The sequence below is a fragment of the Salmonella sp. 2020_1459 genome, assembly GCF_043847915.1.
Taxonomy (GTDB): domain Bacteria; phylum Pseudomonadota; class Gammaproteobacteria; order Enterobacterales; family Enterobacteriaceae; genus Salmonella; species Salmonella enterica.
Map to the genome: position 1 here is coordinate 687508 of NZ_JBCMFA010000002.1, position 56305 is coordinate 743812.

The window sequence follows — 56305 nt, forward strand, 5'->3', positions numbered from 1 at the left end:
ATAATTACCCCTTGCCTTTTACACTGCTGATAAAGGTGGAACGGGCAGATGTCGATCCCAGACGTTCGGCCTCATCAAGCAGTTTCAGCGCTTTATCGACGTCGCCTTTCGCTACGGCATCCTTAATCGCTTTATTAAAGTAGCTTTCCGTATCGTTCAACATCGGTTCGCTTTTCTTCGGCGCGACTGGCGCTGGCGCAGCGACCGGCGCGGCGGTATTGCCTACCGTTACCGGCCCGGTACCGGACGAGCCAAACAACGGCCCGACCAATACGCTGGAGCTGCTGTTGGTTTTCACCTTCAGTTTCACCACGCCGTCAGTGGTATGGCGAGCAACTGGATCGGGAATATCCGGGATAGAGTTACCGACGCCTTTGGCATAGGCTTTTGCCGGATCGAGCAGCGTAGTGGTTTGCTGAAGATCTTTTTCGGTCGTAAACACCAGAACATAGAGTTTCTGCTGCCCCAACGCAGGCGTCAGGCGCATCACGCCTTCCAGCCGGTCTGCGCTCATGACGCCCGGCTGCTGATAAGTAAAGTAACTGCTGGGGAAGAACGCCGAAGGCGTCATATTTTGGTCAAGAATCAACACGTTTGGCGCAAAAACGCTGGCTTGCTTATTGACCTCGCTGGTCAGAGTTAATGTCAGCTCGCCGATATTCGCCGGAACGCTATAAGCGGCGACCGGGCCGGTAATGCCGGCGACGTCAAGGCGCTGGCCACCCGTCGCCAGTTGGGTAGACTGCGTTTTTGACTGATCTACAGGCGTCCAGGTTAATTGCTGTAGCGCAGCAGCAGGAATAGCGGGCGCGGCGCTGGTATTTTGCGGTACATAGTTCACTTCCGCCAGGCTGATACCCGGCACGCTGGCGAACAGCCCTGCGGTTAAACAGAGGGCGACGAGACTTTTCTTCATTTTCATTATTCTCACCTCAATAAGGCGGGTTCAGCGGTAGCCAGGCAATAGCGCGCCAACCCAAACATATCGCCGAATGGCGGCTGGCGCCTTATTCGGCTTACAAGCATCATCAGACCTGATGTTTCAGAGGGGCTTGCGCCCCTCGTTACGTCAGATGACCATCGTATTACCACCAGATTTCCATCTGGGCGCCGAAGGTCCACTCATCGCTATCGCCACGGCTGTTGGTGGAAATGCCGGAGTTAGTCGCTGCGGCATAACGGGAAATGTTATCGCCGTCTTTGATATAGCCCCATTTCTCATCCCATTTCGCGTAGGTGGCGAAAATACGGATAGCCGGACGCGACCAGATGCTGTCGCCCGCCTGCCACTGTTGCGCCAGGGTGATTTTATATTGATTGTTACGATCGCCGGTCTGCTGAGATTTCACGTTGTCGTAGCCGACTTCCAGCAGGGTACTCATGATTGGCGTCCACTTGTACATTGGACGTACGCCCACGGTCCACCACTCAGTACCCAGGTTATTATCCCAATCGATATTCTGGTACATACCGACGTACATCAAATCCCATTTATCACCAAGCGAGATGGCGCCATGATCCAAAATACGCCACATATCGCCATTATTATTGATGACCTTATTGGCATAATTAATTTTGGTTCCATCAGGTAATTCTTCAGTGAAAGATGAAGAACCGTCGGAACCGCGCGCCTGGCCTTTACCCTGCGTGGTCATGGCATCGGTGGCATATTGCACGACAAACTTGTTATAGCCTTTCAACATGCTTTGCGTATGTTCGGCGGTGAACATCCAGCCGTCTTTCGATGCCCCATCCGCCAGCTTATAACCATCGGTCGTATTGGCGCGACCGTAATCAACGCCCAGCTCCAGTACGCCGTCCGGGTTCGTTTGCAGACCAGCCAGACGTACGTCAAAGACGTCGTTAGCGGTATCTTTTACTTCATCATAAATATTCTGGCTGCTGAAGGTGTAAGAGCCGCCCGCTTCAGTAGACCGGGTCGCCGCCAGCGAAAGCTTACCGAAGCCCAGATCGATATTTTCGATACCTGCGCCAGGACCTGAAATATCCCAGTAGTAGAAGTCGATCATGTGTACGTCATGACGCTGATAGAAGCGCTTACCGGCCCAGATGGTAGAGCCCGGCAGCCATTCAATCAGGTTTTTACCCTGCACGTTCGCTTCGCGGAAGGCGGGATCGGTCGATTCCCAGTCGTTCTGCTGGTTAACCGAATAGGCGACGTTGGTGTCGAAATAGAAGCTCTTATCGCCCTCTTTCCACACTTCCTGGCCCAGTTTCAGTTCCGCATAGGTTTCACATTCGTTACCGAGACGGTATTTACTTTGGGCACCTGTTGCCTGGAAACATTGTTGTTCGCCGCCGCTTCCCGTCCAGCCAATACCGGAACGGGCGTAACCGTGGAAATCGACAGCCATTGCCTGAGCGGACATTACGCCCGCTGCGACAGCAACTGCCAGTGGGAGTTTGCGCAGAGTAATCATCATTCTATCTCCTGAGATCATTGCTTTTCTTTAAACGCTGCCACCTTCTAAAACTGCGAATGGTTTTGCGTTTCGTTTTTTTATGGAGGCCTTAAACACCCGGCTCTTGATGCAGACGACGACATGCGCTGCCATCCTCGCGGAACAGATGACAGCGCTCTGGCGGCAGGCCGATAGCGAATGTGGCGCCCTCTTCTACCAACACCACGTCATTCTGGCGATAAACCAGGTTTTGACGGATGGCGGGGATCTGGATATGAATTTGTGTTTCGTGCCCTAACTGCTCGACAACCTGGACTTCGCCTTCCAGGGTGACATCGGCGATATCGCTCGGCAGCAGGTGTTCCGGCCGAATGCCTAAAGACATATTGGCGCCGACCTGCACGCCGCGACTTTCGACCGGCAGCCAGATTTGCTGGCGATTCGGCAGTTCGACCTGGACTTGTTCAATCGCGGTGGCGGTCACTTTCACCGGCAGGAAGTTCATCTTCGGCGAGCCGATGAAGCCCGCGACAAAGCGGTCCGCCGGATAGTGGTACAGCTCCAGCGGCTTACCGACCTGCGCAACGCGACCGGCGTCCAGCACCACGATTTTGTCGGCCAGGGTCATCGCCTCGACCTGATCGTGGGTGACGTAAATCATCGTGCGGCCCAGACGTTTATGCAGGCGAGAAATTTCAATGCGCATCTGCACGCGCAGCGCGGCGTCCAGGTTAGAGAGCGGTTCATCCAGCAAAAACACACGCGGCTCCGCCACCAGCGTGCGGCCAATCGCTACGCGCTGACGCTGCCCGCCGGAAAGCGCTTTTGGCTTACGTTCCAGCAGATGCGCCAGTTGCAGCACTTCCGCCACCTGATTGACGCGTTGATTCATTACCTCTTTTTTGGCGCCCGCCAGCTTGAGGCCGAAAGACATGTTTTCTGCAACGGAGAGATGGGGATAGAGCGCATAAGACTGGAATACCATGCCCACGCCGCGCTCGGCAGGCGGAATATCATTCATACGGGTTTCCCCGATAAACAGGTCGCCACTGGTGATGGTTTCAAGCCCGGCGATCATACGCAGCAAGGTCGATTTACCACAGCCTGACGGTCCGACAAACACCACGAACTCCCCGTCATGGATATCGAGGTTAATATCTTTCGATACCACCACGTCACCCCAGGCTTTCGTTACATTTCGTAGCTGTACGCTCGCCATGCCCTTCTCCCTTCGTTACAACCTGTCATTGACAGCAACATTCATGATGGCCTGACTATGCGCGATCCCTGACTGGGGTAAATCCTCCACCCCCCGGCTTTTTTATGGGGGAGGAGGCGGGAGGATGAGGACACAGCGCCTGAGACCACGGGTGCGGGCAGAAAAGGAATTTCGTGATGCCGCCCGCAAAAATCGGCGTGTTTTTGTGTGCGCCAGCACGCATTACTCACATTTATGCAACACAGATCACATAAAGCCGGGGTGGGGCGTAGGGGCGGGGAGGATGGAAAGAGGTTGTCGTATAAAGAAACTAGAGACCGTTAAACCACCTCTGTGTACATCACCAAAAAGGATGGGAGATATGAAGATTAAAACTGGCGTAGGCATCCTCGCATTATCCGCACTTACGACGATGATGATTTCCGCCCCGGCTCTCGCCAAAATTGAAGAAGGTAAACTGGTTATCTGGATCAACGGCGACAAGGGCTATAACGGTCTGGCCGAGGTCGGTAAAAAATTTGAGCAAGACACCGGCATTAAAGTGACCGTTGAGCACCCGGATAAGCTGGAAGAGAAATTCCCGCAGGTGGCAGCCACCGGCGACGGTCCTGACATTATCTTCTGGGCGCACGACCGTTTTGGCGGCTACGCGCAGTCTGGTCTGCTGGCGGAGGTCACTCCGGATAAAGCGTTTCAGGACAAACTCTATCCGTTCACCTGGGATGCGGTACGTTATAACGGCAAGCTGATCGCCTACCCCATCGCCGTTGAAGCCCTCTCCCTGATTTATAACAAAGACCTCGTCCCGAACCCGCCGAAAACCTGGGAAGAGATCCCGGCGCTGGATAAAGAGCTAAAAGCGAAAGGGAAGTCGGCGATAATGTTCAACCTGCAAGAGCCGTATTTCACCTGGCCTTTGATCGCCGCTGACGGCGGTTACGCGTTCAAATTTGAAAACGGCAAGTATGACGTGAAAGACGTTGGCGTCGACAACGCCGGCGCGAAAGCGGGCCTGACTTTCCTGATCGATATGATCAAGAACAAAAATATGAGCGCCGATACCGATTACTCCATCGCCGAAGCAGCCTTCAATAAAGGCGAAACGGCAATGACCATCAACGGTCCGTGGGCATGGTCGAACATCGACAAGAGCAAAGTCAACTACGGTGTCACCCTGCTGCCGACCTTCAAAGGTAAACCCTCGAAACCGTTCGTCGGCGTGCTGAGCGCGGGGATTAACGCTGCCAGCCCGAACAAGGAGCTGGCGAAAGAGTTCCTCGAAAACTACCTGCTGACCGATCAGGGTCTGGAAGCGGTGAACAAAGATAAACCGCTGGGCGCCGTGGCGCTGAAATCTTTCCAGGAGCAGTTAGCGAAAGACCCCCGTATCGCCGCCACCATGGATAACGCCCAGAAAGGCGAGATCATGCCGAATATTCCGCAGATGTCCGCCTTCTGGTATGCGGTACGTACGGCTGTGATCAACGCCGCCAGCGGCCGTCAAACCGTGGATGCCGCGCTGAAAGATGCACAAAGCCGTATCACTAAGTAATGCCGCGAGCCTGTGCCGGATGGCGGCATAAATGCCTTATCCGGCCTACAACACACCGTAGGCCTGATAAGCGCAGCGCCATCAGGCACATCTCCGGCCAGGAAGTTTCAACGCTGTAGAGGAAAACCCCCATGGATGTCATTAAAAAGAAACACTGGTGGCAAAGCGACCAGCTTAAATGGTCAGTAATTGGTCTGCTGGGCCTGCTGGTGGGTTACCTTGTAGTTTTAATGTACGTACAAGGGGAGTATCTGTTCGCCATCATGACGCTGATTTTAAGCTCTGCTGGCCTGTATATTTTCGCAAATCGTAAAACCTATGCCTGGCGCTACGTTTACCCTGGCCTCGCCGGCATGGGGCTGTTTGTGCTATTCCCGCTGGTGTGCACCATCGCTATCGCCTTTACTAACTACAGCAGCACCAACCAGCTCACCTTTGAACGCGCCCAGCAAGTGCTGATGGACCGTTCTTATCAGGCAGGAAAAACCTATAACTTCGGTCTTTACCCGGCCGGCGACGAGTGGCAACTGGCCCTCACCGACGGAGAAACGGGCAAACATTACCTGTCTGACGCATTTTCCTTCGGCGGCGAACAAAAATTACAGCTGAAAGAGACCGATGCCCTGCCGGGCGGCGAACGCGCCAATCTGCGGATAATCACCCAGAACCGTCTGGCGCTGAACCAGATAACCGCCGTCCTGCCGGATGAAAGTAAAGTAATTATGAGCTCGCTACGTCAGTTTTCCGGTACTCGTCCGCTGTACACACTGGCTGATGACGGCCTGCTGACCAATAACCAGAGCGGCGTAAAATACCGGCCAAACAACGATAGCGGTTATTATCAGTCGATCAACGCCGACGGAAGCTGGGGTGATGAAAAACTCAGTCCTGGTTATACCGTTACTATCGGCGCGAAAAACTTTACGCGCGTCTTTACCGACGAAGGGATCCAGAAGCCCTTTTTCGCTATCTTCGTCTGGACCGTGGTCTTTTCGGTCCTCACTGTGGTGTTAACCGTGGCGGTTGGGATGGTATTGGCCTGCCTCGTACAGTGGGAAGCGCTGAAAGGTAAAGCTATCTACCGCGTCCTGCTGATTCTGCCCTACGCCGTACCGTCGTTTATTTCAATTTTGATTTTCAAAGGGTTATTCAACCAAAGCTTTGGCGAAATCAATATGATGCTGAGCGCGCTGTTCGGCATTAAACCTGCCTGGTTCAGCGACCCCAACACCGCGCGGGCAATGGTGATTATCGTGAATACCTGGCTGGGCTATCCCTACATGATGATCCTGTGTATGGGGCTGCTGAAAGCGATTCCGGATGACCTGTACGAAGCCTCCGCAATGGACGGCGCCGGTCCATTTCAGAATTTCTTTAAGATCACCTTACCGCTGCTGATTAAGCCGCTAACGCCGCTGATGATCGCCAGCTTCGCCTTTAACTTTAATAACTTTGTCCTGATTCAGTTATTGACCAACGGCGGGCCAGACCGTCTCGGCACCACCACGCCTGCCGGTTATACCGATTTGCTCGTCAGCTACACCTACCGTATCGCCTTTGAAGGCGGCGGCGGTCAGGACTTCGGTCTGGCGGCGGCCATTGCCACGCTGATCTTCCTGCTGGTAGGCGCGCTGGCAATAGTGAACCTGAAAGCCACGCGTATGAAGTTTGATTAAGGGAGATAATAACAATGGCTATGGTCCAACCCAAATCTCAGAAACTGCGTCTCCTCATCACGCACCTGGGGCTGCTGATTTTCATCGCAGCGATTATGTTCCCGCTGCTGATGGTCATCGCTATCTCGCTACGTGAAGGGAACTTCGCCACCGGAAGCCTGATCCCGGATAAAATCTCCTGGGAACACTGGCGGCTGGCGCTGGGTTTCAGCGTGGAACATGCGGATGGTCGGGTAACGCCGCCTCCCTTCCCGGTCCTGCTGTGGCTGTGGAACTCGGTGAAAATCGCCGGTATTACCGCCATCGGCATCGTGGCGCTCTCCACCACCTGCGCCTACGCTTTCGCACGAATGCGTTTTCCAGGTAAAGCAACACTGCTCAAAGGGATGCTGATTTTCCAGATGTTTCCGGCGGTTTTGTCTCTGGTAGCGCTGTATGCGTTATTTGATCGCCTGGGACAATACATTCCATTTATCGGTCTGAATACGCATGGCGGCGTGATCTTCGCCTATCTTGGCGGCATCGCGCTGCATGTCTGGACGATTAAAGGCTACTTCGAAACTATCGACAGTTCGCTGGAAGAGGCCGCCGCGCTGGATGGCGCAACCCCGTGGCAGGCGTTTCGCCTGGTGCTGCTGCCGCTTTCCGTACCGATTCTGGCGGTGGTGTTTATTCTGTCGTTCATCGCAGCGATTACCGAAGTTCCGGTCGCCTCGTTGTTACTGCGCGATGTGGACAGCTATACGCTGGCCGTGGGTATGCAGCAATATCTCAACCCGCAAAACTATTTGTGGGGCGACTTTGCCGCCGCCGCCGTCCTTTCAGCTATTCCTATCACCCTGGTGTTCCTGTTGGCGCAACGTTGGCTGGTCAACGGCCTGACGGCTGGGGGTGTGAAAGGTTAAGTTTTATCGAAGTACCTGCCCGGCAACGGGCAATGCCACTGCCCTCAAGTTATGTTATCCCCACTTATGGTCGTATTTTGGCGCTCTTCGGAGCGCTTTTTTTATGCGTTATAGACAGCAGCTGATTTATTGCCACGCCATACGTCCGTTACGGTGTGGCGACGCCTATTCTCGCCGTAGTCGGTTCGAATTACATAACCACAACGTGATAACCAACAGGAGGATCGCCGCCGAATAGAGTAATACATCCATTGGCGTTTTATGATCGACAATGATCAGGCGCACAATCGCCGTGATCCCAATGTACACGAAATAGCGCAGCGGAAAGTGAAAGCCAGACTTAAAGTACTTCACAATCAGCGCAATAAATTCGAAATAAAGAAAGTAGATCACCAGCCCTTCCACCAGTTCATATTTGCTGGCTTGCTCAGGCACGAATAATGCATCCGCCAGATGAACCGTCTCTTTACCGAGAAAAACGACCAGGATCAGGCCGAGGGTAAGCAGCCCCAAATTTAGTACGTTTTGTAAAATCGTGGCGATAAACTCAAGACGTGAGCGCGATAATGGCATCATAACAGCCCCCTCTTTCTCTGCGGCGAGGTTTCTGTATAACGCACAAATGTGACGGGCATCTATATTTTTTATTTATGTTTATATTTTGTTCAATAAGATAATTTGCCGGATAGCGCCGTGAACGCCTTATCCGGCCTGAGTATTAACGGAAATTTACGCTCCTGTCACTGGTCATATCATACAGGCCAAACTTACGGCCAAGCTGTTGACCACCGTCACGCGTCAGCGGCGTCCAGCCAATTGCCGCACGACTTCGGGTTGGGCCGGACGAGAAGATATCCAGCGGCACGGAAACATATACGCCTTTGGTAAAATCCCCTTCCCCATATTCATCCGGCGACGCATCGGTAATCGTCGCGTAACCGCCGACAACGACGCCGCTATCGAAGCGTTTGGCGATCTCCAGCGTACCGCCTTTATCGCCCGCCAGATACTGACCAACGCTGGCTTTCACCAGCACATCCTGGGCGAACGACGGCGTCCAGTATGCGGTCAAATGTCCGGTCTTCACGCTGTAATCGGTAAACTTCATCATATCCTGCGCGCTACGCCAGTCACGCTGTTTCACGTAGTTGGCATCCAGGCCAAACGCCCAATTGCTGTCTACCGGGCGATACAGGACTTCCGCCCCGGCACCGCCAAACATGGTCTCCAGATAACCGCCATAGACCTGCCCATAGAAACCATTGCCAAAATACTGGAAGTAGTTGGCCTGTAGGTTATTCACATAAACATCGTTCTGCACATACTCACGGACATGCGTACGCACCCGCGGCAGATGCGAGTCCTTCGGCGGATTGGTGTAGTTAAATTTGTCGTAGTTGTTGGCGATATTGGCAAACACGCTGCCCGTGGTGAGCAGATGATCCGTGACCCACAGATCCGCAGTTCCCATTACGCCCAGCTGATACATATAGAAGTTTTCCGGGCCGCCTACCGACTGATTCAGCACGGGATCAAGATGAAAATCAACGCGCGACTTGTCGATATACCAACCCTGTTCAGTACTCTCTGGCACGATCGGCTCCACGCGTTTTTGCGCCAGCGGAGTTTCATGTCCCAGCGGTTCGCCTTCCAGATGGCGTTTCAGGCTGGCGACATCGGTTTCAGTGGTGACCTGCGGCAGATTAAGGCGGTTTTCCGTCACGCGGATCGTGCGGATCCCCTCCGGCAGATCGTTCATGACGATCCGGTTAGCGCGCACGATCCCTTCACGGGAGTCGCGGTACTTCACCTGTTCGCCGGTAACGTACAGCGTATCGCCTTTGACCTGGATTTTCGGGTCCGCCAGACCGGCATTATATTTCAATAACGTTAATTGATTAGCCACTACCGAATGTTGCAGGATGGCATCCTGCGGCTGTGGTCGGTATTGCGGGCGTGAATTGTCATGATACGCGGGACGTAAATCGTTGAAATTGGTGCGCAGCGTAACGCCAAACATAAAGGTGTTGCCGCGCTCGTAGCTGAGGTTAACGTCGGCCCAATCGGTGACGCGGTAAATGGCGCCGACGTTAAACTTGCTCTTCTGTTCCAGTTTACCCGCAAAATCCTGCTGATAGTTATTGCCTTCATACTCCAGCTTCAGGCGTAGCGGTTGCCACGGGGTCTGGTATTCTACGCCGCCAAACAGCGAGGCCGGGCCGTGAAACATATCGCTACCGTCGACGGAACCTGCCTCTTTATAGCTGTTATCACGCGAACAGAATTTATCACTATACGAACAGAAAGGATTAGACACATTGCCGCTGGTGCCAAGATAGCCCCAGCCGAGACCTAATGAAAAATCAAATGGCCCCCAGGCCTTACTCGCTACAATATATTCCGCATCAAACAGCCCCGTCCCGCCGATATCGCGCGCGCCAACCGCCACCTGCGGCATCCAGTAACTCTCTTCCCACAACCGCAGTTTCACATCAAACGCTTTATCTTTGTAAGTCTGGTCGCCGGAGAATGATTCCACGCTGCTGTACTTTTTCGTACGGACATCGGTATAGCGCAACGTGGTTTCCAGCCACGGGAAAAGCTGAACCGAAGCCGAGTAGTAGCGGTACTGATCGTTATCACGATAGTTCAGGCTCATCTCCCCTTCACGCGCCATACGCGCTGTCGGCGTTTGCAGCAGGCCCACGCCGCCAAAGTCAGATTGTGAAGGCCCAACAGGGGCTGGATATGTTTCGGCATGGCAGGCCGCGCTAATACCCAGCGCCAGCACGCTGAGCAGATGTGTTTTTTTCATTATTCCGGTATCCGCTGCGTCAGGGTATGAAGAATGTCGGCATTTATCGCCTTCGGCGTGCCGCGCCAAAGGGAATCGGCAAAACCGACAAAAATAATGCTGCCGGGCATTGGCTCGATATGACGTTTATTCCAGTAAGCCACCGGCGCTTTTTGGCTGCGTCCATCAGGGTAAACCACCCAGGCATAGCTACGATCCGCGCCGCTGAGTAAGCGCTGATCCTCAAGATAACTGGCGACGTCCCGCCCAGGGACGAACGGCTGGCTGCCCGGCTGGCTAATCAAGCCAAAGAGCGTCACCTGCGTGGGTTGCGGCCCGACCCAGAGCGTGTAGTGACCTTGCAGCGGCGGGTTACCACGTTCGCTCACCCGCACCACGTCAGGATCAAGATTCACGAATTGTCTGCCCGTCACCTTCACCGCCTGAATCTGTCGGCGCAGTGTGTTTATCGCCGCCGCCGCATCGCCGTCTTCCTCAGCGCCGAGCGCCGCCAGTCGCCCGAGAAGTTCCTGCTGCTGCTGACGCGCCGTCACGGTCGCCTGTTCTTCGCCTATCACCGCCGCAGGCCACCAGCTCGTTGCCAGGCGCGGCTGTCCGACTAAATCGAGCAGACGCTCAGCGTCTGTCAGCGTTTTAGGCTCGCTATTACCCTGGGTAAAAACGGTAACAGTGCCGCTGGCAAAGGCGGATGACGCGACAAAGGCCAGCGCCAGCGCGCTTATCGTCCTTTTCATCATGATTTTGCCGCCTTAATCAGCGTGGTTTTCACCGGAAAGTAATTCGCGCCCAGATACTGTTCCGTCTGGCGAATTTGGCCTTCGCTATCAACCCAGTAGCGATTACGCCAGCGCGTTTGATCGGTCGTCACTTCTTCATCCAGCACCCGCACGGCGGTCTCTTCACTGCCGACGCTAACGCTATCGGTCCCTCGCCATGTAAAAACGGAACGGGCGGTGGCGTAACGCACCTGGCGATGTTCGGTCCAGCCCAGGGTGCGAGTCCAGGTCGCGCCATCGATAATCTGTCCTGGTTTCGCCAGCGGGTCGGTCGCCAGATTATTCACATCGATCAGGTTGTCGCCGCCGAGCAGAGTTTTGACCAGACGGCCATGCTGCGTCACGATCGTCGCGCCATCCTGCGTCACCCATTTCTGCTGCCCGTTTTCCGAGAAAGCGAGCACCACAAACAGTTGAGGACCGCCGTTAAGCTGCATGTACTGGCTGGCATAAGGCATGTTTTGAATATCGTCATCCGTTAGCTGTACGCCTGGCGTACCGAACAAACTGTCCCACAGTGAATCGCCCAGGCCTTTGGTGGTGGCCGAACACGCCTGTAATAGCAGGCAAATCAGGATAAGTGCGAGTCGCTTCACGACGCTTCTCCAGAGGGGCAAAATAACCACACCGGAGTGTGGTTATGGTTAAACGTACCGATACTACTGGGTACTGGTGGTCGTGGTGGTCGTGGTTCCGGTATTGGAACCATCGCCGCCGCCGGTTGCCGCTAACGCGACGCCCACCGCCGAACTTACGGTGCTAACGCTGGTAGCGGAGGAGCTTCCCGCCGATACCGACGTCGCTGCCGACCCTGCCGCTTCACCCACCTGAACGGGGGCTGCCGAGACAGATGTCGCCGCAAGCGCGGTTATGGCAAAAATGCCATACAGTACTTTTTTCATCATAATTTCCCTTCATTGAATGAATGGAGATTTACCCAAAAGAATTTCGGGCGCTACCGAGTATACACAACCAAAGCAGGCGGATTATGCCCGGGAGAAATAACATCGAAGTTTTAGGATAATTAAACTTTAAAGAAGTAACGCCTACATCATTTAATTAACAAACAAATAAAATCAATAAGTTAAAATTAAACTAAAAGACATCAGCATCCGTATAATCTGAAAATAACGCAGAGTGATTTTCTGGTTATTGCTTATTTTAGGATTAAGCTCAATATAAAATTTTGGGGATAAAGACGGACAAGCGGAATTATCTTATAAAAAAAGCCGATGTGAATATCGGCCTTTTTATTATCTTATTCTCTTTTTGCCGGATGGCGGCGAAACGCCTTACCCGGCCTACAGACGCTATGCATTACGTAGACCGGATAAGCGCAGTGCCATCAGGCGCGCCAGGCTTTATAACGGTTAATCAGACCGTTAGTAGAGCTATCATGGGACGAAATAGCTTTATCATCGCCCAACTCCGGCAGAATACGGTTAGCCAACTGTTTACCCAACTCAACGCCCCACTGGTCGAAAGTAAAGATGTTCAGGATGACGCCCTGCGTAAAGATTTTATGCTCATACAACGCAATCAGTGCGCCCAGGCTGAACGGCGTAATTTCGCGCAGCAGGATAGAGTTGGTCGGGCGGTTGCCTTCAAACACTTTGAATGGCACAACGTGTTCAAGCTGCGCCGGATCTTTCCCCTGATCGCGATATTCCTGCTCAACCACCTCGCGGGATTTACCAAACGCCAGCGCTTCGGTCTGCGCGAAGAAGTTAGACAGCAGCTTCTGATGATGATCGGATAGCGGGTTATGGGTGATAGCCGGGGCGATAAAATCACACGGCACCATTTTAGTACCCTGGTGAATCAATTGATAAAACGCGTGCTGACCGTTGGTGCCTGGTTCGCCCCAGATAATTGGGCCTGTCTGGTAATCCACGGCGTTGCCGTTACGGTCAACGTATTTACCGTTGGATTCCATGTTACCCTGCTGGAAGTAGGCGGCGAAACGGTGCATATACTGGTCGTACGGCAGAATGGCTTCGGTTTCCGCGCCGAAGAAATTGTTGTACCAGATGCCAATCAACGCCAGCAGAATGGGTAGGTTTTTCTCCGCCGGAGTGGTGGAGAAATGCTTGTCCATCGCGTGCGCGCCGGAAAGCAGCTCGACAAAGTTGTCGAAACCGACGGACAGAATAATGGACAGCCCGATGGCAGACCACAGCGAGTAACGACCACCGACCCAGTCCCAGAACTCGAACATATTGGCCGTGTCGATACCAAATTCGCTGACCGCTTTGGCGTTGGTGGAGAGCGCAGCAAAGTGTTTCGCCACGTGTTTTTCATCGCCTGCAGTTTTCAGGAACCAGTCGCGCGCGCTGTGGGCGTTGGTCATGGTTTCCTGGGTGGTGAAAGTTTTAGAAGCGACCAGGAACAGCGTGGTTTCAGGGTTCACTTTCTTCAGCACTTCAGCGATGTGGGTGCCATCGACGTTAGAGACGAAGTGCATGTTCAGATGGTTTTTATACGGACGCAGCGCTTCGGTCACCATGAACGGGCCGAGGTCGGAACCGCCGATACCGATGTTCACCACGTCGGTGATGGCCTTACCGGTGTAGCCTTTCCACTGACCGGAGATAATCGCTTGCGAGAAAGTTTTCATCTTCTCAAGCACGGCGTTCACTTCCGGCATCACATCTTTGCCGTCCACGATGATCGGCGTATTGCTACGGTTACGCAGCGCCACGTGCAGCACGGCGCGGTCTTCGGTGCGGTTGATCTTCTCGCCGGAGAACATGGATTTAATCGCGCCGGCCAGATCGGTCTCTTTCGCCAGATCCTGTAATTTTGCCAGCGTCTCTTCGGTGATGCGGTTTTTGGAGAAATCCACCAGCATCAGATCGTCAAACGTCGCGGAAAATTTAGCGAAACGGTCGCTATCGTTCGCGAAAAGCTCAGCGATCGTAACGTCTTTCATTTCATCGTAGTGTTTCTGGAGCGCCTGCCAGGCAGAAGTCTGCGTTGGATTGATGTTTTTCATTAGCAATACTCTTCTGATTTGAGAATTGTGACTGGGATCGATTGTAACGCCAGTCACAGAAAAGTGTGATTGTTTTAGTGCCGTTGCCCCAGGCACTGTCGAATGAGGATAAAAAGTATATACCCTAAATAATTCGAGGTGCAGAAAGGCGGCAAATGGGTATCGGGGTTATAAGCGCTGTTACTGAGCCTAAACTCAGCATAAAAAATCCGCATAATCCCAACGTTGACAGTCCAGGCCACAACTTTTATTTATAAATACGTTACTTGCATTTGCGCCTGCACCGGTTTCTGTTCTGCCCTTGTGCCATGGTCGCGTTTTTCATTTCCTGACACGAGGTTGATATGACAGAGATCGTTGTTTCCAAATTTGGCGGTACCAGCGTCGCTGATTTTGACGCCATGAACCGTAGCGCGGATATCGTACTTTCCGACACCAATGTTCGTTTAGTCGTGCTTTCCGCGTCTGCCGGCATCACTAACCTGCTGGTGGCGCTGGCCGAAGGGATGGAGCCCGGCGAACGTTTCGCTACGCTCGACGCCATCCGTAAAATCCAGTTCGATATCCTTGATCGTCTGCGTCATCCGAATGTCATTCGCGAAGAGATTGAACGCCTGCTGGAAAACATCACTATTCTGGCGGAGGCGGCATCGCTGGCGACATCGGCAGCCCTGACCGATGAACTGGTCAGCCACGGCGAGCTGATGTCTACCCTGCTATTTGTTGAGATCCTGCGTGAACGCGACGTACAGGCCCACTGGTTCGACGTGCGCAAAGTGATGCGTACCAGCGATCGCTTTGGTCGTGCGGAACCGGACGTCGCAGCGCTTGCGGAACTGGCCGCGCAGCAGTTGCTCCCGCGCCTGAGCGAAACGTTGGTCATTACTCAGGGCTTTATCGGCAGTGAAAGCAAAGGCCGCACCACGACGTTAGGCCGCGGCGGCAGCGACTATACGGCAGCGTTGCTGGCTGAAGCGCTCCATGCCGCGCGGGTTGATATCTGGACAGATGTGCCCGGTATTTACACCACCGACCCGCGCGTAGTGCCCGTCGCGCAGCGAATTGATGAAATCGACTTTGAAGAAGCGGCGGAGATGGCAACCTTCGGCGCAAAAGTACTGCATCCAGCCACCTTACTCCCGGCCGTGCGTAGCGATATCCCGGTCTTCGTTGGCTCCAGTAAAGATCCGCAAGCGGGCGGTACGCTGGTGTGCAATAAAACCCAAAACCCGCCGCTGTTCCGCGCGCTGGCGCTGCGCCGCAATCAAACGCTATTGACGCTGCACAGCCTGAATATGCTGCACTCACGAGGTTTCCTGGCAGAGGTGTTCGGCATTCTGGCGCGGCATAATATTTCGGTAGATCTGATTACCACTTCGGAGGTGAGCGTCGCGCTGACGCTGGATACTACCGGCTCCACCTCCACGGGCGATACGTTACTGACCCAATCCTTATTGATGGAGCTTTCCGCGCTGTGTCGGGTCGAAGTTGAAGAAGGACTGGCGCTGGTCGCGCTGATTGGCAACAACCTGTCAAAAGCCTGCGGTGTTGGTAAAGAAGTGTTTGGCGTCCTGGAACCGTTCAACATTCGCATGATTTGTTACGGCGCCTCCAGCCACAATCTGTGCTTCCTCGTGCCGGGAGACGATGCCGAGAAAGTGGTGCAAAAGCTACATCAGAACTTATTTGAATAATCGCCCTGACACGACAGCGGGTGAGCGCTATCAGGCAATACGCTGCCGGATGGCGACGCAAGCGCCTTATCCGGCCTGTCGCAGCTCCCGGCGTATAGCGCTTGTCGCTATACGCCATACCCGATATCGCTTACAGCATACGCCGCTGGTGCTGTTTTTCCGTGTGGACCCGCTTAACGATTTTATAGATCCACTGCAGTGTCAAATTGTACTTTTTGGCCAGCTCCGCATAATTACGCCCATCGCACTCGCTGTAAATCTGATAATCCCGTTCCGAGGCTCGACCAGAGATACCTTTGGGGAAATAAATGCTTTGCCCGCCCCAGTTGCGCATCATTCTGTCAGCAATTGCCTGACCGGCATTTTCGGCTGACGCGCTATCAATATTCATGCTTTCAATAAGTACCTGCGACGCATGAAACGCCAGATCGTTAATAATCTCCGGAAGCCGAACCATTTCTTTTGATTTCTGAATCATATTTTATCTCCATATCCAGCACCATGCTTCCCGTGACGACACCAAAAAGGAAAGCGTAAAAAATGGTGCAATAACTACCTATCAATACATTCAAAATATATATAAATATTTACTATCAACGCATTTAATTATAAATTAAAAAAATATATATATCGTTTTCAATTTATAATATGTATTTATTTTATAGGTGAAGTAAGCCTTCACTGATGTCATCATTTTACACAATACTGTATGTATATACAGTTAATTTTTTGCATTTTTTTCTGCGTTCGATCAAAAAGATTGCTTTCCTCACAATCGCGTGAATTTTTAAACTGACTTTAAAAATCAATAAGATAATTTTAATCAAAGATTATTATGACGCAGCAATACCGCCATCGTAGCCTGCCACAGACACATACTGACTCTCCGCAGGCAACCTCTACCCCCTGCCCCGAAAGCTTTATTTATTCGTTTATTTGTTGGCATTTGACACCATGCCCTAAACATTTTTTAAAGTTATTTATTAAAGCCCTTTTCGTTCTTCCACTATGGGGAAAAGCGATACTTCTCTCTCAATTATCAGGAGATAGAGTATGCGAAAAATTATTGTTCCCCGACTTTCCGGCTGGCTGGTTGCCTCTGTCGTACTGTTTGCGCTTATCGGCTGGACATCATCAGCGCAAATTCCGGTCGTCATCTATAAACTCAGCCTGGTTTCGTTATCAGCGGTGCTGGGTTACTGGCTCGACCGTAGTCTTTTCCCCTGGGCACGTCCCGACTCCTTTTGCCCCTGGGAAGAATCGCTGTGCTGCGCCGCGGCGATGATTCGTCGCGCGATCATCGTTGCGGCAATTTGCCTTGCCGTCGCGCTGGGGCTGTAACGATGCGTTATCAATACGTATGCCTGGTCTGCGCTATGTCTTTCTTGTCTGCCGACGCTGCCGAACCGCCGCGCGCTTCTCTGCAATGGCGCAACGAAGTGATTCGTACCGCGCGCGAAATCTGGGGGCTTAACGCCCCCGTTGCTGATTTTGCCGGGCAACTACATCAGGAATCCGGCTGGGCGCCTGACGCGCTTTCTCCGGCTGGCGCGCAGGGTATGGCGCAATTTATGCCTGCAACGGCAAAATGGGTAAGCCAGTTGTACCCAGCGCTTCGCGAGAACAAGCCGTTTAATCCCGCCTGGGCGATACGCGCGCTGGTACAGTATGACCGCCAGTTGTGGAAAAGCGTGTCAGCAAAAAATAGCTGCCAGCGAATGGCTTTCACTCTGAGCGCCTATAACGGCGGGCAAGGCTGGGTGAACAGAGATAAAAGGCTGGCCGCTGCAAAGGGGTTGGATGCGTCCATCTGGTTTGAACATGTAGAACGCGTTAACGCCGGGCGCAGCGCCGCAAACTGGCGCGAGAATCGTCACTATCCCAAAGCGATTTTATACCAACATGCTCCCCGTTATTTGCAATGGGGGCAGGCTAGCTGCATTCATTAATCAGAGGGAGTAATGAAACTCAGTATCGATTTTTGGGAAGTCATCTCCCTCTTACTTTCGTTTGTTGGATTAATGTTTGCCGCCGGTAAATTGCTGCTGGCGCAAATTGAAAAACGGCTGAATGAACGTTTTGAAGCACTGGAAGCTGCCCGGCGCGAATCAGAAATAGGCTGGTCCAGGCTCGAAAGAGAATTTCTGGAGTTCCGCGCCGATCTGCCGCTGCATTATGTCCGCCGCGAGGATTATCTTCGCGGCCAGGCCGTTCTGGAAGCAAAACTGGATGCGCTATATAGCAAAATAGAACTGATTCAACGAGGTAACCATTAAACAAATCCCCGTCGTTTATACGCCGGGGATTTTTTATTTGTTTTAACTTTTTTCTCTAAAGGAGATTAAAAGACGCCTGATGCCTGATACATCAAAATACGTCTGAACGATAACGAAGAGAGAATATTATCTCTCCCGGTAAATCAAGGAAAACCGTATATGGAAACATTATCTGTTATACATACCGTGGCGAATAGACTACGTGAATTAAACCCTGATATGGATATACATATTTCATCAACCGATGCGAAAGTATATATCCCAACAGGACAGCAGGTAACGGTATTAATTCACTACTGCGGTTCGGTTTTTACCGCCCCAGAAAATACGAATGCCACGGTACAAAAACAACTAATCCGGATTTCCGCCACCGTTATTGTTCCGCAAATAAGTGACGCGATAAACGCGCTGGATCGTCTACGTCGTTCGTTGGGGGGCATTGAACTTCCCGACTGCGATCGTCCGCTCTGGCTGGAAAGCGAAAAATATATCGGCGACGCCGCAAACTTCTGCCGTTACGCCCTGGATATGACCGCCAGCACCCTGTTTATCGCGGAACAGGAAAGCAAGGACTCCCCCCTGCTTACAGTCGTTAATTATGAGGAAATTCAATGAAATATATCTACAGTGGCCCGGCAAGCGGCGTCACGCTCGCCGACGGTCAGGAAGTCTTACTGTGGCCCAATAGCGAAATCTCGCTGCCGGAAGATAACGAGTGGGTAATCACCATGATTGCCCGCCGTCACCTGGTGCCAGTGGTTACGCAAGAAGTAGAAACTAATGAAGAGGAAATTGTCCATGGCAGCTAATTACCTGCACGGTGTAGAGACCATTGAGATCGAAACCGGCCCACGTCCGGTTAAGGCGGTTAAATCTGCGGTTATTGGTCTGATCGGCACCGCGCCATGCGGCCCGGTTAACCAGCCGACGCTGTGCCTTTCTGAAAGCGACGCGGCACAGTTTGGCCCAGGTCTGGCAAATTTCACCATCCCGCAGGCGCTGAAGGCGATCTACGATCACGGCGCAGGGACGGTCGTGGTGATTAACGTGCTGAATCCGGCGGTACACAAAAGTACCATTCCCAGTGAAACCGTGAAGGTTGATGACAACGGTCAGATTCAACTCAAGCACGGGGCCGTGCAAACGATGAACATTGGCCGCAGCACGAACGCCGGAAACGCTTATATCAAAGGCACCGATTACACCATTGATATGCTGACCGGTAAAATCACCTGCATGGGGACCAACCTGAAACCCGGCGTTCAGGCCTATGTAAATTATACTTACGCGGACCCCACCAAAGTGACTGCCGCCGATATTGTTGGCGCGGTAAACACGGCGGGTGACCGTACCGGCATGAAGCTGTTACAGGACACCTGGAACCAGTTTGGTTTTTACGCGAAGATCCTGATTGCGCCGGTCTTTTGTACGCAAAACTCGGTCGCCGTTAAGCTTATCGCTCAGGCAGAAGCGCTGGGAGCCATTACCTACATTGATGCGCCCATCGGCACGACTTTCCAGCAGGTTCTGGCAGGGCGCGGCCCGCAGGGGGCGATTAACTTCAATACCAGTTCCGATCGCGCGCGTCTGTGCTATCCGCACGTTAAAGTGTACGACAGCGCGACGGACAGCGAAGTCCTGGAGCCGCTCTCCTCCCGCGCCGCTGGCCTGCGTGCCAAAGTGGATCTGGAAAAAGGCTTCTGGTGGAGCAACTCCAATCAGGAAATTCAGGGCATTACCGGCGTAGAGCGCTCGCTGTCAGCGATGATCGACGATCCGCAAAGCGAAGTGAATCAACTGAATGAAAACGGCATCACCACCGTCTTCAACAGCTATGGCTCCGGTTTGCGCCTGTGGGGTAACCGTACCGCCGCCTGGCCGACGGTTACTCATATGCGTAACTTTGAGAACGTGCGCCGTACTGGTGATGTGATTAACGAATCCATTCGCTATTTCAGCCAGCAGTATATGGATATGCCGATTAATCAGGCGCTGATCGACGCGCTAACCGAATCGGTGAACACCTGGGGCCGCAAGCTGATTGCCGACGGCGCGCTGTTGGGTTTTGAATGCTGGTACGACCCGGCGCGTAACGAACAGACTGAACTGGCAGCCGGGCATCTGTTGCTGAGCTACAAATTCACTCCGCCGCCGCCGCTGGAATGTCTGACGTTTGAAACCGAAATTACCTCTGAATATTTAGTTTCTCTGGAGAGCAATCGCTAATGGCTGGAAAAATTCAAATTAACCGTATTACCAACGCCAATATTTATCTTGATGGTAATAATCTTTTAGGTCGCGCGAGTGAAATTAAACTGCCTGATATCAGCATGATTATGCAGGAGCATAAAGCGCTGGGGATGGTCGGTAAAATTGAACTGCCTGCCGGTTTTGACAAACTGGAAGGTGAAATTAAATGGAACTCGTTTTACCACGACGTCATGCGTAAAACGGCAAATCCGTGGCAGGCGGTGGCATTGCAGTGCCGCTCCAGCATCGATTGTTATAACTCGCAGGGTAAAGCGGATCAGTTAGCGCTGGTGACGCATATGACCGTAATGTTTAAAAAGAACCCGCTGGGAACGTTTAAACAGAATGAAAACCCGGAATTTAGCAGCGCCTTCGGCTGCACTTATATTAAACAGGTGGTTGACGGTGAAACGCTTCTTGAACTGGATTATCTGGCGAATATTTTCCGCGTAAATGGCGCGGATCAATTAAATGCCTACCGCAATAATATTGGCGGTTAATTACTTCGGGGCTACGGCCCCGAATTTAACACGACGAATAAGGACTACACCATGAACGAAAAATATACCCTGCAATTTCCGTTTACCTCCGCCGCCGGGGAACGTATCGACGTTCTGCAATTACGTCGCCTGAAGGTAAAAGATATGCGCGCCGCGCGACGCGCCAGCGATAAACCGGAAGAGTGGGATGAGCCGCTGATGGCGGCTATGACCGGGCTGGTAACCGAAGATCTGGCGGAAATGGATCTGCTGGACTATCAGGCATTGCAGAAACGATTTCAGGCCATGCTTAGCATGGCTACAGAACCCACAGCAACTGTGGCAGGCAATGGCGCTGCTGGCGAGGTGGTTTCGTTTTCCGCCCAGTGAAATTGACGCGCTGTCGGTTGACGATTTTACCTGCTGGCTGGACGAAGCCAGCGCGCAAATTAAACACGAATACGACTCGCAGGCTTAATGCCTGCGGGTTTCCTGACCCAAGCCCGGTTCACTCCTTCCCTGTCCTTTTTCCGGCAAGCAGCCTGTTACCGGGCAACTTATACGAGACACTATTTTGGCCAACGACATTATTACTCAGCTTCAGGCGCGTAATGAGACGTTGACGCAGGCAATAGCCCGTTACGGCTCACTCAACGCCAGCACGCTGCACACGCTCAGCTTTGAGCAAACAAAAATCACCCGGCTTACGCAACAGCTCGCTAACTCTGCCCTTCGCCGGGAAGAGAACGATAAACAGCGCGCCGGGTTGCTGGAAAAAACACAAACGTTCGCCGGACAGCTCGGCAAGCTCCTGAACGTTGAGACTCCCGACTGGAAGCTGCCTTACGAATTTCAGGGCAACATGGTCGATATGGCGGCGAAAGGCGGCATGGATAACACCGCGCGGGACGCCCTGAGCCTGAATATCCGCGACTGGAGCCTTGATTTCAATCAGGATCAAAAAGATCTGCAAAGCGCCGCCGCCACGATGATTGAAGGCGGCGTCAGCGCATTGCAGGATCTTAGCCGCTACATGCCCGATATCGCCAAAGCCGCAACCGCCTCCCGTGACAGCGCGCAAAGCTGGGCGCAGGCGGCTCTGGCCACTCGCGACAAACTGAACATCGCCCCTGACGACTTCCGTTTTGCGCAAAATATGCTGTACAGCGTGGCAAAAAGCGGCGGCGGCTCCGTTGCAGAACAAACCCAGTGGATTAACGCCTTTGCCGGAAAAACCGGCGCTCAGGGGAAAGAAGGCATTGCGGAACTGACCGCAACGATGCAAGTCGCCATGAAAAACGCCCCTGACGCAGGCGCGGCGGCAGCAAATTTCGACCATTTCCTGAAATCTACCTTCTCAAAAGAGACGGACAGTTGGTTTGCCCGCCAGGGCGTGGATCTTCAGGGATCGCTGCTGGAACATCAGCAAAATGGGATCGGCGTGACGGAAGCGATGGCCCACATCGTGCAGATGCAACTGGAGAAAATGAACCCGCAGATCCTCGACACCTTCAGGCAAACCATGAAGATTGAGGATCTTTCCGCGCGCGGCGACGCGCTACAGGCCATGACGGAGAAATTTAACCTCGGCGCGATGTTCGGCGATGCGCAAACGCGGGATTTTCTCGCCCCGATGCTGGCGAATATGGTCGAATATCGCCAGCTAAAAGCCTCCGCAATGCAGGCGGCGGGGCAACATTTTATCGATGATGACTTCGCCGTGAAAATGACATCGCCCGGAGAACAGACCAAAGCGTTACAACTTTCACTTAACGATCTGTGGCTGACCGTCGGTATGGAGCTGATGCCCGCCATTGGCGAACTGGCGCAAAGCATCACGCCGCTGGTACGGCAGTTCAGCGCCTGGCTGCGGGAAAATCCGGCGCTGGTGCAAGGGGTCGCTAAAGTCGTTGGCGTTATCTGGCTGTTCAACGGGGCGCTGAATATTCTCAGGCTGGGAGCAAACCTCATTGCGTCACCGTTTATTCGCCTGATCGATATCTTCCTGAAGGTCAAAGCCGGTCTGGCGCTGGGCGGCGGCAGTCGCGCGCTGTCGGTTCTGAAATCGTTTGGCAACGGTGCGAAAGGCCTGACGGTGCTGCTGGGAAACGGCCTGATAAAAGGGCTACGGCTGGTCGGCCAGGCGTTTATCTGGCTGGGTCGGGCGCTGCTGATGAACCCTGTCGGCCTGACTATCACCGCTATCGCAGGCGCCGCCTATTTACTTTATCGCTACTGGGAACCGATTTCCGGTTTCTTTGCCGGAGTCTGGGAGCGTATCAAAACCGCCTTTGACGGAGGCATTGCAGGCGTCACGCGTCTGATTCTCGACTGGTCGCCGCTGGGGCTGTTTTACCGCGCCTTCGCCAGCGTACTGGACTGGTTTGGCATTGAACTCCCCGCCAGCTTTAGCGAATTTGGCGGCAATATTCTGGATAGCCTGATCAACGGCATTCTGAATGCGCTTCCTTTCCTGAACGGGGCGATTGAGAAGATAAAAGCGCTGATCCCCGACTGGGCGAAAAGCGCGCTGGGCATCAGCACTGAAATGCCGTCTGTCGCCGCCGCCGTCCCCGGTATTGCCGGAACAATGGTCGCGCAACAGGCCAGCGCGCCGCTGGCATCGGGAGCGAAAGCGGTGACAACCTCGGCCAAAACGATGGCCTCGCCGCAGCCTATGAAGACGAAAAGCGCCGCCACGCCGCCGACGCCAGCCGCGCTTCCCGGCAAATCCGGCGGGAAACCTTATACGCTGCCCTCCCGCGCGCAAAGCAACGTGCAGGTACACTTTTCCCCGCAGGTTACCGTGCAGGGAAGCGGCGCGAATGCCGCCAAAGATATCAACAACGTGCTGTCGCTGAGTAAACGCGAGCTGGAGAGAATGATTAACGATGTCATGGCGCAACAACGGCGCCGGGAGTACGCATAATGTATGCCGTATTAGGCGAAATAGAATTTGACGTCGTCGCTTACTGGGACGAATTTGAAAGCACGATGGGCGTGGATTATACCAGCCATGCCCGTATTGAAGGGAAACCGGGCGTGCAATTTATCGGCGATAAGCTGGACAAAATCACCCTGAAATTCAACTTTCATAGTCAGTATTGCCAGCCGACCACCGAGCTGAACCGTCTGCGGGAAGCGATGACCGCGCACCAGGCGATGGCGCTGGTGTTCGGCAACGGCGATTATCGCGGCTGGTTCGTGATTACCGATCTGACCGCTACCCACCAGCACACCGATCCTTACGGTAACGTCATTGCCCAGGGCGGCAGTCTGTCGCTACAGGAGTACACCGGCGATCCGAAGAGCCCGCTGCTGCCTCCGGCCATCACCACCCAGGAACCGAACATTGACGAGATGTTGGATGAGCTTCCCGACGTTAGCGATTCCTGGTTCGATGAACTGCTGAGCGCTGTTGAAGAGGGTATGCGTGAAGCCAAAGAGATGATGGATGAGGTGGCCGACGCCATTGATGACATCAAAAAAACGATCGCCCAGGCGAAAGAGCTGGTGAAGGAAGCCAAAGCGCTGAAAGAAAAATGCGGCGATATTGTCGATTCGCTGAAAAAAACCATTAGCGCGATAGACGCGCTGTTCCAGCAGCCGCTGGATTTGCAAACGCTGGCCGGGCTGCCGAAAGCGCTGGCGGCGAAAATGCAGGAACTGATCGACAGCCTGCCGGGGATCCGCGAATGCGCGGGCGATGCCGGCACGCTTATTGAACACGCCGAATCGCTGTTTGACGCTATCACCAGCAGCGTCGCGGAAGCGACTTACGACAGCGCCGCGACGCTGGTCAATCAGGCGCGCGGCACGCTGCAAACAAGCGCCCCTGACGTGAGCCAGCTTGCTGCCGCCGATATTACGAGGAGTCTGTAATGCGCTATCTTGAACATGTCACCACCGACGGCGAACGCTGGGATAATCTCGCCTGGCGCTATTACGGCGATGCGCTGGCCTACGAACGCATCATCGCGGCCAATCCGCACGTCGCTATTATGCCGGTTTTGCCGTCAGGCGTGCGGCTGATCATCCCGGTTATCAGCGTCACGCAAACGACCCCGGAGCTACCGCCATGGCTGAGATAACGGTATCCGGCGGGGTGTTCGCCACCCTGACGCCCATTTTTACCCTTTGGTACGGACATAAAGAGATCACTTACGACATCGCGCCTTACGTCACCAGCATCAGTTACAGCGACAGCATTAAAAACGAGTCGGATGTCATTGCCATTGCGCTGGAAGATAGCGCCGGGCGCTGGGTAAACGAATGGTATCCGGGAAAAGGCGACACGCTGGCGCTGCGCCTGGGCTACCAGGGCGAAGATCTGCTCGATTGCGGAATCTATGTCATTGATAAAATTGATATCAGCGCGCCGCCTTCGACGGTCAATATCGACGGTATCGCCACCTCGGTCAGCAAAGCGCTACGCACCAAAAACAGCCAGGGCTTTGAGGAGACGACGCTTTACGCCATCGCCAGTCGCATCGCGCAAAAACACGGTTTAACGCTGGTGGGCAAGATTGCGCCGCTGACGATTGATCGGGTCACGCAATATGCCGAAACCGATGTGGCGTTTCTCAAACGGCTGGCGAGTGAATATGGCTATACCGTGAAAGTGACGGCGACGGAGCTGATCTTTTCGCATCTGCCGACGCTACGCTGTCTGGCGCCGGTGAAGACGCTCAGGCGGACGGATATTTCGCACTACACGTTCAAAGATACCATCAACCGGATCTACAAAAACGCCACCGTGCAACATCAAAATAGCAAGCAAAAAGAACTGGTTATCTACACCCATGACAGCCAGGAAAAAGCCCCGGCGCGCGGTGCGGCGACCAGCGCCGATATCCTGAAGATTAACAGTCGCGCTCCGGATACCGGCGCGGCGCAGGCTAAAGCCAATGCCGCGCTGGACAGCCACAACGAATACCAGCAAACCGGCACGCTCAGCATGATGGGCTGCCCGCAGTTGACGGCGGGCAACAAGATAGAACTGAGCGATTTTGGCGTACTTTCCGGGCAGTGGCTGATTGATAAATCCATGCACAAACTCACGCGCAGCGGCGGCTACACTACCGAAATCGACATTTCACGCGGACCGGCAACCAGCCAGTAAGGAGACAATATGAAAGGCGTTACCCGCCAGACGGGCATTATCAGCGATATTGATGAGGCGGTCGTGCGCGTCAGAGTCACTCTACCGGAGTGCGATAACCTGCGCAGTAACTGGCTTGCGGTGCTGCAACGCAATACGCAGGACAACAAAGATTACTGGTTGCCGGATATTGGCGAACAGGTCGAAGTGCTGCTCGACGACAACGGCGAGGATGGCGTGGTGCTGGGCGCGGTCTACTCCAGCGTGGATACCGCGCCGCTGGCCTCGCGCGACAAGCGCTACGTGCAGTTTTCCGACGGCGCGGCCTTTGAATATGACCGTGCGTTACACCAGCTCACCGTCAACGGCGGCATAGAAAAAATCGTCATTGAAGTGAAGGAACGTACGCAGCTTACTTCACCGCAAGTAGAGGTCAGGGCGCAGCACGTCACGGTGATATCAGAAACCGTAGACGTGGCGGCCACCTCCGTGGGCGTCAAGGCGGTAGATGTCAACGTGGAAGCGCCCCATACGGGCATTAAAGCGCTGAATGTCACCGTCGATGCGCCGCTCAGCACCTTTACCGGCGACGTTACCGTGATGAAAAAACTCACCTGGCTTGGCGGTATGGCAGGCAGCGGCGGCGTCGGAAACAGCGCGGTTATCACGGGCAACGTGAATGTCCTCGGCAACGTTAACGCCAGCGGCACGCTGATGGACAACGGCGGCAACTCTAACCACCACTCTCACTAACCTGCAAATTGCTGCTGGATGGTGGCTTCGCCTTATCCAGCCTGCAAAAGGTGCATAAACACCGGCCCGGTAAGCGCAGAAGCGCCACCGGGCAAATTGCTGGAGGATATTTATTTTCAGCGCAACGTGATTAGTCCCTTTTCGCGCGCTATTTCCGATGAAAATGTAATCACTTTGCGCTGCAAATATTGCATATATGTATATTGGAAAACTAGCGTTATTTTTTACTTTAACTTCGCCCTGTTTACATAAAATCTGCTGTTCAGGAATGATCCTCTCAGTTTTGTCTGGTAGACTTCGCTGAATTACAACTTCTTGATTGCTATAATGATAAAATTATTTATAAAGTACGTTTCGATAGGCGTACTTAATACTGCTTTGCATTGGGCTATCTTTGCCCTTTGCGTCTATGGATTTCAAACAAGTCAGGCTTTGGCAAACGTAGCGGGCTTTGCTGTCGCTGTCAGTTTTAGTTTTTTCGCTAACGCCCGGTTTACCTTTGGAGCCAGCGTATCAACCGGACGTTATTTGCTGTACGTCGGTTTTATGGGCGTGCTGAGCGCTGTCGTGGGATGGACAGGCGACAAGTGTGCTATGCCTCCCATTTTTACGCTCATTGTATTTTCCGCAATTAGCCTTATTTGCGGATTTTTATATTCCAGATTCATTGTTTTCAGGAATGAGAAATGAAAATTTCATTAGTGGTTCCCGTCTTTAATGAAGAGGACGCGATCCCTATTTTCTATAAAACGGTCAGAGAATACAGTTCACTTAAACCTTATAACGTTGAGATTATCTTCGTTAATGATGGGAGTCACGATGCGACTGAATCAATCATCAGCGCATTAGCTGTTGCCGATCCTCTTGTTGTTCCGATCTCATTTACCCGCAATTTTGGTAAAGAACCTGCACTTTTTGCCGGATTGGATTACGCGACCGGAGAAGTGGTGATCCCTATCGATGTTGATTTACAAGATCCCATCGAAGTAATCCCACATTTGATCAATAAATGGCAGGCTGGTGCAGAAATGGGGCTAGCTAAGCGTATCGATCGTTCAACGGATGGCCACCTGAAGCGTAAAAGCGCTGAGTGGTTCTACAGGCTGCATAACAAAATCAGTACGCCAAAGATTGAAGAGAATGTCGGTGATTTTCGATTGATGTCGCGCGAGATTGTAGAAAATATCAAGCTATTACCAGAACGTAACCTTTTCATGAAAGGTATACTTTCATGGGTTGGAGGTCAAACAGATGTTGTCGAATATGCCCGTGCTGAACGTGTCGCAGGTAGCTCAAAATTTAATGGCTGGAAACTCTGGAACCTGGCGCTGGAGGGGATTACGAGTTTTTCTACTTTCCCTTTGCGTATCTGGACGTATATAGGAGTGAGCGTTTCTGCCCTCTCCCTGATATATGCCATGTGGATGATCATTGATAAATTGATGTGGGGAAACCCTGTTCCTGGTTATCCTTCGCTTATGACCGCGATTCTCTTCTTAGGCGGCATCCAGCTTATCGGCATAGGCATCATGGGTGAATATATCGGACGCGTTTACACGGAGGTGAAGCAAAGACCCCGCTATATCGTGAAAAACAAAAAAACAATGATGGAATAATGAACACTATGCTCAAGATATTACCGAAAACGGCGATGATACTACTGGCTTTTTTGGCCATTTTTCTTATTGAATGGTATACCCCCATTCACTCTGATGATTACCGCTATTACCTTTTAGGAATTTCGCCGGAATCACATTTTCATCATTATATGACATGGAGTGGCAGGATTATAGCTGATTACACCAGCGCACTCATCCTGTATACACGTTCTCAACTCGTGTATTCCATCAGCGCAGCCGTTTCGACACTGGTATTTTGTTATTTCATTGTGAAGACACCCTCAGGTACATTACGCTGGAATAAATCCGACTACTTATTATTCCCACTAATATTCTTCACTTACTGGATTTCGAACCCGAATTTGGGTCAAACCACTTTCTGGATCGTTGGTGCTGCGAATTATTTGTGGACGAATCTGTTCGTTGTTGCATGGCTGTTCTTCTTTTACACCATAACAATAAAAAACAGTAAAGCGATCAGCCCGTGGGTTGCATTACTAAGCTTTATGGCAGGCTGTTCCAATGAAAGCGTCTCACCTTTCGTCTCGCTTATTTCTGTTCTGGCCATTGCATACGAGTTATGGCAAAACAAATCTGTTTCGCGCAATAAGATAGTTTATAGTCTCTGTGCAATCGCAGGTTCATGCGTATTGATACTTTCTCCGGGCAATTTCATCCGCGCCAGCGGCAAAGAATTCTGGTATGGAAGGCCGATTTTTGAACGTATTTTCATTCACTTAACAGAACGCGTTCATAACCATCTGGCGCTGATCTGGATAGCTTATGTTGTTTTGTTATTGCTGGTCTTACTGGTCATATTCAATAAGCAGATTCGCGCCAAAATTGATAAAACGTCCCTTATCTGCGCTGCGTTAGTCGTATGTATAGGTATTGGCACTTCCTTAATCATGTTCGCGTCGCCGTCCTACCCCGATCGGGTTATGAACGGTACGTTTATGTTTTTCCTTTTAGCTATCTCCTTCATCGCTTACGCCCTGTTGAAAAGCGGCGTTAAGGTTGGAGTCGTCGGCGTAACTGCCGTGACTGTTCTCTGTGGTATCGTATTCCTTTGGTCCTATTCATTGATGCTTAACGGTTATAAAAAAACGGCCGGACAGGAAATCGTAAGACAAAAAATCATTACTAAAGAAATAGCGGCAGGTAAACAGAAGTTTATCATCCCTGACTATTATTTCGTCAAGTTGCAAAATAGCGGTGGTCATTTTGGTTTATTCCATGATCCTGCTGTTTACGGCGAGTATTATCATGTACAAGCTATTTTCAAAAAGAAAGTCAATTTTGATTATTCTGTAATCGCTAATGGAGCGAAGCACAGCCTTTCCAATGAAACGACGGCTTATAGCAACACCCGCGGGGATTTCGCTATTATCAGCCGGGAGCAGCTAACGGGTTCGATCACACTCTCGGTTAATGGACGGCAGAAAACGATTCCAGTTGAGAAAATGAAGCACGCAGAAATCAATGATGAATTCTGGTACTACGCTTCTGTAGACAAAGGTGAAATTACAGCAATTTCATTTTAACTTTACGTAAAACGCGATCTTCGCCATTTAACAAAATGTGCATCAACACAGGCCCGGTAAGCGCAGAAGCGCCACCGGGCAAAACACATTCTGACCCCGCCATCAATTATTTCCTTAAAGCGCTTTAATATCTCTCCCCCCGCCGGAAGGCGAAAATAGCCTCATGAACACGAAAACACGCCCCTCGACCCTGCACTGGCAACCTGCCTTGCAACGTCCTGAAGAATACGTCTGCGGGCTGGATGATATTCATCAGGCAATACACATCATTCTGCGCACGCCGCGCGGCAGCGATCCCCACAGGCCGCTTTTTGGCAGCAATCTGTGGCGCTATATCGATTACCCGATCGAGCGGACTATTCCGCACGTTGTTCGGGAGTCGGTGGAAGCGATTCGCATGTGGGAACCCCGCTGCCGGTTGCTGAAGGTGACGCCGACGATTGACGGCGAACACCTGACGTTACGCGTGCAATGGCGCGCCGCAGATGGCGTAATCAACTCAACGGAGGTGTTATGGCGATAGCCGAACCCGACTTTATTGACCGCGATCCCGCGCAAATCACCAGCGAGATGATTGCGCAATATGAAGAAGCCAGCGGTAAAAAACTCTACCCGGCACAGGCTGAGCGGCTGCTCATTGACCTGTTTGCTTATCGTGAAAACCTTGTCCGCATCGCCATCCAGGAGGCAGCGAAGCAAAACCTGGTCGCGTATTCCCGCGCGCCGATGCTGGATTATTTAGGCGAGCTGGTTGGCGTTCACCGTCTGCCCACTCAGGCGGCGAAAACCACGCTACAGTTTTCCGTCACGACAGCGGCTAAAAGTAACCTGGTGATTCCACAGGGTACCCGCGCCAGCGCGTCGGATAGCGTGATGTTCGCCACCGACGAAGATGTTCTGTTGCCTGCGGGCAGCCTGAGCGTTGCGGTAACTGCAACCTGTGTAGCAACCGGTGAATCCGGCAATAACTGGCAACCTGCGCAAATCAGCGCGCTGGTGGATCGGGTAGGCAATTACGATCTCAGCGTCACCAATCTGACGGCCTCAAGTGGCGGCTGCGGCGAAGAGAACGACGACGCGCTACGTAAACGCATCCAGCTAGCGCCGGAAAGTTTCAGCAACGCGGGCAGCTATGGCGCCTATCGCTTCCATACGCTCTCGGTCAGCCAGTCGATTATCGACGTGGCGGTGCTGGGGCCGGATGAAGGGCTGGCGGAAGGCTGCGTGGAACTCTATCCGCTGACCCTGAACGGTCTGCCGGGGCCGGAGCTTCTTGCCCAGATCGAACGGGAGGTGAGCAAAGAGAAAAAGCGCCCGCTAACCGATAAGGTGAGCGCTAAATGTTCTCCGCGCGTGGCTTATCAGATCCGCGCCCGGTTGACGCTGTTTACCACCGCCGATCAGGAGACGACGCTTGCCGCCGCGCGTGAAGCGATTAATACATGGACGCGCTCGCGCCAAACCCGGCTGGGCCAGGACATTGTGCCAAACCAGATAATTAAAGTGCTACAAGTGGATGGCGTTTACGACGTCGCGCTGGATATGCCCGCGAAAAAGGTATTGCAGGCGCACGAATGGGCGGAATGTACGGCTATTGACGTGACGATTGCCGGAGTCAGCGATGGATAAACTGCTTCTGCCGCCGCCGCTGGCCAGCGACGAACGTTTCTCAATTCTGGCGAACATTGCCGCCGAACGTTTTGCGCAAATCGACCTGACGGCGTTGCTGGTCTATCTGGTGGATATCGTTGATGCCTCGGCATTGCCCTCGTTGGCCGAACAGTTTCATGTACAGGGGCTCGAAGGCTGGCTATTTGCTGCCAATGAACAGGAGAAACGAGAGTTAATTAAGCAGGCGATTGAACTGCATAAATATAAAGGAACCCCCTGGGCCGTTCGCCGCGTACTGGAAATATTATCCTTACCCGGCACGATCTCCGAATGGTTTGAGTATGGCGGTAAGGCTTATTTCTTCAAGGTTGAAATTAAGCTAATCAACCAGGGCATGGATGAAAATCTGTTTAATAATCTGGTCGATCTTATTCATGAATATAAGAACGTGCGTTCAAAACTGGAAGCGTTAATTGTCTGGATAATTAACCAAAGCGCTATTCCTGTTATTGGCAGCGCGCTTTACGGTGGAGAAATAACGACCGTCTTACCCTTCCAGGTTCTGGAAGTTCAACAAACTAAACCGATCTATTTCGGTACAGGGCAATGGAGCCTTGAAATTACATCTATTTACCCGGAGTAATTATGGATAATGAGTTTTATACCCTCCTGACCGACAGGGGAATGGCGAAAATCGCCAGCGCCCTTGCGGACAAAAAACAGATACATCTGCAAAAGATGGCGGTTGGCGACGGCGGCGGACAATATTATGAACCGACCGCCAGCCAGACCAATTTACGCCACGAAGTCTGGCGCGGCGAGATGAATACGCTGACCGTTGCGCCGAATAACCCTAACTGGCTGATTGCCGAGTTGGTGCTGCCGGAAGAGGTTGGCGGCTGGTACGTGCGTGAAGTGGGCGTGTTCGACAACGAGGGCGAGCTAATCGCCATCGGCAAGTTCCCGGAATCCTACAAACCGCTGCTGCCGGGCGGCTGCGGCAAGCAGGTCTGTATCCGCCTGATTATGGAGGTCTCCAACACCACGGCGATGACGCTGACGGTCGATCCGAGCATTGTGCTGGCGACGCGCGACTATGTGGATGCCCGGCTGGACGAGCATGAACATTCGACAAATCACCCGGATGCGACACTAACGCAGAAAGGGTTTACACAGCTCAGTAATGCCACCGACAGCGATGACGAAACCAAAGCGGCTACGCCAAAGGCGGTAAAAGCGGCGATGGCGGAAGCGCGTAATCACACGCATACCTGGAACCAGATTACCGGCGTTCCGGACGGTACGCTGACGCAAAAGGGGATTGTTAAGCTTAGTAGTGCTACTGACAGCACCAGCACAACGGAAGCGGCAACGCCGAGTGCAGTCAAGGCGGCGATGGATAAGGCGAATGCGGCAGCTCCGGCCAGCCATACTCACGCCTGGAACCAGATTACCGGCGTCCCGGACGGCACGCTGACGCAAAAAGGGATCGTGAAACTTAACAGCGCGACGGACAGCACCAGTACCACAGAAGCGGCAACGCCCAGTGCGGTAAAGGCGGCGATGGATAAGGCGAGTGCGGCGGCCCCGGCCAGCCATACTCACGCCTGGGGGCAGATCACCGGCACCCCGGACGGTACGCTAACGCAAAAAGGGATCGTGAAGCTTAATAACGCCACCGACAGCACCAGTACGACGGAGGCGGCGACGCCGAGCGCGGTGAAAGCGGCGATGGATAAGGCGAATGCGGCACTGAATCTGGCAAATACGGCAGCTTCAAACGGGCCTCGATACCAGTTTTTTACAGCTAATGGGACTTTTACTGTGCCTGATGGGGTAACACAGGTTTTTGTTGAAATGCTGGGAGGAGGTGGTGGTGGTGGTGGCGGATGCTCCCCTGCTCCCGATAAGACTAATACCTTTTCAGCTGGTAGGGGAGGTGATCATGGAGAGTTAAAAATTGCCATTATAGGTGTGACATCTAAAAAAACTTATACGGTTTCTGTTGGGGCTGGAGGTTCAGGTGGAGGCGGCGGTTTTGTACCTTCATATGAAGATAGAACATCTATTGGTCCTAATGGACAAGGCCATACGCTATTTAAAGGAGATGCAGGTGAACCAGGGCTTGATGGAGGCGACTCATCTTTTATTAATATCTCTGCTAAAGGCGGATTAGGTAGCAGCGGCAAAATAGCGGAATTTACATCTACCGAATCATATCCAGGAGGGGTTGGTGTGGGTTCGACCTTTGGCACAGGCGGCAGTGCGGCTGCATTTGCAAACGGAGGAAATGCCGATGGCTATGGAGCTGGTGGTGGTGGTGGTGCGTCATTGAACCAAAATACGCGCTCCGCGATATCTGGATATTCTGGTGGGCGCGGCTCTGATGGTTTTGTAAAAATTTCATGGTGAAAATATGACTAAATATGTGTACTACCATCCTTCAACTTTTGAAGTTATCGACTGGATTGACGATACCTCGCTAAATGTTGTATTACCAGAATCCATAAAACCAGTAAATGATGAACAATGGAAATTAAGAGGAAAACCATGCTGGATTTGTTTAGCACCATTTTCATTTATCACTACACCACCGCCAGGTGAATTTTATCAACTGGTAGGTGATAAATGGATATACAACCCGACAGCTTTCAATGATGCGCTGGTAAATAAAAAAGAAAATGTAGTTCTAAGTATAAAAGCTCACCGCGACACCGTTACCGCCGATTATATCGTTATCGACGGCAACCATTTCCACAGCGATGCTAACAGCCGTATTCAGCAAATGTCACTCACCAGAATGGGTCAGGCAAAGCAGATTCCGGCAGGGTTAATGTGGCAGACCAAAAATAACGGTTTGATTGAACTGACCAACGACATCGCCGCGCAGTTTGAAACCGTCACTATGGATCACGATATGCACCTGTTTGCCAACGCGCAGCGGCATATTGCGGCGGTAGAAGCGCTGGGGGATATCCAGGAAGTGCTCGACTACGACTATTCATCAGGCTGGCAGCCATGAGTCAAACCACCGTCTGGCTCGCTTGCTATAAGGGGCGATCGGAGTATCGCGGCATCGCCAGGTTTGTCGACTGGCTCACGCGCGGTATCTACTCTCACTGTGAACTGGCGGTAGAACACGGCGGTAATGAATACCTCTGTTACTCCGCGTCGTTTCGCGATCGCGGCGTGCGGGGAAAGATAATACCGTTACCGGACGATAAGTGGGATAAGCTACCGTTAAAGGCCACGTTGCCGGAAGTGGAAGTCTTTTTCCGCAAACACAACGGCAAACGCTATGACTGGCAGGGCGCGCTTGGTATCGCGCTGTATAACCGGGAGCGCAAAGATAAACTGTTTTGCAGCGAGTTTTGCGCTGAGTTTCTCGGACTAAACGATAGCTGGCGCTACTCCCCCAGCCACCTTTATGCCTTAGTCAGTAGCTGGCAATACGATTGTTGAATCTCTCGCCGGGTATAAAGCCCGGCGATGTTGAATTAAAGTAATACCCTTTATTATTTATTTTTTAGCATCAAATGTTCAGTTTGCATAGCAAATGAAGTATTATAAAAAACCATCTTATAGTATTTTTACCAATTGATATGTGAACCCCCTACGATAATAACATTTATTTAACAAGCTAACTTTCTTCATTGGAGGAAGAAAAAATCAAACTCTTACATTGCTTATTATTTTCCATATCTAAAAAAGGAAGTGGATTACGGGAATACTGGCGGCATGAGATTATTCGCAGGAATGAATTTTCATTATGTCGATTACTTATGCAGGCCAATAACAATCGCCATCGTAACTTTTTATTTTGGTGGCGTCTGGCAAATGAGAAGTATATCTATGGTTCAAAAAAACAGAAAAAAACTGGATTATGGATTAATCGCAAGCTAAATTCCAAATTTGGAATTGATATAGAGCTGGGAGCAGTAATCGGCTATGGTTTGGATATTCCGCATCACATGGGGATCGTCATCACGAAAAAGGCTCGTATCGGTTGTAATTTATCGCTTAAGCAAAATACAACAGTAGGAAACAAGCAAGGTTTAAAAGAAGATGATTTCATTATTATTGGCAATAATGTAGATATAGGAGCAAACACCTGCATTATAGGCTCTATTACTATCGGTGATAATGTTACTATTGGAGCAATGTCATTTGTAAATAAAAGCATTCCAGCAAATAGCATATATATTACAAAAAAAAACATCAGAAGTAATCCCATTAATAAATCACAAAAAATGGGATTAATCTAAATCTTAAGATTGAAATATTTTATAGGCTTTTCTCGTCTGGTTAATAGACTAAAAATAAAACATTTCTTTTGTGAATGATTGTTAAGTTCATTCTCTGACCTGATGTCTACATCACTATTCTGATAGAGCGTTTAGTAAGACCCGGTAGCGTAAACGCTATCGGGCATCGTTCTCGTAACATCACTGCAGTCTGTCCAACTCCGGGACACCCGCCTCTCGGTTGCCTGAGAAGATGGATAAAAATACTGCAGACCTCACGCTTTAAACACTGAAGTGTTTAATCCAATTCAGCAACATAAAAACCACCAGAAACAAAAAGGGGAAATAAGATCACTCCCATCCCAACTCTTATTTTATATATCCCCATGAAAATATAAAAGACAAAACAATCATTAAAACATTTATCAACTTACATTACATATATTAATAACATTATAAACAAATAAATTACATTCACATCTTGAATGTAATTAAACTTCGATAACCATATGAACACTAATTTTGTTGCAATATAAAGCACATTAAATATAGTGGAACATGGCTAAAATCACCTAATATTCACCGGGGAATATAATGATTATTGTTTCTGTGCTCAGACAAAGCAAAGACTTCACCACAAAACATGCTCAATGGTTACATAAGCAGCTCAAAGGTTATGATTCTGTTTGTTTAACAGATGCGCTAAAGATAAAAGGGGTAAATACAGCGCCTCTTTTGTATGATTGGCCAGGATGGTGGGCAAAACTAGAACTTTTCAATCCACTGCATCCTGTTCTTGGTAATGAGGATATTCTCTATATTGATATAGATAGCGTTATTGTGGGAGATATTACTCCTCTGACAACTATGAAAAAAATAACATTACTTAATGACTTTTCTCAGCATGGTGCTTCAGTTGCGCCAGCAACAGGTATTATGTTTATTCCTGCACCCGCAAAAAAAAATGTGTGGGATGAATTTATGAAAAATCCTGAAAAGGAAATCAATGCCATAAGAACCCCGCCCTATCATGGCGATCAAGGATTTATCGGCAGAATATGTCAAGATGCTGAAAGATGGCAAAACATCTTACCCGGAAGAATTATTAGTTACAAAGCTAATATAGCAACACCAAAAATGATTGGTTTTAACCCTGAACTATACGATGGGACAGGTAATGGAAAATTACCTGACGGAGCAAGCATAGTCTGTTTTCATGGTTCCCCTCGCCCCTGGAACACAGCATTGCCCTGGGTGCCTTATTTTAGTTTAAAAAACACAATCCAAAGCAAAGTGAAACAATATAAGTTATCACTGCGTTAAAGCTTCCTTCTCTTCAATGCCGGCGCTTTTCTTTACGCCACCAGAACCTCTATATATTTCTAATACGGTAGCGTAAGCGCCATCGGGCGATGCGTTGCCGGATGGCGACGCAGGCGCGTCATCCGGCCTGCCACGTGCCCACACTGGATCATGAGCGTAATTTGTTTGAATAATCTTCCTTCACGCGATAAACAATAACTATGGTCTGGCTCGATCCTGACCCGTTGATAACAAACACAACATACTTGCAAGGAAAACAACATGCTCGCCGTCATTACCCGGCTGTTCCCGTTATGGGCGCTGCTGCTCTCTCTCATTGCGTATTACACACCATCCACCTTTACTCCTGTTGGGCCGTGGGTCGCGACACTACTGATGTTGATTATGTTCGGTATGGGGGTCCATCTTAACGTTGACGACTTTAAACGCGTGCTCTCCCGACCAGCCCCTGTCGCCGCAGGGATATTCCTGCACTATCTGGTAATGCCGCTCGCGGCATGGCTGCTGGCGTTGCTGTTTAAGATGCCGCCAGATCTGTCCGCCGGGATGGTACTGGTCGGCAGCGTAGCCAGCGGCACCGCCTCTAACGTAATGATCTATCTGGCGAAGGGAGACGTCGCGCTCTCAGTCACCATTTCATCGGTCTCCACGCTGGTCGGCGTGGTCGCCACACCACTACTCACGCGCCTGTACGTCGATGCCCATATTCAAGTCGACGTGATGGGTATGCTGCTGAGCATTCTACAGATTGTGGTCATTCCAATCACGCTGGGGCTGGTGATTCACCATCTGTTTCCGCGCGTAGTGAAAGTGGTAAAACCTTATCTGCCAGCATTCTCGATGGTGTGCATTTTGGCAATCATCAGCGCGGTGGTCGCGGGTTCAGCTTCACATATCGCCTCCGTCGGCTTTATGGTGATCATCGCGGTGATCCTGCATAACACCCTTGGCCTGCTTGGCGGCTACTGGGGTGGACGTCTGTTCGGTTTTGATGAGTCAACCTGTCGAACGCTGGCGATCGAAGTCGGGATGCAGAACTCTGGTCTTGCTGCTGCATTGGGTAAAATCTACTTTGGCCCGCTCGCAGCGCTGCCTGGCGCGCTGTTCTCAGTGTGGCACAACCTTTCAGGGTCACTACTGGCTGGTTACTGGTCCGGGAAACCGATTGTTGAAAAATCGGGCGAAACGGCAAAGGTAAATTAAAATATTGCCGGGTGGCGCAAGCTTACCCGGCTTACACGCTATCCGCCCGTTGCGTATTGCCGTAGACTAAATGCATCGGCTAACTGAGGGCACCCGTATGGCACTCCCCCGCATTACCCAAAAAGAGATGACCGAGCGCGAACAGCGCGAACTGAAAACGTTGCTGGACCGCGCCCGTATTGCGCACGGTCGTCCGCTGACCAATTCTGAGACCAACAGCGTAAAAAAAGAGTACATCGATAAGCTGATGGCGCTGCGTGAGGCTGAAGCGAAAAAAGCCCGCCAGTTGAAGAAAAAGCAGGCGTATAAACCCGATACGGAAGCGTCATTCTCCTGGTCGGCGAATACGCCGACGCGCGGCAGACGTTAACGTCCTTTCTTCTTTCGTCCCGGCGAGGTAAAGCGCTTACCGCTTGATGTCGGGCGTGCTTTCTCATTGCTTTTTTCGATCGCCACGACCGGTCGCTTAATACCCGTGGTCTTCGGCTTCGCTTTGGCCTTTGGTTTGGCTTCGGAAGAGGAACGCTCAATCAACTTAAACAGATCGATCAGCTCATCGTCCGTCAGATCGCGCCACTCGCCCAGCGGAATCCCGCTCAGACTGACGTTCATAATGCGCGTACGCTCCAGTTTCGTCACTTCATAACCAAAGTATTCACACATACGACGGATCTGACGGTTTAATCCCTGCACCAGGGTGATGCGAAAGACAAACGGCGCCTCTTTTTTCACCTTACATTTTTTGGTGACGGTACCCAGAATCGGCACGCCAGCGCCCATACCGCGAATAAACTCGTCGGTAATCGGTTTATCCACCGTCACCAGATACTCTTTTTCGTGATCGTTACCGGCACGCAGAATCTTATTGACCAGATCGCCGTGGTTAGTCAGAAATATCAGCCCCTGCGAGTCTTTATCCAGACGACCAATCGGGAAGATACGTTTGCTGTGGTTCACAAAATCGACAATATTGTCGCGTTCGCCGTCTTCAGTGGTACTGACAATGCCAACCGGTTTATTCAGCGCAATCAGCACTAAATCATCCGCTTCTCGCGGCTCAATCAACCGACCATTTACTTTAACAACATCCCCGGCGACCACCTGATCGCCAATGGCGGCGCGTTTGCCGTTGATAAAAACATTGCCCTGTTCGATAAAACGGTCCGCCTCGCGACGCGAACAGATGCCGCTTTCACTGATATACTTATTAAGCCGGGTAGATGTGTCGGTCAGCATATTTACTCTCTGAGAAATTTTTCTACATAAACGTCGGGAATGTGACTTACCACATCAAATCGTCAGGAACTTTAAAATCGGCATACGGATCATCTTCGTCCTGCTCTTCCTGACTCAGCGCACTGTTTACGACAATACTGTCCGCATCTCGTTGTGCGATTTTATCGGCGACGCTCGCGGGAATAATCGCATATTCACATTCACCGCTGTTATTGATAACCAGACGCGCAATCGCGAGACGCCCATTAATCAGTTGCGTCTGAGTGAGCTTATCCACGTCTATTTTTTTGATGACGTTATTATCGGTGAAGTTAAAACCAATATCGCCTTTAGATACATTGATTCTATTCATTTCAATAAGTTGCTTAACCTGAGCTTTAAACTCTTTCGCTAAAACCGCTTGTTTTTGCTGTTCACTGAGTTGTTTATCACGCTCAAGTTGCGCCTTTTTATTTTCTTCCACCGCCTCTCTGGCCTCACGAGCCTGAACGCGTGATTTTTTAGCCGTGCGCTGGACTTTGGCCATTTTTTTGCTGGTCACTAATCCCGCTTGTAGCAGTTGCTCTTGTAAGGTCAGTTTTGCCATTTTCGTCTCTAAACGTGTTAAATAATTTTGCGGATTATACCTGTAATTTTTCAGGCGATACCAGATGGCAGATCTGGCCTGTCGTCACTTTTAGCGACCGCGCTTTGCCTGTGACACGCGTAACATCATGAGCCATATCAGTAAGACATTAAATGGATAATGGTAGCATTATTACGTTTTGACATTTCCTGATGAGGTGGAGAAGTAATGGAACTGCTTTTATTAAGTAACTCGACGCTGCCGGGTAAAGCCTGGCTGGAACACGCTCTACCGCTGATAGCGAATCAATTGAACGGTCGACGCTCAGCCGTGTTTATTCCGTTTGCCGGCGTCACGCAAACATGGGACGAGTACACGGATAAAACCGCAGAGGTACTTGCGCCATTAGGGATAAACGTCACAGGGATTCATCGTGTCGCCGATCCGCTTGCGGCGATTGAGAAAGCGGAAATCATTATTGTCGGCGGCGGAAATACCTTTCAGCTACTGAAAGAATCGCGTGAACGCGGGCTGCTGGCGCCGATGGCGGACAGGGTAAAACGCGGCGCGCTGTATATCGGCTGGAGCGCGGGCGCCAACCTTGCCTGCCCGACTATCCGCACGACCAACGATATGCCGATCGTCGATCCAAACGGTTTCGACGCGCTGGATCTGTTCCCGCTGCAAATTAATCCTCACTTCACTAACACCTTGCCGGAAGGTCATAAGGGCGAGACCCGCGAGCAGCGTATTCGCGAACTACTGGTGGTCGCGCCGGAACTGACAGTGATTGGTTTGCCGGAAGGTAACTGGATTCAGGTGAGCAACGGCCAGGCGGTTCTCGGCGGCCCGAATACCACCTGGGTGTTTAAAGCGGGCGAAGAGGCCGTGGCGCTGGAAGCGGGTCATCGCTTTTAATCCCAGGCCACATTGAATGCCGAATGGCGGGCCTACGCGCATGTTCTCCGTAGGCCCCGCCATCCGGCATTTCACTTAATACTCGCCGCGTTCCTCGTCCTGATCCGGCTGTTCCAGTACGCTATAGGCGACCGAACAGAACAGTGAGTTAAGACGCTTCATATCGCCCAGCAGCCCTAAATGGAGCGAGCTGGTTTCAATGCTTTGCACGTTCTGCTGGTGCAGGCGGTCGACATGCGCATGTGAGTATCGGCGATTAAGTATACGGAAGCGATGTTTACTGCGGCGCAACCGACGGGCGCTGGTGACATCACCGGAGAAAAAGACCGACATCGCCAGTTGCAGATTACTGAGCAGTTGATCGTAAAGCGCATCCAGCTCTTTCAATCCTTCTTCTGAAAATGCCCGACGCGCCGCCAGCGACTTGTCGGCAATCTCACTGCCCATTCGCTCGATAATATCCGACGCCTGTTCGAGGTTCAGGGCCATCTCAATAATCTCCGCCCACCGGCGGGACTCCTCCGCCGCCAGCTCGTCTTTCGGCATTCGCGCCAGATAAAGCTTAATCGCGGTGTAGAGCACGTTAACGTCATCCGCCAGCTTGCGCAGCGCTTTCTCTTCACGCGGCTCGCCGTGCATGACCTTTTTTAGCCCTTCCATCATCTGTTCCATCGCATCGCCAATGCGCAACACCTCGCGGGCAGCATTAGCCAGCGCCAGCGTTGGCGTATCCAGCGCGCTGACATCCAGATGTTTCGGCTTCAGATGGGTATCCAGTTCAGGCTCATCACGAATAATTCGTTTACAAAAACGCGCCATCAGCTCGGCAAATGGCACCATCGCCAGGCAGCGCACCAGGTTATAGAAAACGTGGAAATAGATCACCAGCTCTGATTTCGGTAGCGATAGCTCATCCATCAGATTCGCCAGCGGATGGACAAACGGCAGGATGACCAGGCTGCCGATCAATTTGAACAATAGGCTGCCGAGCGCTACGCGACGCGCGGCAGCATTGGCGGCGCTGTTATTGAGCATCGCCAGCAGCCCCGATCCCAGATTGGCGCCGATGACCAGGCACAACGCCACCGGGAACGATATAATCCCCGCCGCCGTCAGGGTCGCCGTCAGCAACACCGCCGCCAGGCTGGAATAACTGATAATAGCGAACATCGCGCCAATCAGCGCATCCAGCATAATGTCGCCCGTCAGCGACGCGAAAATGACCTGCACGCCATTAGCCTGAGTGATCGGCGTCACTGCCTGCACAATCAGCTCCAGCGCCAGTAGAATCAGGCCAAGCCCGATACCGACGCGACCCAGCTGCCCGGCGCGGGACTGCTTACGTCCCAAAAAGAAAATCACGCCGATAAAAATCAGCAGCGGCGACAGCCACGAGAGATCGAAGGTCAGGATACGCGCCATTAGCGCAGTACCCACATCAGCGCCCAGCACAATCACCAGAGCTGGCGTCAGGGCGACAAGATCCTGGGCGACAAACGACGTTACCAATAAAGTGGTGGCGTTACTGCTTTGTACCAGCGCGGTAACACCGATACCCGCACAAAAGGCGAGCGGTTTCTTTTCCACGCTGCGGCTGAGGACAGTGCGTAGACGCGCGCCAAACACGCGCATTACGCCAGTACGAACGATATGTGTTCCCCATACCAACAGCGCAACGGCAGAAAGTAGATGGAGCAAAGTTAACACGGCGTCAGGTTCTCCTTATCGTTATACGTTTTCCTGAAGCTCACTTGCGATAAATTGCCTGATGGCGCACAGCGTTAAGGCCTGCTGGCGCACAGCGTTAAGGCCTGCTGGCGTTGCACGCCACCGGGCTTACCATACGTAATACGGTTATGCTGGATAAGGCGTTTACGCCGCCATCCGGCAAATTCAGCGTAGAGCCTTCCTTCAGTATAAGGGTTTAATTGTAAGAAAGAGACAAGGCACCCAATGAGTGCCTTGTATGTTGTAAGGAAAAGTGACGATTTTATGAATCAGTCCGCATCGTAACCCAGGTTCGGCGCCAGCCACCGCTCAACGTCCTCAACGCTCATTCCTTTACGGAAAGCATAATCTGTCACCTGATCGCGTTGGATCTGCGCTACCGCGAAGTATTTGCTCTCAGGATGGCTGAAGTACCAGCCGGAGACCGACGCGCCAGGCCACATGGCGAAAGATTCGGTGAGCTTCATCCCGGTGTGTTTTTCGACATCCAGCAGCTGCCAGATAGTGCCTTTTTCGGTATGTTCCGGGCAGGCAGGATAACCCGGCGCCGGGCGAATCCCCTGGTAGTTTTCGCGGATTAATTCGTCGTTACTCAGGCTCTCGTTCGGCGCATATCCCCAGTAAACCTTACGTACACGCTCATGCAGATACTCGGCAAACGCTTCCGCCAGACGGTCGGCAATCGCTTTCACCATGATCTTGTTATAGTCGTCGTGTTGCGCTTCGTAAGCATCAGCCAGATCGTCTTCTTCAAGACCGCCGGTGACGGCAAACGCGCCGATGTAATCCGCTTTGCCGCTCAGTTTCGGCGCGACAAAATCCGCCAGACAGTAGTTGGCAAAACCGACTTTCTCGGTCTGCTGGCGCAGGTGGTGGCTGACCGTCAGAACATGAGTACGGGTTTCGTCGCGATAAATTTCGATGTCGTCACCCACACGGTTCGCCGGGAACAGGCCCACCACGCCACGCGGATTCAACAGTTTCTCGGCGCTCAGTTTATCCAGCATATCATTGGCGTCTTTAAACAGACGCTGCGCCTCAACGCCCACCACCTCATCTTCCAGAATGCGCGGGTATTTGCCGGCCAGCGACCAGGTCATAAAGAACGGCGTCCAGTCGATGTAGTTGCGCAGAGTTTCGATGCTGGCTTCCACCTCCTGCACGCCCAGACGGTGGGCTACCGGCGGGGTGTAGCGTTCCCAATCGAATGCCAGATCGTTATCGCGCGCCGCTTCCAGCGTGACCGGCGGCGTACGCGGTTTTTTGCGGGCGTGCTGAATACGCACGGTTTCGTACTCTTTGCGGGTACGGGCGACAAAGTCATCGCGCTGGTTGTCGGAGAGTAGCGCCGCCACCACGCCCACGGTACGCGAAGCATTCTGCACGTAGACCGTCGGACCGCTGTAGTTCTGCTCGATTTTCACCGCCGTATGCGCTTTCGAAGTGGTTGCGCCGCCGATCAGTAGCGGGATAGTAAAGCCCTGACGCTCCATCTCTTTCGCCACGTTGACCATTTCGTCCAGCGACGGGGTAATCAGCCCGGAAAGACCGATCAGATCGGCATTCACTTCACGCGCCGTTCTGAGGATTTTCTCCGCTGGCACCATCACGCCAAGATCGACGATTTCGTAGTTGTTGCATTGCAGCACCACGCCAACAATGTTCTTGCCAATGTCGTGCACATCGCCCTTCACGGTGGCAATCACCATCTTGCCGTTGCTGGAGCCTTTTTCTTTGCTGGCTTCAATAAACGGCTCCAGGTAGGCCACCGCTTGTTTCATCACGCGGGCGGATTTCACCACCTGCGGCAGGAACATTTTCCCTTCGCCGAACAGGTCGCCGACCACGTTCATGCCGTCCATCAGCGGGCCTTCGATCACCTCAATCGGGCGGGCGGCCTGCTGGCGGGCTTCTTCGGTATCCTGCTCGATAAACTCGGTAATGCCTTTCACCAGCGAGTATTCGAGACGCTTTTTCACGTCCCAGCTACGCCATTCCGCCTGCTGGGCGTTGGCAGCTTCGTCGGTTTTGCTGCCGCGGTATTTCTCCGCCAGTTCCAGCAAACGCTCGGTGCCGTCATCGCGACGGTTAAGAATGACATCTTCAACCGCATCGCGCAGCTCGGCGGGCAGATCGTCATAAATCGCCAGTTGCCCGGCGTTGACGATGCCCATGTCCATGCCGTTGCGGATGGCGTAGTAGAGGAATACCGCGTGGATAGCCTCACGTACCGGGTCGTTGCCGCGGAACGAGAAGGACACGTTAGACACGCCGCCGGAGATCAGCGCGTGCGGCAGCTCGCGTTTGATGTCTTCACAAGCGCCGATAAAGTCCTGCGCGTAGTTGTTGTGCTCTTCAATACCGGTGGCGACGGCGAAGATATTCGGGTCGAAGATGATGTCTTCCGGCGGAAAGCCTACCTCTTCGGTCAAAATTTTGTAGGCTCGGCGGCAAATTTCGATTTTACGCTCGCGGGTATCGGCCTGCCCCTGCTCATCAAAAGCCATCACCACCACTGCGGCGCCATAGCGACGTAGCAACTTCGCATGATGAATAAAGGCTTCCACGCCCTCTTTCATCGAAATAGAGTTGACGATGCCTTTACCCTGAATGCACTTCAGCCCTTTTTCGATAACCTCCCATTTGGAGGAGTCGATCATGATTGGTACACGGGCAATGTCCGGCTCACCGGCAATCAGGCTGAGAAAACGCACCATCGCCGCTTCGGCGTCGAGCATCCCCTCATCCATATTGATATCAATAATCTGCGCGCCGCTTTCTACCTGCTGACGGGCGACGTCCAGCGCTTCGCTGTATTTCTCTTCTTTGATCAGCCGTTTAAATTTGGCCGAGCCGGTGACGTTAGTACGCTCGCCGACGTTGACAAACAGGCTATCGTCGCCAATGTTCAGCGGCTCCAGGCCGGAAAGGCGGCAGGCGACCGGGATATCCGGCAGCTGGCGCGGCGGCAAACCGGCAACGGCGCGGCTCATGGCGGCGATATGCTCCGGCGTAGTGCCACAGCAGCCGCCAACGATATTCAGGAAGCCCGCTTCCGCCCATTCGCGAATCTGTTTCGCCATGGTGTCGGCGTCGAGGTCGTACTCGCCGAAAGCGTTCGGCAGGCCGGCGTTCGGGTGCGCGGTGACGTAGCATTCGGCAATCCGCGACAGTTCCTGGACGTACTGGCGCAGTTCATCTGGCCCCAGCGCGCAGTTAAGGCCAAAAGTGAGCGCCTCGGCGTGGCGCAGCGAGTTATAAAAGGCTTCGGTCGTCTGGCCGGAGAGGGTACGACCAGAGGCGTCGGTGATGGTGCCGGAAATCATGATCGGCAGATCAACGCCCAGCGCTTCAAACTCTTCTTTCACCGCAAACACCGCCGCTTTCGCATTCAGGGTGTCAAAGACGGTCTCAATCAGAATCAGATCTGCGCCACCTTCCACCAGCGCTTTGGTGGATTCACGGTAGGCCGCCACCAGCTGATCGAAGGTGATATTACGAAACGCCGGGTCGTTGACGTCCGGCGAAATGGAGGCCGTGCGGTTAGTTGGACCAAGCACGCCTGCAACAAAGCGTGGTTTTTCTGGTGTTCGCGCCGTCCATTCATCGGCGCAGGCGCGCGCCAGTTTGGCCGCCGCATAGTTAATTTCCGCCGACAGGGATTCCATCCGGTAATCCGCCATCGCAATGGTTGTCGAGTTAAAGGTGTTGGTTTCGATGATATCCGCGCCAGCCTCAAAGTAGGCGTTGTGGATAGCGGCGATCACCTCCGGCTTGCTGAGGACCAGCAGGTCATTGTTGCCTTTCAGGTCGCAGGGCCAGTCGGCAAAGCGCTCCCCGCGGAAATCTTCTTCATGTAGACGATAGCTCTGGATCATGGTGCCCATACCGCCGTCCAGCACCAGAATACGTTCATTTAACTGCGCACGCAGTTGTTCAACTTTGCTGCTCACACTCGCTCCCGACAACGCTCCACGTAACGAGCCATACTGGCACAAAGCGTGCTGGCGGAAAAGAGAACAACGGGCAACATGAGACATGTTCAGCTTGCCACCCACTTCTGTCGCTTTGCCGGATGGCGGCGCAAGCGCTTTATCAGTCTACAAATTACTTTGGCGGCTCCCAAAGCGTAGGCCTGATAAGCGCAGCGCCATCGGGCATCCTGTGATGTCACTCATCCGATCAGTTCAGGAACTCTTGCATTATAATTGAATAAAACGAAAATGATTTCCACGATACAGAAAAAGGAGTCTGCCATGGTTGCCCCTGTTCCCGCGAAACGCGGGAGAAAACCTGCCGCTACCACTGCACCCGTAACCGGGCAGGTTCAGTCTTTAACTCGCGGTCTGAAGCTGCTGGAGTGGATTGCCGAGTCTAACGGCAGCGTCGCGCTGACCGAACTGGCGCAACAGGCGGGTTTGCCTAATTCCACGACTCACCGTCTACTCACCACCATGCAGCAGCAGGGTTTTGTCCGCCAGGTTGGTGAGCTGGGCCACTGGGCCGTAGGCGCACACGCGTTTATCGTCGGCAGCAGCTTCTTACAGAGCCGTAATCTGCTGGCGATTGTCCATCCGATTTTGCGCAAGCTGATGGAGGATTCCGGCGAAACGGTAAACCTTGCCGTACTCGACCAGAGCGACCATCAGGCCATTATTATCGACCAGGTGCAGTGCACACAATTGATGCGCATGTCCGCCCCTATTGGCGGCAAGCTGCCCATGCACGCCTCTGGCGCGGGCAAGGCGTTTTTATCACAGCTCAGTGAGGAACAGGTTACCAGTCTGCTGCACCGCAAGGGGTTGCACGCTTATACCCATGCGACGCTGGTGTCGCCGCTGCATCTGAAAGATGACCTCGCCCAAACACGCAAGCGCGGCTATTCCTTTGACGACGAAGAACATGCGCTCGGTCTGCGCTGCGTGGCCTCGTGTATTTATGACGAACACCGCGAACCGTTTGCGGCCCTCTCTATTTCCGGCCCCTGCTCACGCATTACCGACGATCGCGTCACCGAACTTGGCGCCATGGTGATTAAAGCGGCGAAAGAGGTGACGCTGGCCTATGGTGGGGCGCGGTGATGCGCGCCTTACCCTCAGGCTGGCGCACATCACCGCAAAAAATGCTAAATAGTCAAAAAAATCCAGACATTACATTTCCGCCCGATCGATGGCTTCCTGTAATAGCGTACAAAACACATCTGCCGATATGATAGACGGGAACATCATTGAGAATTTTTTATTACCGTCTCTATCAATAAGATGTAAATTATCAACCCAGCTAGCGGTGTTAATCTTATCAGATTTGTTGATAATGATGCTTTTATCATCTTTGATGATATTGTCTTTAGTCAGATAAAACTTCTGCAGTGAGGAATCTATATTTGCTGCGCCCGCAACGTTAAGCGAAAATGCTCTTTTAAACCAGATCATCTTTGCATCTACATAATTAAATTCTAATGTAGCCCCATGTTCCAGTTGCGCACGTAATGCCTGTACTCTTTGTTCTGAATACAGGCTCCTGAAAGTGGAGATTAGTTTGTCATAACCTGAATTTCGTGGTGAAATCAAAGTCCAGGCATCACTTTTATTTTTTCTATATGCCAGAGAGTTTATAGAACCTGTATAGCTGGTTCTGCCCACTGAAAAGAGATAAACATCAGAAATGTCCTTAAAAAGGGAAAGAGTTTCTTTACCTTTATATTTACAAATAATACCCTTTTCGGTGATGGTAAATGTGGGGACATTTTTTTGCATTAATGCTATTGCTGCAGCAACCAACCCCAGGATGATTAGCCCGCCGCCAATGAGTGAGAACAGCATCATCGGACTCACCCCCCCTGGCTCAACAGTAAAATAAATACCACCTCCAGCTTCCTCTCTTGAGGTTGGCATATTCATAAGTGTCAGACAAAAAATACCAATCGCTATAAATATAGCAGAGCAGATTATTAGGCCGATAAATACAAATTTATTATAACCATGTGTAGTTAATTTCTTACCATGAATATCAAACATCATTGTTTCTCATTAAATTCCCTAAATTACAGTGTATCATACATAATTTACGGTTTTCATCAGAGTAACTATTCCGTGTCCGGACATCCTTGTGGGAAAGATGCTTATAAATATGAAGTTTTCCTCATATCATAACGCACGCTAAAGCGCTGTCTACGTCGATAGGCATACACATCTTCTACATGCCCTTCTTTAATACGCGTCTGTAGCGCGCGCCAGTAATCGGCGCGAAACAGGTCGGCATGCATCTCTTCAAACAATGGTCCGATACGCGGATCGGCACACAGCCAGTGGCGAAACTCCTCCGGGAAAACATCACCCGGCGAGACGCTATACCAGGGTTCGCTGGCCAGTTCGTCTTCCGGATAACGCGCTGGCGGAATATCGCGGAAATTCACTTCCGTCATGTAGCAAATTTCATCGTAGTCATAGAACACCACGCGACCATGACGGGTAACGCCAAAGTTTTTAAACAACATATCGCCGGGGAAAATATTAGCGGCGGCAAGCTGGCGAATCGCATTACCATATTCTTCTATCGCATCACGCAACTGCTGGCCTTCTACCTGTTCCAGCCAGATATTGAGCGGCACCATGCGCCGTTCAATATAGAGATGGCGAATGACGATATGTTCCCCAAGATCGGTAATCTTCTCTGGCACTTCTTGCCGTAAAAGCGCCATCAGCGCCGGATCGATTTGCCGTTTATCCAGTACGAAATTCTCAAACTCCTGGGTATCCGCCATACGACCGACGCGATCATGCTCTTTTACCAGTTGATAACAGGCACGCACATGGGCGGCAGACATCTCTTTCTGCGGGGCGAATTTGTCTTTAATGATTTTAAATACCCGGTCGAAACCTGGCAGGGTAAACACCAGCATCACCATGCCGCGGATGCCAGGCGCCTCAATGAATTTCTCATCGCTTTCAGCCAGATAACATAAATATTCGCGGTAGCTTTCGGTTTTCGCATGTTTCTGGCAGCCAATCGCCATATACAGTTCGGCAGTGGTTTTACCCGGCAGGATTTCACGCAACCACTCAACCAGCGCGGCAGGCAGCGGCGCATACACCATAAAATAAGAGCGGGCAAAACCAAACACAATGCTCGCTTCTGCCGTGGTGGTCAGGCAGGTATCGACAAACAGTTCCCCCTCATCAGTGCGATGAATCGGCAATAAAAACGGCAGCGTACCGTCAGGTGTGGTTAATTTACCTACCAGCCAGGCCGCTTTATTACGGTAAAACAACTCGTTCGCCACCTGGACATGGCAGCGAGGTAGCGCGTCCTCGCCCAGTGTTTCAGTCAGGTGCGCGATAATATAGCGGATATCCCGGCTTTTATTCTGCCAGGGCAGACGCAGCGGTAAGTCACTGAGTATGCGCATCAACAGCGGCTCCCAACCGTGATCGGGAAAGAAGTCTTTGGCCAGCGGGCGCGGGATAGTACGAAAGCGACGCTCCGGTTGCGAACTGAAAATAAACAACCGCTCGGGTGTTAACGAGCGGTGGTCAAATAACCGGCAATAAACGGAGTTGAAAAAACTCTCCGCAATCTCGAAGCGCGGGTAATCCGGCAACAGCCGGGTGTAATGCTCTTTAACGCGTAAAAGGAAATCCGCGTCGGTACTTTTGCCATCGGTAATACAGCGCAGTTGCTCCACCACCAGACCCACATGATGATCATAGAGGTGGATACGGCTTTTCATCGCCTGCTGGACGGCGTGCCAGTCGGCCTGTTCAAAACGCTGCTGCGCGCCGGAAGTCACTTCCAGAAATCGACCATACTGCGCGTCAAAGCCTTGCAGGATGGTTTGAGCAATCAGTAATTCCAGGCCACGCGGCATTTTTTTCCCTCATCCGGCACCACGTCATGCCGGATGGCGCGTTCGCTTATCCGGCCTACGCTATCTGTAGGCCCGGTAAGCGCAGCGCCACCGGGCATCAATCAAAACTGCGATTCTTCGGTGGAACCCGTTAACGCGGTAACGGATGACGCGCCGCCCTGAATAATGGTGGTGACTTTGTCGAAGTAACCAGTACCCACTTCCTGCTGGTGGGAAACAAAGGTGTAGCCATCTTTCGCCGCAGCGAACTCGGGTTGTTGAACCTTCTCAACATAGTGTTTCATGCCCTCACCCTGAGCGTATGCATGCGCCAGGTCGAACATGTTGAACCACATGCTGTGGATGCCCGCCAGGGTAATAAACTGGTATTTGTAACCCATGTCCGACAACTGCTGCTGGAAGCTGGCAATGGTCTTGTCGTCCAGATTCTTCTGCCAGTTGAAGGATGGTGAACAGTTATAGGCAAGCAGTTTGCCCGGAGACTTCGCGTGGATAGCATCGGCAAAACGACGCGCCAGTTCGAGATCCGGCGTAGAGGTTTCGCACCATACCAGATCGGCATACGGGGCATACGCCAGACCGCGGCTGATCGCCTGCTCAATGCCCGCATGGGTGCGGTAGAAACCTTCGCTGGTGCGTTCGCCGGTAATAAAACTGCTGTCATAGGGATCGCAGTCGGAGGTGATCAGATCTGCCGCATCCGCATCGGTACGCGCAATCACCAGCGTCGGGACGCCCATCACATCAGCGGCCAGACGCGCAGCAACCAGTTTCTGAATCGCCTCTTGCGTGGGGACCAGCACCTTGCCGCCCATATGGCCGCATTTCTTCACCGACGCCAGCTGATCTTCGAAGTGAACGGCCGCTGCACCGGCTTCAATCATCGATTTCATCAGTTCGAAGGCATTCAGAACGCCGCCAAAACCGGCTTCCGCATCAGCAACGATCGGCAGGAAGTAATCCACATAGCGCGGATCGTTGGGTTCAATACCGGATGCCCACTGGATCTGATCCGCACGACGGAAAGTGTTGTTGATCCGATCCACTACCGCCGGAACAGAGTTTGCCGGGTACAACGATTGATCCGGATACATGCTGGATGCCAGGTTGGCATCTGCCGCCACCTGCCAGCCTGAAAGATAAATCGCCTCAATACCGGCTTTCGCCTGCTGCAACGCCTGACCGCCAGTCAGCGCGCCAAGGCTGTTGATATAGCCTTTTTTCGCTTCACCGTGCAACAGCCGCCACATTTTCGCGGCGCCGAGCTGCGCCAGCGTGCACTCCGGGTTAACCGAGCCGCGTAATTTCACCACCTCCTCCGCGCTGTACGGGCGGGTGATGCCTTCCCAGCGCGGTTGTGTCCACTCTTTCTGTAATTCTTCGATTTGTTGAGTACGGGTTTTCATGTGCAGATGCTCCATATTGTTATGTGGTGAATTAAGCCAGTAAGCGATAGCCCGGCAGGGTGAGGAAGTCGATTAAGTCATCTGAGGTGGTGATTTGCTCCATCAGATGTGCGGCATCGTCGAAGCGCCCGCTGCTGTAGCGGTGCTCGCCCAGTTCGTCCTGGATTACCCGCATCTCTTCCGCCAACATTTCGCGGAAAAGCGCTTTCGTTACGGGTTTTCCATTGCTCAGTGTTTTCTCATGGTGAATCCACTGCCAGATAGAGGTTCGTGAGATTTCCGCCGTCGCGGCATCCTCCATCAGACCGTAAATCGGTACACAGCCATTGCCAGAGATCCACGCTTCAATGTACTGCACTGCCACGCGAATATTGGCGCGCATTCCCGCTTCTGTGCGTTCGCCTTCACATGGCTCCAGTAACTGTTCAGCGGTAATCGGCGCATCTTCATCACGGGTAATGAACAGCTGATTTTTGTGCTCGCCCAGTACCTCGTTAAAGACGGCCATTGCGGTATCCGCCAACCCGGGATGCGCAATCCACGTGCCGTCGTGGCCGTTGTTCGCTTCCAGCGCTTTATCCGCTTTCACTTTGGCAAGGACCTGATTGTTGCGTTCAACGTCTTTGCTCGGGATAAACGCCGCCATACCGCCCATCGCGAACGCGCCGCGCTTGTGACAGGTTTTGATCAGCAGGCGCGAGTAGGCGCTCAGAAACGGTTTGTCCATCGTTACCACCTGCCTGTCCGGCAAGACGCGATCCGGGTGATTTTTCAACGTTTTGATATAGCTGAAAATATAATCCCAGCGACCACAGTTGAGACCGACAATATGATCACGCAGCTCATGAAGAATCTCATCCATCTGGAAAACAGCCGGCAGCGTTTCAATCAACAGGGTCGCTTTGATCGTACCGCGCGGCAGGTTAAAGCGGTCTTCGGCGTAGCTGAAAACTTCACTCCACCAGGCTGCTTCCTGCCAGGCTTGCGTTTTCGGCAGGTAAAAATACGGGCCGCTACCTTTAGCGAGCAGCGCTTTATAGTTGTGGAAAAAGTACAGAGCAAAATCAAACAGGCTGCCGGGAATGGCTTCCCCCCGCCAGGTAACATGTTTTTCTGGCAGATGTAGACCACGTACACGACAAATCAATACGGCCGGATCGGGCTTGAGCTGATAGATTTTTCCGGCTTCGTTGGTATAGCTAATGGTGCCGTTCACCGCATCACGCAGGTTGATTTGACCATCAATAACTTTATTCCAGTCCGGCGCCAGCGAGTCTTCAAAATCCGCCATAAACACTTTCACGTTTGCGTTCAGGGCATTAATCACCATTTTACGTTCAACTGGCCCGGTAATTTCTACTCGGCGATCCTGTAAATCCGCCGGAATACCACGAATCTGCCAATTACTTTCTCTAATGGAAGTGGTTTCCGAAATAAAATCAGGCAACTTACCGTTATCAATATCCTGCTGTTGCTGGATACGTGCAGCCAGGAGTTTATTGCGTTTTGGCGTAAAACGGGTGACTAACTCCGTCAAAAACTCGACTGCTTCAGCGGTCAGGACTTGCTTTTCCAGCTCGCCTTGCGGCCTGGTAAAGGTTAATTCATCAGTTGTGGTTGCCTGTGGATTCATCATGCAGCTCCTCGTTGTTGATCCAGATACATCCCCAATGCGAACGAAGGATCACTGTGCGCTTTTCGTTCAACACAACTAAGACTACTCAATTAAATTTCAAAATCAAAAACAATTTCCATTTTTAATTTAATTATGCATTAACCTATTGATAACAATATAAATTAAATTTAATTACATGATGAGGTGCGTTTCGGAAATAAAAAAGGCACCCGAAGGTGCCTGATTCAACATGCTGAAACGCTTTAGGATCGTCAGAAGCAGAAGATTAATCCAGGGTTGGATTCATGTGACGCAGATCATATGGCGTAATCTGGTAGACATAATAGTTGAGCCAGTTAGTAAACAGTAAATTACCGTGGCTGCGCCAGGTTGCGCGCGGTATGTTTTGCGGATCGTTTTTTGGGAAATAGTTGTACGGAACCTCCGGATTTAACCCGGCCTCAACGTCACGAAAATATTCACCCGCTAACGTATGAGCGTCATATTCAGGATGACCGGTGACAAACGCAATACGTTTATCTTTGCTGGCAAACAGGTACGCATCCCCCTCTTCTGTTTCCGCCAGAATTTCAAGATCCGTATAATCCCGTATTAGCGCCGCCGGGAAATCGGCATAGCGTGAGTGTGGCGCCAGAAACGAATCATCAAAACCACGCGTTAACAGAGCATGTGGATGAAGGATGTGATGTTCATAGACGCCGGAAAGTTTATCTGTACGGGTCTGCTTAGGGATACCATACAGAATATTGAGTGCGGCCTGAACGGCCCAACAGACAAATAGCGTCGAAGTAACGTGATCTTTCGCCCATTCCAGCACCTGCCTAATCTGCGGCCAGTAAGCCACGTCATTAAACTCCACCAGACCCAGCGGCGCTCCGGTCACGATAAGCCCATCAAAGTTCTGATCGCAGATATCGTCGAAGTTACAGTAAAAGTTGTTCAGATGCTCGGCTGGCGTGTTCCTCGACTCGCGGGCATCTATCCGCAGTAGTTGAATATCGACCTGCAATGGCGAGTTCGATAGCAAACGCAGAAACTGATTTTCCGTTTCAATCTTCTTCGGCATCAGGTTAAGGATAAGTACCTTTAGCGGGCGAATTTCCTGACCTGATGCGCGAGAAGTCGTCATGACGAAGACATTCTCCTCACGTAAAAAATTGACGGCGGGTAGCTCGTCCAGCACGCGAATCGGCATAACCTGATAACCTCACGACATACGTTTAAACGTTTAGACATCCAGATAGCTGAAGATACTCAGAAATCAGGCGAATGTCGAGTCTGCAAGTTCAAGGTGAGAAAGTTTCACGACAGCATTTGCATTAGAATAGAAGTAAGCAAAAAAGGAGTGAAGATGATGATTAACATTCGCCGTTCAAGGCATGAGGAAGGGGAAAAACTGATTGCGATCTGGCGTCGCTCAGTCGATGCCACGCACGATTTTCTGTCAAACGCTTATCGGGCCGAACTGGAAGAGCTGGTGAGCGATTTTCTGCCAGAAGCGCCACTATGGGTTGCCGTGACCGATCAGGATGAGCCGGTAGGATTTATGCTGCTTACCGGCGAACATATGGATGCGCTGTTTGTCGATCCGGACGTGCGTGGTCAGGGTATCGGTAAGAGATTAGTTGAACATGCGTTAACACTGGCGCCGGGGTTGACAACCAATGTTAACGAGCAAAATACACAAGCTGTTGGATTTTATAAGAAAATTGGATTTAAGGTGACGGGACGTTCGGAGGTTGACGATCTTGGGAAACCGTATCCATTGTTGAATTTAATTTATCCGTGAGTAGTGGTGCTGCCTGATAAGTGCATACAGGCCGGATAAGGCGAAACTGCCATCCGGCGGTGCCGGTTGCCTGATGGCGCTGCGCTTATCAGGCCTACATTTTTACAGTTACCACACACGCAAAGAAGCCCGTCCAGACGGACGGGCTTCTTCACTTGTCTGATGCCTGGCAGTTTATGGCGGGCGTCCTGCCCGCCACCCTACGGGCCGTTGCTGCGCAACGAGTGCTCACCGACAGACCACAGATAAAACAAAAGGCCCAGTCTTTCGACTGAGCCTTTTGCTTAATTTGATGCCTGGCAGTTCCCTACTCTCGCATGGGGAGACCCCACACTACCATCGGCGCTACGGCGTTTCACTTCTGAGTTCGGCATGGGGTCAGGTGGGACCACCGCGCTAGTGCCGCCAGGCAAATTCTTTGTGCTCTGTCCTGTGTCTTTTACACTGATACGGCGTTGGCTGCTCTTGCGAGCGTCAGTCACATACTTCTGTATGCTCCTTCCGTCGCTGCGTTTGCCGCCTTGTCTCAGCGTAAAATCCTTCGGACTCTGAATCTGAGCTGAAAATTGTTGTCTTCTCATCCGCCAAAACATCTTCGGCGTTGTAAGGTTAAGCCTCACGGTTCATTAGTACCGGTTAGCTCAACGCATCGCTGCGCTTACACACCCGGCCTATCAACGTCGTCGTCTTCAACGTTCCTTC

General features: G+C 52.0%; 54 protein-coding genes, 2 rRNA genes and 2 pseudogenes. 35 read left to right on the forward strand and 23 right to left on the reverse strand.

Annotated features, from left to right (window positions below):
- Positions 1-4 precede the first annotated feature (4 nt).
- The 3 genes from malM to malK all read right to left on the reverse strand — a co-directional run bounded on the left by malM (position 5) and on the right by malK (position 3642).
- A complete protein-coding gene (gene malM / locus ACH0VJ_RS08200; RefSeq protein ID WP_000782497.1) occupies positions 5-922 on the reverse strand; it encodes a maltose operon protein MalM in 918 nt (305 codons plus the stop codon).
- A 163-nt stretch (positions 923-1085) separates the two neighbouring features.
- Complete coding sequence (locus tag ACH0VJ_RS08205; protein ID WP_000973642.1) at positions 1086-2444, reverse strand: maltoporin; 1359 nt, start codon at positions 2442-2444, stop codon at positions 1086-1088.
- Between the two features lie 88 nt (positions 2445-2532).
- A complete protein-coding gene (gene malK / locus ACH0VJ_RS08210) occupies positions 2533-3642 on the reverse strand; it encodes a maltose/maltodextrin ABC transporter ATP-binding protein MalK (RefSeq protein ID WP_000179176.1) in 1110 nt (369 codons plus the stop codon).
- 361 nt (positions 3643-4003) lie between these two features.
- Here malK and malE point away from each other — a divergent pair, with 361 nt between their 5' ends.
- A complete protein-coding gene (malE, locus tag ACH0VJ_RS08215) occupies positions 4004-5194 on the forward strand; it encodes a maltose/maltodextrin ABC transporter substrate-binding protein MalE (RefSeq protein WP_000695415.1) in 1191 nt (396 codons plus the stop codon).
- Here malE and ACH0VJ_RS08220 read toward each other — a convergent pair.
- A pseudogene (locus ACH0VJ_RS08220) lies at positions 5143-5283 on the reverse strand (hypothetical protein); the annotation flags it as partial. The gene malE and the pseudogene ACH0VJ_RS08220 sit on opposite strands and share 52 nt — an antisense overlap.
- Before the next feature lie 42 nt (positions 5284-5325).
- Here ACH0VJ_RS08220 and malF point away from each other — a divergent pair.
- Both malF and malG read left to right on the forward strand, forming a co-directional pair.
- Positions 5326-6870 carry a maltose ABC transporter permease MalF gene (malF, locus tag ACH0VJ_RS08225; RefSeq protein ID WP_000382565.1) on the forward strand — a complete coding sequence of 515 codons (1545 nt, stop codon included), beginning with the start codon at positions 5326-5328 and terminating at the stop codon, positions 6868-6870.
- A gap of 14 nt (positions 6871-6884) precedes the next feature.
- A complete protein-coding gene (gene malG, locus ACH0VJ_RS08230; protein ID WP_001252085.1) occupies positions 6885-7775 on the forward strand; it encodes a maltose ABC transporter permease MalG in 891 nt (296 codons plus the stop codon).
- Between the two features lie 165 nt (positions 7776-7940).
- On the opposite strand, the gene psiE is transcribed toward malG, so the two are convergent.
- From psiE to pgi, 6 genes are all read right to left on the reverse strand, one after another.
- The gene (gene psiE, locus ACH0VJ_RS08235) at positions 7941-8351 is read right to left on the reverse strand and encodes a phosphate-starvation-inducible protein PsiE (protein ID WP_000982750.1); all 411 of its coding nucleotides are present in this window, start codon (positions 8349-8351) and stop codon (positions 7941-7943) included.
- A gap of 142 nt (positions 8352-8493) precedes the next feature.
- Complete coding sequence (locus ACH0VJ_RS08240) at positions 8494-10590, reverse strand: YjbH domain-containing protein (protein WP_000750804.1); 2097 nt, start codon at positions 10588-10590, stop codon at positions 8494-8496.
- Positions 10590-11327 carry a capsule biosynthesis GfcC family protein gene (locus ACH0VJ_RS08245; RefSeq protein WP_000977970.1) on the reverse strand — a complete coding sequence of 246 codons (738 nt, stop codon included), beginning with the start codon at positions 11325-11327 and terminating at the stop codon, positions 10590-10592. The genes ACH0VJ_RS08240 and ACH0VJ_RS08245 overlap by 1 nt, the downstream gene beginning before the upstream one ends.
- A complete protein-coding gene (locus ACH0VJ_RS08250; protein ID WP_000824802.1) occupies positions 11324-11962 on the reverse strand; it encodes a YjbF family lipoprotein in 639 nt (212 codons plus the stop codon). Before ACH0VJ_RS08250 ends, ACH0VJ_RS08245 begins: the two co-directional genes overlap by 4 nt.
- Positions 11963-12025: 63 nt before the next feature.
- Positions 12026-12268, reverse strand: a complete 243-nt coding sequence (gene yjbE, locus ACH0VJ_RS08255) for an exopolysaccharide production protein YjbE (RefSeq protein ID WP_001541297.1) — start codon at positions 12266-12268, stop codon at positions 12026-12028.
- 443 nt (positions 12269-12711) lie between these two features.
- Positions 12712-14361 (reverse strand): glucose-6-phosphate isomerase, encoded by a 1650-nt coding sequence (pgi, locus tag ACH0VJ_RS08260; protein ID WP_000790029.1) that lies wholly within the window; start codon positions 14359-14361, stop codon positions 12712-12714.
- 344 nt (positions 14362-14705) lie between these two features.
- Here pgi and lysC point away from each other — a divergent pair, with 344 nt between their 5' ends.
- Positions 14706-16055, forward strand: a complete 1350-nt coding sequence (lysC, locus tag ACH0VJ_RS08265) for a lysine-sensitive aspartokinase 3 (RefSeq protein WP_000136400.1) — start codon at positions 14706-14708, stop codon at positions 16053-16055.
- 130 nt (positions 16056-16185) lie between these two features.
- On the opposite strand, the gene ACH0VJ_RS08270 is transcribed toward lysC, so the two are convergent.
- Positions 16186-16533, reverse strand: a complete 348-nt coding sequence (locus ACH0VJ_RS08270) for a Mor transcription activator family protein (protein WP_000615248.1) — start codon at positions 16531-16533, stop codon at positions 16186-16188.
- Between the two features lie 575 nt (positions 16534-17108).
- Between ACH0VJ_RS08270 and ACH0VJ_RS08275 the strand changes: the two genes are divergently transcribed.
- The 28 genes and pseudogenes from ACH0VJ_RS08275 (at position 17109) to ACH0VJ_RS08410 (ending at position 38828) form a co-directional block, all read left to right on the forward strand.
- Entirely contained in the window at positions 17109-17396 is a 288-nt protein-coding gene (locus ACH0VJ_RS08275; protein WP_001226442.1) for a putative holin, read from the forward strand.
- Between the two features lie 2 nt (positions 17397-17398).
- A complete protein-coding gene (locus tag ACH0VJ_RS08280; protein WP_001270434.1) occupies positions 17399-18004 on the forward strand; it encodes a lytic transglycosylase domain-containing protein in 606 nt (201 codons plus the stop codon).
- A 12-nt stretch (positions 18005-18016) separates the two neighbouring features.
- Positions 18017-18331: a hypothetical protein gene (locus ACH0VJ_RS08285; RefSeq protein ID WP_000777268.1), complete on the forward strand. Its 315-nt coding sequence runs from the start codon at positions 18017-18019 to the stop codon at positions 18329-18331.
- Between the two features lie 159 nt (positions 18332-18490).
- Positions 18491-18946, forward strand: coding sequence for a Gp37 family protein (locus tag ACH0VJ_RS08290; RefSeq protein WP_000449436.1), 456 nt, complete (start codon positions 18491-18493; stop codon positions 18944-18946).
- Positions 18943-19140 carry a hypothetical protein gene (locus tag ACH0VJ_RS08295; protein WP_000875314.1) on the forward strand — a complete coding sequence of 66 codons (198 nt, stop codon included), beginning with the start codon at positions 18943-18945 and terminating at the stop codon, positions 19138-19140. The genes ACH0VJ_RS08290 and ACH0VJ_RS08295 overlap by 4 nt, the downstream gene beginning before the upstream one ends.
- A complete protein-coding gene (locus ACH0VJ_RS08300) occupies positions 19130-20557 on the forward strand; it encodes a phage tail sheath family protein (protein ID WP_000729850.1) in 1428 nt (475 codons plus the stop codon). Before ACH0VJ_RS08295 ends, ACH0VJ_RS08300 begins: the two co-directional genes overlap by 11 nt.
- Positions 20557-21081, forward strand: coding sequence for a phage major tail tube protein (locus ACH0VJ_RS08305; RefSeq protein WP_000907494.1), 525 nt, complete (start codon positions 20557-20559; stop codon positions 21079-21081). The genes ACH0VJ_RS08300 and ACH0VJ_RS08305 overlap by 1 nt, the downstream gene beginning before the upstream one ends.
- A 51-nt stretch (positions 21082-21132) precedes the next feature.
- Positions 21133-21450, forward strand: a complete 318-nt coding sequence (locus ACH0VJ_RS08310) for a phage tail assembly protein (protein WP_001003639.1) — start codon at positions 21133-21135, stop codon at positions 21448-21450.
- Positions 21410-21538 (forward strand): GpE family phage tail protein, encoded by a 129-nt coding sequence (locus tag ACH0VJ_RS08315; protein ID WP_001185654.1) that lies wholly within the window; start codon positions 21410-21412, stop codon positions 21536-21538. Before ACH0VJ_RS08310 ends, ACH0VJ_RS08315 begins: the two co-directional genes overlap by 41 nt.
- Before the next feature lie 96 nt (positions 21539-21634).
- Complete coding sequence (locus ACH0VJ_RS08320) at positions 21635-23989, forward strand: phage tail tape measure protein (RefSeq protein WP_001262486.1); 2355 nt, start codon at positions 21635-21637, stop codon at positions 23987-23989.
- Entirely contained in the window at positions 23989-24942 is a 954-nt protein-coding gene (locus ACH0VJ_RS08325; protein ID WP_000271425.1) for a phage tail protein, read from the forward strand. The genes ACH0VJ_RS08320 and ACH0VJ_RS08325 overlap by 1 nt, the downstream gene beginning before the upstream one ends.
- Positions 24942-25151: a tail protein X gene (locus ACH0VJ_RS08330; RefSeq protein WP_001269716.1), complete on the forward strand. Its 210-nt coding sequence runs from the start codon at positions 24942-24944 to the stop codon at positions 25149-25151. The genes ACH0VJ_RS08325 and ACH0VJ_RS08330 overlap by 1 nt, the downstream gene beginning before the upstream one ends.
- Positions 25139-26182 carry a phage late control D family protein gene (locus tag ACH0VJ_RS08335; protein ID WP_000818147.1) on the forward strand — a complete coding sequence of 348 codons (1044 nt, stop codon included), beginning with the start codon at positions 25139-25141 and terminating at the stop codon, positions 26180-26182. The genes ACH0VJ_RS08330 and ACH0VJ_RS08335 overlap by 13 nt, the downstream gene beginning before the upstream one ends.
- Positions 26183-26191: 9 nt before the next feature.
- The gene (locus tag ACH0VJ_RS08340; protein ID WP_000679393.1) at positions 26192-26914 is read left to right on the forward strand and encodes a phage baseplate assembly protein V; all 723 of its coding nucleotides are present in this window, start codon (positions 26192-26194) and stop codon (positions 26912-26914) included.
- A 327-nt stretch (positions 26915-27241) separates the two neighbouring features.
- On the forward strand, positions 27242-27604 hold the full coding sequence (locus tag ACH0VJ_RS08345; RefSeq protein ID WP_000593182.1) for a GtrA family protein: 363 nt from the start codon (positions 27242-27244) through the stop codon (positions 27602-27604).
- Positions 27601-28530 (forward strand): glycosyltransferase family 2 protein, encoded by a 930-nt coding sequence (locus ACH0VJ_RS08350; RefSeq protein WP_000703638.1) that lies wholly within the window; start codon positions 27601-27603, stop codon positions 28528-28530. The genes ACH0VJ_RS08345 and ACH0VJ_RS08350 overlap by 4 nt, the downstream gene beginning before the upstream one ends.
- Positions 28530-30077: a DUF6056 family protein gene (locus tag ACH0VJ_RS08355; RefSeq protein ID WP_001095012.1), complete on the forward strand. Its 1548-nt coding sequence runs from the start codon at positions 28530-28532 to the stop codon at positions 30075-30077. The genes ACH0VJ_RS08350 and ACH0VJ_RS08355 overlap by 1 nt, the downstream gene beginning before the upstream one ends.
- A 163-nt stretch (positions 30078-30240) precedes the next feature.
- Positions 30241-30600 carry a GPW/gp25 family protein gene (locus ACH0VJ_RS08360; protein WP_001093502.1) on the forward strand — a complete coding sequence of 120 codons (360 nt, stop codon included), beginning with the start codon at positions 30241-30243 and terminating at the stop codon, positions 30598-30600.
- Positions 30591-31706 (forward strand): baseplate J/gp47 family protein, encoded by a 1116-nt coding sequence (locus ACH0VJ_RS08365; protein ID WP_023196029.1) that lies wholly within the window; start codon positions 30591-30593, stop codon positions 31704-31706. Before ACH0VJ_RS08360 ends, ACH0VJ_RS08365 begins: the two co-directional genes overlap by 10 nt.
- Positions 31699-32331 (forward strand): phage tail protein I, encoded by a 633-nt coding sequence (locus tag ACH0VJ_RS08370; protein ID WP_000359500.1) that lies wholly within the window; start codon positions 31699-31701, stop codon positions 32329-32331. Before ACH0VJ_RS08365 ends, ACH0VJ_RS08370 begins: the two co-directional genes overlap by 8 nt.
- A 2-nt stretch (positions 32332-32333) precedes the next feature.
- Positions 32334-34100 carry a tail fiber protein gene (locus tag ACH0VJ_RS08375; RefSeq protein WP_000368194.1) on the forward strand — a complete coding sequence of 589 codons (1767 nt, stop codon included), beginning with the start codon at positions 32334-32336 and terminating at the stop codon, positions 34098-34100.
- Positions 34101-34104: 4 nt separating this feature from the next.
- Positions 34105-34710, forward strand: coding sequence for a DUF4376 domain-containing protein (locus ACH0VJ_RS08380; protein ID WP_000170635.1), 606 nt, complete (start codon positions 34105-34107; stop codon positions 34708-34710).
- A complete protein-coding gene (locus ACH0VJ_RS08385; protein ID WP_000084335.1) occupies positions 34707-35150 on the forward strand; it encodes a hypothetical protein in 444 nt (147 codons plus the stop codon). The genes ACH0VJ_RS08380 and ACH0VJ_RS08385 overlap by 4 nt, the downstream gene beginning before the upstream one ends.
- 252 nt (positions 35151-35402) lie before the next feature.
- Positions 35403-35629 (forward strand): annotated as a pseudogene (locus tag ACH0VJ_RS08390) (hypothetical protein); the annotation flags it as partial.
- A gap of 30 nt (positions 35630-35659) precedes the next feature.
- A complete protein-coding gene (locus tag ACH0VJ_RS08395) occupies positions 35660-35953 on the forward strand; it encodes a DapH/DapD/GlmU-related protein (RefSeq protein WP_223164639.1) in 294 nt (97 codons plus the stop codon).
- Between the two features lie 573 nt (positions 35954-36526).
- Positions 36527-37255, forward strand: coding sequence for a hypothetical protein (locus tag ACH0VJ_RS08400; RefSeq protein WP_000587738.1), 729 nt, complete (start codon positions 36527-36529; stop codon positions 37253-37255).
- Positions 37256-37516: 261 nt separating this feature from the next.
- Positions 37517-38458, forward strand: a complete 942-nt coding sequence (gene panS / locus ACH0VJ_RS08405; protein WP_000881647.1) for a ketopantoate/pantoate/pantothenate transporter PanS — start codon at positions 37517-37519, stop codon at positions 38456-38458.
- Positions 38459-38555: 97 nt separating this feature from the next.
- Positions 38556-38828 (forward strand): DUF3811 domain-containing protein, encoded by a 273-nt coding sequence (locus ACH0VJ_RS08410; RefSeq protein ID WP_001207628.1) that lies wholly within the window; start codon positions 38556-38558, stop codon positions 38826-38828.
- Here the strand turns inward: ACH0VJ_RS08410 and rluF are convergent.
- The 3 genes from rluF to ACH0VJ_RS08425 are packed head-to-tail and all read right to left on the reverse strand — an operon-like array spanning position 38825 to position 40416.
- Complete coding sequence (rluF, locus tag ACH0VJ_RS08415; protein WP_000954619.1) at positions 38825-39694, reverse strand: 23S rRNA pseudouridine(2604) synthase RluF; 870 nt, start codon at positions 39692-39694, stop codon at positions 38825-38827. The genes ACH0VJ_RS08410 and rluF overlap by 4 nt on opposite strands.
- Before the next feature lie 46 nt (positions 39695-39740).
- Entirely contained in the window at positions 39741-40280 is a 540-nt protein-coding gene (locus ACH0VJ_RS08420) for a DUF2058 domain-containing protein (protein WP_001096724.1), read from the reverse strand.
- A 34-nt stretch (positions 40281-40314) separates the two neighbouring features.
- Positions 40315-40416 (reverse strand): hypothetical protein, encoded by a 102-nt coding sequence (locus tag ACH0VJ_RS08425; RefSeq protein WP_001541281.1) that lies wholly within the window; start codon positions 40414-40416, stop codon positions 40315-40317.
- A 71-nt stretch (positions 40417-40487) separates the two neighbouring features.
- On the opposite strand from ACH0VJ_RS08425, the gene pepE reads away from it, so the two are divergent.
- Positions 40488-41177, forward strand: coding sequence for a dipeptidase PepE (gene pepE, locus ACH0VJ_RS08430; protein ID WP_000421780.1), 690 nt, complete (start codon positions 40488-40490; stop codon positions 41175-41177).
- A gap of 75 nt (positions 41178-41252) precedes the next feature.
- On the opposite strand, the gene ACH0VJ_RS08435 is transcribed toward pepE, so the two are convergent.
- A complete protein-coding gene (locus ACH0VJ_RS08435; RefSeq protein WP_000956811.1) occupies positions 41253-42884 on the reverse strand; it encodes a Na/Pi cotransporter family protein in 1632 nt (543 codons plus the stop codon).
- 290 nt (positions 42885-43174) lie between these two features.
- A complete protein-coding gene (metH, locus tag ACH0VJ_RS08440) occupies positions 43175-46858 on the reverse strand; it encodes a methionine synthase (protein WP_000095960.1) in 3684 nt (1227 codons plus the stop codon).
- 303 nt (positions 46859-47161) lie between these two features.
- Between metH and iclR the strand changes: the two genes are divergently transcribed.
- Positions 47162-47986, forward strand: coding sequence for a glyoxylate bypass operon transcriptional repressor IclR (gene iclR / locus ACH0VJ_RS08445; RefSeq protein ID WP_000226432.1), 825 nt, complete (start codon positions 47162-47164; stop codon positions 47984-47986).
- Between the two features lie 69 nt (positions 47987-48055).
- Here the strand turns inward: iclR and ACH0VJ_RS08450 are convergent, their stop codons facing one another.
- The 5 genes from ACH0VJ_RS08450 to metA form a co-directional block, all read right to left on the reverse strand.
- Positions 48056-48925, reverse strand: coding sequence for a hypothetical protein (locus ACH0VJ_RS08450; RefSeq protein WP_000970948.1), 870 nt, complete (start codon positions 48923-48925; stop codon positions 48056-48058).
- Between the two features lie 101 nt (positions 48926-49026).
- Entirely contained in the window at positions 49027-50772 is a 1746-nt protein-coding gene (aceK, locus tag ACH0VJ_RS08455; protein WP_001137267.1) for a bifunctional isocitrate dehydrogenase kinase/phosphatase, read from the reverse strand.
- Between the two features lie 101 nt (positions 50773-50873).
- Positions 50874-52178, reverse strand: a complete 1305-nt coding sequence (aceA, locus tag ACH0VJ_RS08460; protein WP_000857883.1) for an isocitrate lyase — start codon at positions 52176-52178, stop codon at positions 50874-50876.
- Positions 52179-52209: 31 nt separating this feature from the next.
- Entirely contained in the window at positions 52210-53811 is a 1602-nt protein-coding gene (gene aceB / locus ACH0VJ_RS08465; protein ID WP_001069375.1) for a malate synthase A, read from the reverse strand.
- Positions 53812-54079: 268 nt separating this feature from the next.
- On the reverse strand, positions 54080-55009 hold the full coding sequence (metA, locus tag ACH0VJ_RS08470; protein ID WP_001122767.1) for a homoserine O-succinyltransferase: 930 nt from the start codon (positions 55007-55009) through the stop codon (positions 54080-54082).
- Between the two features lie 156 nt (positions 55010-55165).
- On the opposite strand from metA, the gene ACH0VJ_RS08475 reads away from it, so the two are divergent.
- Positions 55166-55603, forward strand: coding sequence for an acetyltransferase (locus tag ACH0VJ_RS08475; RefSeq protein ID WP_000973247.1), 438 nt, complete (start codon positions 55166-55168; stop codon positions 55601-55603).
- A gap of 294 nt (positions 55604-55897) precedes the next feature.
- On the opposite strand, the gene rrf is transcribed toward ACH0VJ_RS08475, so the two are convergent.
- Positions 55898-56013 (reverse strand): 5S ribosomal RNA (gene rrf, locus ACH0VJ_RS08480).
- 195 nt (positions 56014-56208) lie between these two features.
- A 23S ribosomal RNA gene (locus ACH0VJ_RS08485) occupies positions 56209-56305 on the reverse strand; the annotation flags it as partial.

Bases quoted from the DNA above. Each gene is read 5' to 3' on its own strand.
- malM (WP_000782497.1), bottom strand. From the start codon at position 922: ATGAAAATGAAGAAAAGTCTCGTCGCCCTCTGTTTAACCGCAGGGCTG.
- ACH0VJ_RS08205 (WP_000973642.1), bottom strand. From the start codon at position 2,444: ATGATGATTACTCTGCGCAAACTCCCACTGGCAGTTGCTGTCGCAGCG.
- malK (WP_000179176.1), bottom strand. From the start codon at position 3,642: ATGGCGAGCGTACAGCTACGAAATGTAACGAAAGCCTGGGGTGACGTG.
- malE (WP_000695415.1), top strand. From the start codon at position 4,004: ATGAAGATTAAAACTGGCGTAGGCATCCTCGCATTATCCGCACTTACG.
- malF (WP_000382565.1), top strand. From the start codon at position 5,326: ATGGATGTCATTAAAAAGAAACACTGGTGGCAAAGCGACCAGCTTAAA.
- malG (WP_001252085.1), top strand. From the start codon at position 6,885: ATGGCTATGGTCCAACCCAAATCTCAGAAACTGCGTCTCCTCATCACG.
- psiE (WP_000982750.1), bottom strand. From the start codon at position 8,351: ATGATGCCATTATCGCGCTCACGTCTTGAGTTTATCGCCACGATTTTA.
- ACH0VJ_RS08240 (WP_000750804.1), bottom strand. From the start codon at position 10,590: ATGAAAAAAACACATCTGCTCAGCGTGCTGGCGCTGGGTATTAGCGCG.
- ACH0VJ_RS08245 (WP_000977970.1), bottom strand. From the start codon at position 11,327: ATGATGAAAAGGACGATAAGCGCGCTGGCGCTGGCCTTTGTCGCGTCA.
- yjbE (WP_001541297.1), bottom strand. From the start codon at position 12,268: ATGAAAAAAGTACTGTATGGCATTTTTGCCATAACCGCGCTTGCGGCG.
- pgi (WP_000790029.1), bottom strand. From the start codon at position 14,361: ATGAAAAACATCAATCCAACGCAGACTTCTGCCTGGCAGGCGCTCCAG.
- lysC (WP_000136400.1), top strand. From the start codon at position 14,706: ATGACAGAGATCGTTGTTTCCAAATTTGGCGGTACCAGCGTCGCTGAT.
- ACH0VJ_RS08270 (WP_000615248.1), bottom strand. From the start codon at position 16,533: ATGATTCAGAAATCAAAAGAAATGGTTCGGCTTCCGGAGATTATTAAC.
- ACH0VJ_RS08275 (WP_001226442.1), top strand. From the start codon at position 17,109: ATGCGAAAAATTATTGTTCCCCGACTTTCCGGCTGGCTGGTTGCCTCT.
- ACH0VJ_RS08280 (WP_001270434.1), top strand. From the start codon at position 17,399: ATGCGTTATCAATACGTATGCCTGGTCTGCGCTATGTCTTTCTTGTCT.
- ACH0VJ_RS08285 (WP_000777268.1), top strand. From the start codon at position 18,017: ATGAAACTCAGTATCGATTTTTGGGAAGTCATCTCCCTCTTACTTTCG.
- ACH0VJ_RS08290 (WP_000449436.1), top strand. From the start codon at position 18,491: ATGGAAACATTATCTGTTATACATACCGTGGCGAATAGACTACGTGAA.
- ACH0VJ_RS08295 (WP_000875314.1), top strand. From the start codon at position 18,943: ATGAAATATATCTACAGTGGCCCGGCAAGCGGCGTCACGCTCGCCGAC.
- ACH0VJ_RS08300 (WP_000729850.1), top strand. From the start codon at position 19,130: ATGGCAGCTAATTACCTGCACGGTGTAGAGACCATTGAGATCGAAACC.
- ACH0VJ_RS08305 (WP_000907494.1), top strand. From the start codon at position 20,557: ATGGCTGGAAAAATTCAAATTAACCGTATTACCAACGCCAATATTTAT.
- ACH0VJ_RS08310 (WP_001003639.1), top strand. From the start codon at position 21,133: ATGAACGAAAAATATACCCTGCAATTTCCGTTTACCTCCGCCGCCGGG.
- ACH0VJ_RS08315 (WP_001185654.1), top strand. From the start codon at position 21,410: ATGGCGCTGCTGGCGAGGTGGTTTCGTTTTCCGCCCAGTGAAATTGAC.
- ACH0VJ_RS08325 (WP_000271425.1), top strand. From the start codon at position 23,989: ATGTATGCCGTATTAGGCGAAATAGAATTTGACGTCGTCGCTTACTGG.
- ACH0VJ_RS08330 (WP_001269716.1), top strand. From the start codon at position 24,942: ATGCGCTATCTTGAACATGTCACCACCGACGGCGAACGCTGGGATAAT.
- ACH0VJ_RS08335 (WP_000818147.1), top strand. From the start codon at position 25,139: ATGGCTGAGATAACGGTATCCGGCGGGGTGTTCGCCACCCTGACGCCC.
- ACH0VJ_RS08340 (WP_000679393.1), top strand. From the start codon at position 26,192: ATGAAAGGCGTTACCCGCCAGACGGGCATTATCAGCGATATTGATGAG.
- ACH0VJ_RS08345 (WP_000593182.1), top strand. From the start codon at position 27,242: ATGATAAAATTATTTATAAAGTACGTTTCGATAGGCGTACTTAATACT.
- ACH0VJ_RS08350 (WP_000703638.1), top strand. From the start codon at position 27,601: ATGAAAATTTCATTAGTGGTTCCCGTCTTTAATGAAGAGGACGCGATC.
- ACH0VJ_RS08355 (WP_001095012.1), top strand. From the start codon at position 28,530: ATGAACACTATGCTCAAGATATTACCGAAAACGGCGATGATACTACTG.
- ACH0VJ_RS08360 (WP_001093502.1), top strand. From the start codon at position 30,241: ATGAACACGAAAACACGCCCCTCGACCCTGCACTGGCAACCTGCCTTG.
- ACH0VJ_RS08365 (WP_023196029.1), top strand. From the start codon at position 30,591: ATGGCGATAGCCGAACCCGACTTTATTGACCGCGATCCCGCGCAAATC.
- ACH0VJ_RS08370 (WP_000359500.1), top strand. From the start codon at position 31,699: ATGGATAAACTGCTTCTGCCGCCGCCGCTGGCCAGCGACGAACGTTTC.
- ACH0VJ_RS08375 (WP_000368194.1), top strand. From the start codon at position 32,334: ATGGATAATGAGTTTTATACCCTCCTGACCGACAGGGGAATGGCGAAA.
- ACH0VJ_RS08380 (WP_000170635.1), top strand. From the start codon at position 34,105: ATGACTAAATATGTGTACTACCATCCTTCAACTTTTGAAGTTATCGAC.
- ACH0VJ_RS08385 (WP_000084335.1), top strand. From the start codon at position 34,707: ATGAGTCAAACCACCGTCTGGCTCGCTTGCTATAAGGGGCGATCGGAG.
- ACH0VJ_RS08395 (WP_223164639.1), top strand. From the start codon at position 35,660: ATGGGGATCGTCATCACGAAAAAGGCTCGTATCGGTTGTAATTTATCG.
- ACH0VJ_RS08400 (WP_000587738.1), top strand. From the start codon at position 36,527: ATGATTATTGTTTCTGTGCTCAGACAAAGCAAAGACTTCACCACAAAA.
- panS (WP_000881647.1), top strand. From the start codon at position 37,517: ATGCTCGCCGTCATTACCCGGCTGTTCCCGTTATGGGCGCTGCTGCTC.
- ACH0VJ_RS08410 (WP_001207628.1), top strand. From the start codon at position 38,556: ATGGCACTCCCCCGCATTACCCAAAAAGAGATGACCGAGCGCGAACAG.
- rluF (WP_000954619.1), bottom strand. From the start codon at position 39,694: ATGCTGACCGACACATCTACCCGGCTTAATAAGTATATCAGTGAAAGC.
- ACH0VJ_RS08420 (WP_001096724.1), bottom strand. From the start codon at position 40,280: ATGGCAAAACTGACCTTACAAGAGCAACTGCTACAAGCGGGATTAGTG.
- ACH0VJ_RS08425 (WP_001541281.1), bottom strand. From the start codon at position 40,416: ATGGCTCATGATGTTACGCGTGTCACAGGCAAAGCGCGGTCGCTAAAA.
- pepE (WP_000421780.1), top strand. From the start codon at position 40,488: ATGGAACTGCTTTTATTAAGTAACTCGACGCTGCCGGGTAAAGCCTGG.
- iclR (WP_000226432.1), top strand. From the start codon at position 47,162: ATGGTTGCCCCTGTTCCCGCGAAACGCGGGAGAAAACCTGCCGCTACC.
- ACH0VJ_RS08450 (WP_000970948.1), bottom strand. From the start codon at position 48,925: ATGATGTTTGATATTCATGGTAAGAAATTAACTACACATGGTTATAAT.
- aceK (WP_001137267.1), bottom strand. From the start codon at position 50,772: ATGCCGCGTGGCCTGGAATTACTGATTGCTCAAACCATCCTGCAAGGC.
- aceA (WP_000857883.1), bottom strand. From the start codon at position 52,178: ATGAAAACCCGTACTCAACAAATCGAAGAATTACAGAAAGAGTGGACA.
- aceB (WP_001069375.1), bottom strand. From the start codon at position 53,811: ATGAATCCACAGGCAACCACAACTGATGAATTAACCTTTACCAGGCCG.
- metA (WP_001122767.1), bottom strand. From the start codon at position 55,009: ATGCCGATTCGCGTGCTGGACGAGCTACCCGCCGTCAATTTTTTACGT.
- ACH0VJ_RS08475 (WP_000973247.1), top strand. From the start codon at position 55,166: ATGATGATTAACATTCGCCGTTCAAGGCATGAGGAAGGGGAAAAACTG.